The 57671-nt window shown below is 41.9% G+C and carries 44 protein-coding genes and 1 pseudogene (1 of these 45 running past the window's edge); 36 read left to right on the top strand and 9 right to left on the bottom strand.

Annotation, left to right across the window (positions count from 1 at the left end; translation table 11 throughout):
* Nucleotides 1–51: 51 nt before the first annotated feature.
* The gene (locus KFO40_RS08860; protein WP_004314466.1) at nt 52–924 is read left to right on the top strand and encodes a glycosyltransferase; all 873 of its coding nucleotides are present in this window, start codon (nt 52–54) and stop codon (nt 922–924) included.
* A gap of 475 nt (nt 925–1399) precedes the next feature.
* Here the strand turns inward: KFO40_RS08860 and KFO40_RS08865 are convergent, their stop codons facing one another.
* Nucleotides 1400–4000 (bottom strand): hypothetical protein, encoded by a 2601-nt coding sequence (locus tag KFO40_RS08865; protein WP_004314467.1) that lies wholly within the window; start codon nt 3998–4000, stop codon nt 1400–1402.
* 34 nt (nt 4001–4034) lie between these two features.
* Nucleotides 4035–4520, bottom strand: a complete 486-nt coding sequence (locus KFO40_RS08870) for an acyltransferase (protein ID WP_004314468.1) — start codon at nt 4518–4520, stop codon at nt 4035–4037.
* Nucleotides 4521–5090: 570 nt separating this feature from the next.
* Between KFO40_RS08870 and KFO40_RS08875 the strand changes: the two genes are divergently transcribed.
* Together KFO40_RS08875 and KFO40_RS08880 are read left to right on the top strand one after the other, a co-directional pair.
* On the top strand, nt 5091–5588 hold the full coding sequence (locus KFO40_RS08875; protein ID WP_230297202.1) for a DUF4143 domain-containing protein: 498 nt from the start codon (nt 5091–5093) through the stop codon (nt 5586–5588).
* Between the two features lie 45 nt (nt 5589–5633).
* A complete protein-coding gene (locus KFO40_RS08880) occupies nt 5634–7187 on the top strand; it encodes an ATP-binding protein (protein WP_055236638.1) in 1554 nt (517 codons plus the stop codon).
* Between the two features lie 330 nt (nt 7188–7517).
* Here KFO40_RS08880 and KFO40_RS08885 read toward each other — a convergent pair whose 3' ends face one another.
* Nucleotides 7518–8129 (bottom strand): HU family DNA-binding protein, encoded by a 612-nt coding sequence (locus tag KFO40_RS08885; protein ID WP_211146271.1) that lies wholly within the window; start codon nt 8127–8129, stop codon nt 7518–7520.
* A 790-nt stretch (nt 8130–8919) separates the two neighbouring features.
* Here KFO40_RS08885 and KFO40_RS08890 point away from each other — a divergent pair.
* The 7 genes from KFO40_RS08890 to KFO40_RS08920 all read left to right on the top strand — a co-directional run bounded on the left by KFO40_RS08890 (nt 8920) and on the right by KFO40_RS08920 (nt 18381).
* Complete coding sequence (locus KFO40_RS08890) at nt 8920–11007, top strand: BT4734/BF3469 family protein (RefSeq protein WP_151936179.1); 2088 nt, start codon at nt 8920–8922, stop codon at nt 11005–11007.
* A 78-nt stretch (nt 11008–11085) separates the two neighbouring features.
* Nucleotides 11086–12210 carry an AAA family ATPase gene (locus KFO40_RS08895; protein ID WP_049701618.1) on the top strand — a complete coding sequence of 375 codons (1125 nt, stop codon included), beginning with the start codon at nt 11086–11088 and terminating at the stop codon, nt 12208–12210.
* Nucleotides 12211–12330: 120 nt separating this feature from the next.
* Complete coding sequence (locus KFO40_RS08900) at nt 12331–14166, top strand: ABC transporter ATP-binding protein (RefSeq protein WP_008770437.1); 1836 nt, start codon at nt 12331–12333, stop codon at nt 14164–14166.
* A gap of 29 nt (nt 14167–14195) precedes the next feature.
* Nucleotides 14196–14999 carry a polysaccharide deacetylase family protein gene (locus KFO40_RS08905; RefSeq protein ID WP_004314478.1) on the top strand — a complete coding sequence of 268 codons (804 nt, stop codon included), beginning with the start codon at nt 14196–14198 and terminating at the stop codon, nt 14997–14999.
* The gene (locus KFO40_RS08910; protein ID WP_004314479.1) at nt 14996–15952 is read left to right on the top strand and encodes a glycosyltransferase family 2 protein; all 957 of its coding nucleotides are present in this window, start codon (nt 14996–14998) and stop codon (nt 15950–15952) included. The genes KFO40_RS08905 and KFO40_RS08910 overlap by 4 nt, the downstream gene beginning before the upstream one ends.
* Complete coding sequence (locus KFO40_RS08915; RefSeq protein WP_032811961.1) at nt 15936–16355, top strand: GtrA family protein; 420 nt, start codon at nt 15936–15938, stop codon at nt 16353–16355. The genes KFO40_RS08910 and KFO40_RS08915 overlap by 17 nt, the downstream gene beginning before the upstream one ends.
* 46 nt (nt 16356–16401) lie before the next feature.
* A complete protein-coding gene (locus tag KFO40_RS08920) occupies nt 16402–18381 on the top strand; it encodes an LTA synthase family protein (RefSeq protein WP_211146272.1) in 1980 nt (659 codons plus the stop codon).
* On the opposite strand, the gene KFO40_RS08925 is transcribed toward KFO40_RS08920, so the two are convergent.
* Together KFO40_RS08925 and KFO40_RS08930 are read right to left on the bottom strand one after the other, a co-directional pair.
* Nucleotides 18368–20140 (bottom strand): ArnT family glycosyltransferase, encoded by a 1773-nt coding sequence (locus KFO40_RS08925; RefSeq protein ID WP_211146273.1) that lies wholly within the window; start codon nt 20138–20140, stop codon nt 18368–18370. The two genes, KFO40_RS08920 and KFO40_RS08925, sit on opposite strands and share 14 nt — an antisense overlap.
* A gap of 29 nt (nt 20141–20169) precedes the next feature.
* The gene (locus KFO40_RS08930; RefSeq protein WP_151936182.1) at nt 20170–20805 is read right to left on the bottom strand and encodes a viroplasmin family protein; all 636 of its coding nucleotides are present in this window, start codon (nt 20803–20805) and stop codon (nt 20170–20172) included.
* A 139-nt stretch (nt 20806–20944) separates the two neighbouring features.
* Between KFO40_RS08930 and KFO40_RS08935 the strand changes: the two genes are divergently transcribed.
* The 9 genes from KFO40_RS08935 to KFO40_RS08975 all read left to right on the top strand — a co-directional run bounded on the left by KFO40_RS08935 (nt 20945) and on the right by KFO40_RS08975 (nt 31512).
* Nucleotides 20945–21547: a nitroreductase family protein gene (locus tag KFO40_RS08935; RefSeq protein WP_008770436.1), complete on the top strand. Its 603-nt coding sequence runs from the start codon at nt 20945–20947 to the stop codon at nt 21545–21547.
* A 115-nt stretch (nt 21548–21662) separates the two neighbouring features.
* A complete protein-coding gene (locus KFO40_RS08940; protein WP_055236084.1) occupies nt 21663–22190 on the top strand; it encodes a shikimate kinase in 528 nt (175 codons plus the stop codon).
* A 135-nt stretch (nt 22191–22325) separates the two neighbouring features.
* A complete protein-coding gene (locus tag KFO40_RS08945) occupies nt 22326–24824 on the top strand; it encodes a tetratricopeptide repeat protein (RefSeq protein ID WP_211146274.1) in 2499 nt (832 codons plus the stop codon).
* 9 nt (nt 24825–24833) lie between these two features.
* Nucleotides 24834–26600, top strand: a complete 1767-nt coding sequence (locus KFO40_RS08950; protein WP_195564198.1) for an HSP90 family protein — start codon at nt 24834–24836, stop codon at nt 26598–26600.
* A 9-nt stretch (nt 26601–26609) separates the two neighbouring features.
* Nucleotides 26610–27680 carry a hypothetical protein gene (locus KFO40_RS08955; RefSeq protein WP_121960364.1) on the top strand — a complete coding sequence of 357 codons (1071 nt, stop codon included), beginning with the start codon at nt 26610–26612 and terminating at the stop codon, nt 27678–27680.
* Nucleotides 27681–27749: 69 nt separating this feature from the next.
* Entirely contained in the window at nt 27750–29642 is a 1893-nt protein-coding gene (gene speA / locus KFO40_RS08960) for a biosynthetic arginine decarboxylase (protein ID WP_008024078.1), read from the top strand.
* 56 nt (nt 29643–29698) lie between these two features.
* Nucleotides 29699–30472 (top strand): acetylglutamate kinase, encoded by a 774-nt coding sequence (gene argB / locus KFO40_RS08965; protein WP_044129844.1) that lies wholly within the window; start codon nt 29699–29701, stop codon nt 30470–30472.
* Between the two features lie 61 nt (nt 30473–30533).
* The gene (locus KFO40_RS08970) at nt 30534–31043 is read left to right on the top strand and encodes an RNA polymerase sigma factor (protein WP_121960365.1); all 510 of its coding nucleotides are present in this window, start codon (nt 30534–30536) and stop codon (nt 31041–31043) included.
* Nucleotides 31033–31512 carry a hypothetical protein gene (locus KFO40_RS08975; protein WP_004315419.1) on the top strand — a complete coding sequence of 160 codons (480 nt, stop codon included), beginning with the start codon at nt 31033–31035 and terminating at the stop codon, nt 31510–31512. The genes KFO40_RS08970 and KFO40_RS08975 overlap by 11 nt, the downstream gene beginning before the upstream one ends.
* A 182-nt stretch (nt 31513–31694) precedes the next feature.
* On the opposite strand, the gene KFO40_RS08980 is transcribed toward KFO40_RS08975, so the two are convergent.
* On the bottom strand, nt 31695–32477 hold the full coding sequence (locus KFO40_RS08980; protein ID WP_151923434.1) for a head GIN domain-containing protein: 783 nt from the start codon (nt 32475–32477) through the stop codon (nt 31695–31697).
* A 129-nt stretch (nt 32478–32606) separates the two neighbouring features.
* On the opposite strand from KFO40_RS08980, the gene KFO40_RS08985 reads away from it, so the two are divergent.
* On the top strand, nt 32607–33305 hold the full coding sequence (locus KFO40_RS08985) for a SprT family zinc-dependent metalloprotease (protein ID WP_008024081.1): 699 nt from the start codon (nt 32607–32609) through the stop codon (nt 33303–33305).
* A 158-nt stretch (nt 33306–33463) separates the two neighbouring features.
* Here KFO40_RS08985 and KFO40_RS08990 read toward each other — a convergent pair whose 3' ends face one another.
* Nucleotides 33464–33859 (bottom strand): hypothetical protein, encoded by a 396-nt coding sequence (locus tag KFO40_RS08990; RefSeq protein ID WP_008024082.1) that lies wholly within the window; start codon nt 33857–33859, stop codon nt 33464–33466.
* Nucleotides 33860–34031: 172 nt separating this feature from the next.
* On the opposite strand from KFO40_RS08990, the gene rimP reads away from it, so the two are divergent.
* From rimP to KFO40_RS09035, 9 genes are all read left to right on the top strand, one after another.
* Nucleotides 34032–34499 (top strand): ribosome assembly cofactor RimP, encoded by a 468-nt coding sequence (gene rimP, locus KFO40_RS08995; protein WP_008642741.1) that lies wholly within the window; start codon nt 34032–34034, stop codon nt 34497–34499.
* 2 nt (nt 34500–34501) lie between these two features.
* Entirely contained in the window at nt 34502–35782 is a 1281-nt protein-coding gene (gene nusA / locus KFO40_RS09000; RefSeq protein WP_008024083.1) for a transcription termination factor NusA, read from the top strand.
* 113 nt (nt 35783–35895) lie between these two features.
* On the top strand, nt 35896–38991 hold the full coding sequence (gene infB / locus KFO40_RS09005; protein WP_008642742.1) for a translation initiation factor IF-2: 3096 nt from the start codon (nt 35896–35898) through the stop codon (nt 38989–38991).
* Between the two features lie 203 nt (nt 38992–39194).
* Nucleotides 39195–39725 (top strand): CvpA family protein, encoded by a 531-nt coding sequence (locus KFO40_RS09010; protein WP_004315413.1) that lies wholly within the window; start codon nt 39195–39197, stop codon nt 39723–39725.
* The gene (sufB, locus tag KFO40_RS09015; RefSeq protein ID WP_370638802.1) at nt 39703–41205 is read left to right on the top strand and encodes a Fe-S cluster assembly protein SufB; all 1503 of its coding nucleotides are present in this window, start codon (nt 39703–39705) and stop codon (nt 41203–41205) included. Before KFO40_RS09010 ends, sufB begins: the two co-directional genes overlap by 23 nt.
* Nucleotides 41206–41320: 115 nt before the next feature.
* The gene (gene sufC, locus KFO40_RS09020) at nt 41321–42073 is read left to right on the top strand and encodes a Fe-S cluster assembly ATPase SufC (RefSeq protein WP_004307398.1); all 753 of its coding nucleotides are present in this window, start codon (nt 41321–41323) and stop codon (nt 42071–42073) included.
* A gap of 13 nt (nt 42074–42086) precedes the next feature.
* Nucleotides 42087–43430 (top strand): Fe-S cluster assembly protein SufD, encoded by a 1344-nt coding sequence (gene sufD / locus KFO40_RS09025; RefSeq protein ID WP_004309459.1) that lies wholly within the window; start codon nt 42087–42089, stop codon nt 43428–43430.
* A gap of 19 nt (nt 43431–43449) precedes the next feature.
* Nucleotides 43450–44661, top strand: a complete 1212-nt coding sequence (locus tag KFO40_RS09030; RefSeq protein ID WP_004309460.1) for an aminotransferase class V-fold PLP-dependent enzyme — start codon at nt 43450–43452, stop codon at nt 44659–44661.
* 291 nt (nt 44662–44952) lie between these two features.
* Entirely contained in the window at nt 44953–45279 is a 327-nt protein-coding gene (locus KFO40_RS09035) for a heavy metal-binding domain-containing protein (protein ID WP_004315412.1), read from the top strand.
* 108 nt (nt 45280–45387) lie between these two features.
* On the opposite strand, the gene KFO40_RS09040 is transcribed toward KFO40_RS09035, so the two are convergent.
* The gene (locus KFO40_RS09040) at nt 45388–47577 is read right to left on the bottom strand and encodes an alpha-galactosidase (protein WP_008024093.1); all 2190 of its coding nucleotides are present in this window, start codon (nt 47575–47577) and stop codon (nt 45388–45390) included.
* Nucleotides 47578–47659: 82 nt separating this feature from the next.
* Nucleotides 47660–48037: pseudogene (locus tag KFO40_RS25655) on the bottom strand (TonB-dependent receptor); the annotation flags it as partial.
* On the opposite strand from KFO40_RS25655, the gene KFO40_RS09045 reads away from it, so the two are divergent.
* From KFO40_RS09045 to KFO40_RS09075, 7 genes are all read left to right on the top strand, one after another.
* Nucleotides 48024–48224: a helix-turn-helix domain-containing protein gene (locus KFO40_RS09045; RefSeq protein ID WP_004309462.1), complete on the top strand. Its 201-nt coding sequence runs from the start codon at nt 48024–48026 to the stop codon at nt 48222–48224. The pseudogene KFO40_RS25655 and the gene KFO40_RS09045 sit on opposite strands and share 14 nt — an antisense overlap.
* 616 nt (nt 48225–48840) lie before the next feature.
* Complete coding sequence (locus tag KFO40_RS09050; protein WP_004315410.1) at nt 48841–51045, top strand: sodium-translocating pyrophosphatase; 2205 nt, start codon at nt 48841–48843, stop codon at nt 51043–51045.
* A gap of 89 nt (nt 51046–51134) precedes the next feature.
* Nucleotides 51135–51737 carry a ribonuclease HII gene (locus KFO40_RS09055; protein WP_117809337.1) on the top strand — a complete coding sequence of 201 codons (603 nt, stop codon included), beginning with the start codon at nt 51135–51137 and terminating at the stop codon, nt 51735–51737.
* A gap of 180 nt (nt 51738–51917) precedes the next feature.
* Nucleotides 51918–53459 carry a DUF5723 family protein gene (locus KFO40_RS09060; RefSeq protein WP_211146275.1) on the top strand — a complete coding sequence of 514 codons (1542 nt, stop codon included), beginning with the start codon at nt 51918–51920 and terminating at the stop codon, nt 53457–53459.
* A gap of 294 nt (nt 53460–53753) precedes the next feature.
* Complete coding sequence (locus tag KFO40_RS09065; RefSeq protein ID WP_128131788.1) at nt 53754–54368, top strand: RNA polymerase sigma-70 factor; 615 nt, start codon at nt 53754–53756, stop codon at nt 54366–54368.
* Nucleotides 54365–55354: a FecR family protein gene (locus KFO40_RS09070; protein WP_211146276.1), complete on the top strand. Its 990-nt coding sequence runs from the start codon at nt 54365–54367 to the stop codon at nt 55352–55354. The genes KFO40_RS09065 and KFO40_RS09070 overlap by 4 nt, the downstream gene beginning before the upstream one ends.
* A gap of 182 nt (nt 55355–55536) precedes the next feature.
* Nucleotides 55537–57671: the 5' portion of a TonB-dependent receptor gene (locus tag KFO40_RS09075; protein WP_211146277.1), read on the top strand. Its footprint extends 1231 nt past the window's final position; only the first 2135 of its 3366 coding nucleotides appear in the window; it begins with the start codon at nt 55537–55539; its stop codon lies off the right edge, out of view.

Below are 57671 nucleotides of genomic sequence, written 5' to 3' on the forward strand. Positions count from 1 at the left end.
AGAGATATTCGTATAAAAGTATCTTAGTATATAAAATTGATTTGAATAAATATGATTTCTATTATAATATGCAGTAGGTTTCAATCCATCTCTAAGGAATTGAAGGATAATATTGAGAATACGGTTGGGGTTGTTCATGAGATTATATGTATTGATAACAGTAAAAGTCAATATGATATATTTAGTGCTTATAACGAAGGGGTCAAAAGGAGCCAATATCCACTTCTCTGTTTTATGCATGAAGATATTTTACATTACACTAATGATTGGGGAAAGCTTCTGATAAATCATTTCAGAGATTTGAAAGTAGGGCTTATTGGAATTTCTGGACCACGTTTTATTAGTCAAATACCGGGTATTTGGTGGGGACCCGGAAGTACAGATGCAGGAAAGGATGCAATTTGCCAGTATTCTATTGATACTAATAGAGCTGATCCAACCATTACTTATAATACTTGCTTTAAACCCATTGCAGATGCGAATGCCATAGAAGTGGTAGCAGTGGATGGATGTTTTTTTTGCATGAGGAAATCTGTTTTTGATAAAATAAGATTTGATGAAATAAATTACAAAGGATTTCATTTTTACGATCTTGATATCTCATTGCAGGTTTATATGCTGGGGTTGAAATCATTATGTGTGTATGATATTCTAATAGAGCATGTTAGTAATTCAAAATTGGATAATGAATGGTTGACTAATGCACGAATATTTTTCACAAAATGGAAAGACTGTCTGCCGATAGTAAATTATCCAGTGTCAGCAAAAGAAAGAAGAGTGTTAGAGAAGAACAATCTTCAAACTATGAATTATATTATTAATGAGAATAATCGAAAACCTAGTCGTTATTATAAATTCTCAGAGAAGCTATATTTATTGCGATACTGCTGTGATAAAAAAATGCTTCAGTCACTAATCTATTAGGTAAAATGTGTCACTATATGTTGAGTGGAGCACGGCTTTTTCATTTAAGAAATATTGTTTATCGCTTGTTATTGTGGTAAAAATCCTTATATTCGTGTGCAGCGATGCGAAAGCACCGTCTTAGGTGTTTCTTTTTGTCGTTCATTTTTGATTTTTTTTCTACTTTGCGAGTTGTTTGTCTATGGTTGAATATTAAAAATGAGTAAATACTAGGGGGTAACTAAGTAATGCAAGACTAAAATACTACTATGGAAGATGTCACGAGGATGATATTATCAGCCTAATGGATATCGCTGTTTTTAGTGGGTGGAAATAAATAGGAAATGGGTAGTTGTCAGAGATTCATTGATAACTAGTCGTTTGAGGTCTCTCTCAGCCATTTTGTATGCAATCATTCTTTTTAAATAATCACTTGATCCCTTATTGGGAATTCTTTTCTGCTTATATGTAAATGTTCAATGTTAAATAATCGCTCCTATTTCTTTTTTGCATATACTATTCCAATTCTGATAAGGAATAGCTGCATCATATAAATATCCAGATCACTCATTTTCCTTCTATTGTCATTTCTGGAGGTGAAAGCGCATAAAAAAGTTTCCATGTCCTTTAAATTGCCATTAAGTCTGATTGAAAAACTGCTTCTATCCATGTTCTTTGCGATCACTTTCATATACAAATCACGTGGTTGGGTCTTCTTGCCAATTTTAAAGTCAAAATCATAACTGTCATGTTTTTCCAGTTCATCTTCCATGTCGATGACAGACCAGAAGTAGTCGTTACCGGCATTAAACAAATCCAAAGGAAACCATCTTTTTTGAAAGTTCTCATCTAAGGAAGCGATTTGTACATTTTTTAGTAAATCTTTGTTCATTCTATAATATTTACTAAATGTATTAACCTGTTTTTCATCTAGTGTATTAGTAAAATCCAGTATAATATCGGAATGGATGGGTTTAGTAAAATTGTAGGAGACAATATGTCCTTTCTCTGTTTTAACAGTTAACAACAAAGATAGGTCGTCGCTGGATAGAGCATATGGTATCTTGATAAAAGACAGGCAGTTCCCGATATCTCCATTTTTTTCTGCGACATAGTAAAAGCTGATAGGATATTCTGTAAAATTAACGAATTCACGTCGGACGGTACAGAATGGGGGAGTAAGCAAATGAATGTCGGACAATTTCAGTTTCTGTCCGGAGGGACTGTTTAGCCCGAACATGATGCCGTCAGCTATGGGATTTGTTTCCTTTCTTGATCCTTTGACGATTTGAGAGTGCATTGTTGACTGTAAAACTCTTACATCCCCATTCCATTGAGGAACGAAAGGTTTCAGGAATTCTCCGTAAGTAAGCTTGTGTACGGGTTTATTGTTGAATCGTTTCATTATAAAGAGTGCCAATCCTCCTAATATTAAAGAAATGATCGTACTCGTTAAATCAATTTGAGTATAATTTGTCAATAAGAAAAGCAAAGTCAGTATAATAGTAGAGTCCACTAACCATATTATGGGTATAGACGCCTCGGCGTTTCTTAAAATAGCTCGTTGATATAACAATGTCGTAAAACTTTGCCACTGCATACAGAATTTTTCGTTGCCTGTCGTTTTATAAAAATAATCTTCATAAGCGGATGGAGACCATTTGAAAGGCGGATAAGGTACTATCAGGATATCAGCAAGTTCAAGATACTTGTCTTGTCCCGGATATAATCTCGCTTCTTCCAGCGGCATGACAAAAGAAAAGTCGACGTAACATCCTAAGCCAATCTCTCCTTCATCGGATACAATGGCAAAGTCATGGAACGATACAGATGTTTTTTTGCAGATTTCTTCCGGAATTCCTAACTCTTCCTTAATGCCGCGAAGTACGCAATGATAAGGACTATAATATTGGTCGTGTTCAACCAAATCTGTCCGGGAAAAGGATTCATTGACAGGGACGTGCAAAGTGGACCTGTTGTCGCTCTCTATATTTCCGCTTCTTGCTGCTACCAACATTTTTTTAGCTCCGCTGGCATCTCTGCCTCCGATAATTATATCAATCCCGAAAGAAGAAAACAAGAAGGCTAGCGATTCTACCAACAAAAGTTTTATGTTATCATTTGCTTTGTTGGTTCTGCATATAATTTCTTGAAAGATTCTCTTGAATCTGCGGTCCTTGAATATTTTTTTGAAAACTTTAAATGTAAAATGATCCGTTTCGTATATATCTAATAAAAGTTCGCCTTTTTCCAGTTTATAACCTCTAATTCCCACTTTATCACCAATAAAGCGGATGGAACCATCTTTTGTGATATCTGACTGGACTTGTATAATGGCATTATAAACGTTTTCCAGAGAATATATATCCTTTAATATATCACATATAAATTCTTTGTGCCCATTTTCATTTTCTAGATAGAAAAATTGACTCCGGTCATATCCTTTTTCCCTGATTTTTTCTGTCAGACTATCATAATAGGCAACAATCTCGTTCTTTATGATTCTTTCAATGATAGATTTATCTGTTATCACCTGGCGGGTTTCGTATGATTCGTCAGTAGTGGCAAAATGAATCTTCATCATTCTGGGATTGGCAGGTATGTCTTTTACTTCCTTTAATGTGGTGGACAATATACCGACTAATCCTTTGGGGATAATTAGTGCAGCTTGTTCATATTTAAGATAGGGAAATTCTTTTATTCGTTTGAACGGTATCCGTTGTAGTATATGCTTGTAATTGGCGCAGCATTCGGTGATTACTATCCCTCCGACTGGTATCATTGCATACCACCTGTATTGGCCATCGGTTATAAAGAAAATGATTATTGTTATAACAAACAGGGTAATGTCAAATATGGCTCTTATCTTATATCGTGCCAGATCGACTTGTGACACTAACATCCAATTCAAAACTCTTAATATTACAATTTTTCTGATCCTTACAATTCTTTTGTAGATATTGAACAATGGAATGATTACTGGTATCGCGATAGATAAGAGAAAGAGAAGTTTGTTTGAAGTAATATTTGTGAAGATATCACTCCAGTCCAGATTATGAACATAGTCCACTGTCGCTTGAATTAGATTGTTTTCCATAATATGGATGTTTTGATAGGTGTTTGTTCAAAGATCAGAAATTTACAGGTCCTACAATTTTTGCAGGATTTCCAGCTACCAAGGTATATGCTGGGACGTCTTTGGTGACAACGGCACCAGCAGCAACCATGCACCATTCTCCTAAAGTTACCCCACACAAAATTGTAGCGTTGGCTCCGATAGAAGCGCCATATTTAACCACAGTCTCGCTGACGTCCCAATCTTCGGATGATTTTAATGTTCCGTCAGGATTTATGGAACGTGGATATTTGTCATTTGTGAAAGATGCCGATGGCCCGACAAAGACTCCGTCTTCCAATGTCACGCCATGAGGAATCATAACATTATCTTGTATTTTGACTCTGTTTCCGATTATTACGTTTGAATCAATAAATATATTACGATGAATTTTGCATTCGTCTCCAATTTTAGCATTGGGAGCGATGACTGTAAATTCTTCAATAATAGTTCCTTTTCCTATTTGTGCGTTTGCAGCTATCTTAGCCGTTGTGTCAATCATGCTTTTCGTTTTTGTACTTCAGTCTACAAAAATAAGAATATAGAAGGACAAATGCAAGTTATCATTTAGCTCTTTGTTATTTCTTGATTATCAAGGTAAAACGTATGATCTGATTACAGATATGTCTGATTCTTATATTTTAGCTGATGGAATAGAAACACCTTACAGGTGTAAATTGCCGATTTGGATTGTCGGCTTCCTGTATTAGCGAGGAACCTGTAGAAAATATTCATTTCTCATAATGTTTGTGGGACGTAAATAAGCGTGGATAAGCGGTTAATGGTAAGGCTCGAGTGAAATTGCCGAATGAAACCTGCAGTTTTTCTAGAAAATGCTAGTTCTATTCGGCAAATTACTCTATATTTGTCTGTATAACCCCAAAACAAGAAATGATGGATACACTTTATAGGTCATACCGGATGTTGCTTAGCAACATATCTACTGATTTTATCCGTTATCTCCATGATGAGATAGAGTGGAGTAGTAGGCTTATAGGAAAAGGGATATTTGCTTCGTTTACAAAGTATCATTAAGCAGACTTTGTAAAATGATATACCGACTTTTGCGAATATGAATATAGCAACAGCATTGAAATTGAAAAGACTGTTGTATATCATAGCGAAAAGTGTTCCGTTTAAACCTAATTTTACCAAGTTGGCGACTTTGCTTGATATGAATAGAAATACGGTTTCTGATTTGATGTGTTATCTGGAAAAGGCTGGAATAATTAATCAGCTTCGGGCAGAGACGGAAGGTGTCAGACTTTTAGGTAAAGTGGACAAGGTGTATCTGAATAATACGAATTTGGCTTATGCGCTTTCTGACAATACACCGGATATTGGTAACGTGCGTGAAACATTTTTCTTTTCTACTTTGCGAGTTGTTTGTCCGGTAACCACATCAGAAGTTGCTGATTTTACGGTGGGTGGTTATACCTTTGAAGTAGGTGGAAAGAATAAGTCGCAGAAGCAGGTGCATGATGTGGAGAATGCGTATGTTGTGAAAGATGATATTGAGTACGGAATGCGTAATGTGGTTCCTCTCTGGGCATTTGGTTTTTTATATTGAGATAATATGTATATTTGTACGATGTGAACTTAAACAGATTGAAATATGAGTGGCAAGATTTACCCTATCGGTATACAGAATTTTGAAAAAATTCGTAAAGGTGGCTATTTTTATATAGATAAAACAGCATTGGTTTATCAACTGGTGAAAACCGGAAGCTACTATTTTTTGAGTCGGCCGCGCCGTTTTGGCAAAAGTCTGCTTATTTCTACGCTTGAAGCCTACTTTCAAGGAAAGCGGGAACTCTTTGAAGGACTGGCTATGGAGAAGCTGGAAAAAGATTGGGTAAAATATCCTGTATTACATCTTGATCTTAATACGGAAAAATACGATACTCCGGAAAGTTTGGAGAATAAACTGAATGGGGCGTTGGTGGAATGGGAGAAGATATATGGCGAAGAGCCCTCGGAGAAATCTTTAGCGATGCGTTTTGAGGGGATTATTAAGCGTGCCTGTCAGCAAGAGGGGCAAAGTGTGGTGATCCTGGTGGATGAGTATGATAAGCCAATGCTGCAGGCTATTGGTGATGATGTTTTGCAAAAGAGTTTCCGCAATACATTGAAAGCCTTCTACGGCGCATTGAAAAGTCAGGACGGCTGTATCAAATTTGCTTTGTTGACGGGAGTTACCAAGTTCGGTAAAGTCAGTGTATTCAGTGATTTGAATAACCTGAATGACATTTCAATGTGGAATAAGTATATAGACATTTGTGGTGTGAGCGAACAGGAACTATACGATAATCTGGATGCCGAGCTTCATGAGTTTGCCAATGTGCAGGGAGTGACGTATGAAGAGATATGTGTCCGGTTGAAAGAAATGTATGATGGTTATCATTTCACGCACAATTCCAAAGGAATGTACAATCCCTTCAGTCTGCTTTTGGCTTTTGATAGGAATGAGTTTAAAAGCTACTGGTTTGAAACAGGTACTCCCACTTATTTGGTGGAATTGCTGAAGAAACACCATTACGACCTTCATCGGATGGCTCATGAAGAAACCGATGAACAGGTACTGAACAGTATAGATTCTGAATCTACCAATCCTATTCCGGTAATCTATCAGAGCGGGTACCTTACCATTAAAGGGTATGATGAAGAATTTGGTATTTACCGTTTAGGTTTTCCTAATCGTGAAGTGGAGGAAGGATTTATCCGTTTTCTGCTTCCTTATTATGCGAACGTCAATAAAGTGGAATCTCCCTTTGAAATTCAGAAATTCGTTCGTGAGGTACGTGCTGGTGATTACGAATCTTTTTTCCGTCGTCTGCAAAGTTTCTTTTCTGATATTCCATACGAGCTTGCCCGCGAATTGGAGTTACATTATCAGAATGTACTTTATATTGTATGTAAACTGGTCGGTTTTTATGTAAAAGCGGAATATCATACGAGTGAAGGCCGTGTGGATATGGTATTGCAGACTGACAAGTTCATTTACATTATGGAATTTAAACTGAATGGTACAGCGGAAGAAGCTCTGCAACAGATAAATGACAAGCATTATTCCCGACCATTTGAAACGGATTCACGAAAACTTTTTAAGATTGGTGTGAATTTCAGTGCTCAAACAAGAAATATAGAGAAGTGGTTGGTCGAAAATTGAACTGCCTGCGCCGGAAATAAGGTTCTTCGTCAAATTTGGTGGTAAGTTTTTCTCCGCTCATTTAGCTAATTCAGTCAGTGCCTATATTTTCTTATGAAAGTGAGTAAAAAGGGATAATTATTAACTTGGAAATAAAGAGATAAAGAATTTACCACCAAATTTGACGAAGAACCGGAAATAAGATATCCATTTCTCATATTCTCATAGATTTGATTTAAATGGCAGATAATTAATAAAGTAAGCTATGAGAAATACTTTTAAAATTGGTATTTCTCATAGTTTTATTCGCAAATAGACCTTGATTTGGCTTATTTCTCATACCTGTTGAACTCATTTCTCATAATGGCCCGGTGTTGGTATATAAATAGGCTGTGTGGGCTTACCTATATTCTGTAAGTTGCCTTTTGCCTTTAGGCGACGGATTTGCCTACTGGCCATACTTTGAGTGAAACAGCAGAGCGACTGCATATTACTACGGGTTAATACAGGATGAGTTGCAAAATAGGCAGTAAGTTTCTTGTCGATCTCTTCTTCAGAAAGAGAAGCGGAATGTGGCTTGTATTTTGAACGTCGTAGATGAGTGCTCATGCACAAACTCCTTAAATCTCTGTTAGCCTGGAAGTTAATGGACTTAAGCTTCACTTTGTCAGCACGAGTGGTAAGCGAGTGCACGGGTTCGGTAGCTTGCAATGTAATCTGGAAATAGCCGATTCCATCCAGATGTACTCGTTCTCCCTCGCACAGATGGTTGCCCATGCATCTACTCAATTCCATTAACATGGCTTCTACTTCTGCTTTCCCGAAAGTAGTTGCCATGTGGATTTCTCTTGCCAGCTTTTGAGTGGTCACATGTTGAAAATTAACCACCCGTGGGTGATAACTAGGTTCTTCCCCTTCTTTTTCCGGTTGGGGATTCTTATAAAACTCGAATTGTATTGCCATCTTTGTTTTAATTTAATGGTTATTTATATGTTATGTACTGATGCTCTTAGTGTATCTTGCTTTTATTCTTTTATTATTCAACCGCCATCCTGATTGTTCCACTACAGTGAACGGTTCTTTTCACTCTAGTAGACAGAACTTTTTACTGTAGTGAACAGGCCTGTGCACTCCAGTAGAACGATTGGGATGCTCTTTCAAAGATACGACATTATTAGGTGAAAAACAAGTAATTAACTAGTTGTTTGCATGAAAGAAATAGCTAGCTGTTTTCTAAGATAAGCTTGGCGGATAAACAGGAGAATAGTTGTGTCTGACTATGAGAAATACCCTGAAAGAGTATGAGAAATAGCGGTTTTTTGAAGAAAATCGATGAGGATAGTATGAGAAACACCTGTTTTAAAAACGTTTCTCATAATGTACTTCTTTGATTATATGTGCTTTATCTGAAATCTATGAGAACATGAGAAATAGAATTGAAAAATCTTTGGTTCTTAATCAAATTCCGTGCTACTTATTTATGTTCAATTACCTTATTCATGGCTATTCTGGAGTACTTTAAGATGCATATAGTTTGGATAATTTATTTGTTATTTCTAATATGCCGATATCCCTTTATCCATCGGCCTTTCAATGAGCTTTACTAGCACGGAATTTGATTAAGAACCAAATCTTTTCTAGTAGAAAGATGAAATAAGTATTCTCTGAAAAGTTGTTTGTGTGGAATATTTACAGTATATTTGTGTCGTAATAATCGCCCTACAAAACACATGCAGGACAAATAAATAAAGTAATGAGAATAACACTGGTAAGAGACGATGGCAAGGTGAACACTATGCGTACGTTGAGAATTGAACAGCTCGTGGAGCAAATGAAAGTGGAAACTAAAACACAGCCCGTCTCAAAAATGAGAGAAGTCCTGCCTTTTATGCTTCCGGGTGATAAAAATGACTATGTACAGAAAGTGCCGAAGCTGATACCTGCAGCCGCCTTTTTTCGTAAAGGCGGCATAACGACGATGAGTGAATACAATGGAATTGTGATGATTCAGGTCAACAACTTGTCCGGACACATGGAGGCGGATGAGGTGAAAGAACGGGTAAAGGAGCTTCCGCAGACTTACTTAGCTTTCACCGGTTCTTCCGGAAAGTCTGTGAAAGTATGGGTGCGCTTTACTTATCCCAATGATCGTTTGCCGACAACTAGTGAAGAAGCGGAGCTTTTTCATGCGCATGCCTATCGGTTGGCAGTGAAATTTTATCAGCCACAACTTCCTTATGATATCGAACTGAAAGTACCTTCGTTGGAGCAATATTGTCGTTTAACTTTTGACCCGCATTTGTATTTTAATCCCGAAGCAATGCCTATTTATATGAAGCAGCCTGCCGCTATGCCGGGTGAGGTGACTTATCGCGAACGGGTGCAAACGGAAACTTCACCGTTGCAACGGCTTGCACCGGGATATGAAAAGTGTAATGCGCTTTCTGTCCTTTTCGAAGCTGCTTTTGCACGTGCGTTGGATGAAGAGACTGATTATCAACCGGAAGGAGACAAACAATCGCTGTTGATTAACCTAGCAGGACATTGTTTCCGTGCCGGTATTCCTGAGGAAGATACAGTGCGATGGTCTCGTGCCCATTATCGTTTGCCAAAGGACGATACATTGGTTCGGGGAACCGTGCGAAATGTATACCGCACTTGTGAGGGATTTGCGAGTAAAAGTAGTCTGTTGCCGGAACAATTATTTGTCATGCAGATGGATGAGTTTATGAAACGGCGTTATGATTTTCGTTTCAACCAGTTGACGTCACAAGTGGAATGTCGTGAACGGAACAGTTTTAATTTTTATTTTCATCCGGTGGATAAACGATTGATGGCAAGTATTGCAATGAATGCACATTATGAAGGGCTTAAGCTGTGGGATAAAGACGTGGTACGTTACCTGAATTCGGATCATGTGCCGGTTTATCAGCCTATCGAGGAATTCCTTTATGACCTTCCTCATTGGGATGGTAAGGATCACATCGGCGATCTTGCCAAGCGAGTTCCTTGCGATCATCCTCATTGGGCGCAATTGTTTCGTCGTTGGTTTCTTAGTATGATAGCGCATTGGCGTGGAATGGGAAAGAATCATGCAAATAGCACTTCTCCTATATTGATAGGTCCACAGGCTTATCGTAAGTCTACATTTTGCCGGTTGATTTTGCCTCCATGCTTGCAGGCTTATTATACGGATAGTATTGATTTCAGTCGGAAACGGGATGCCGAACTATATTTGAATCGCTTTTTATTGATTAATATGGATGAGTTCGATCAGATTGGCATCAATCAGCAGTCTTTCCTCAAACATATTCTGCAAAAGCCTGTTGTCAACACACGGCGACCGAATGCTTCGGCTGTGGAGGAACTTCGTCGGTATGCTTCTTTTATAGGTACGAGCAACCATAAAGATTTACTGACGGATACTTCCGGCAGTCGTCGTTTTATCGGTGTTGAGGTGACTGGAGTGATTGATGTGGTCCGCCCTATTGATTATGAGCAATTGTATGCCCAGGCAATGGCACTGCTGCGTAGTAATGAACGTTACTGGTTTGATGAGAAGGAAGAGGCTATTATGACGGAGGCGAACCGGGAGTTTGAGCAGTCGCCGGCAATCGAGCAGTTGTTCCAGGTGTATTACCGGGTAGCGGAAGAGGAAGAAGAGGGAGAATGGTTACTTGCTGCAGATATACTTCAGCGGATACAAAAGGCAAGTAAAATGAAGATTTCTTCCGGACAGGTTAATTATTTCGGGCGTATTTTGCAGAAGCTGGGAGTAAAGTCATTCAGGAAAACACGCGGAGTTTATTATCATGTGGTGGCTGTTGGGCAAGGGGGATGATGAAATAATGCACGAGATGTGCATTTTATTATTTTATAATAATTATCTTTGCGTAATAACGTGAGATATACGAAGACTATGATAAGAAATCCTTTTATAACAAGTGGATATGTGTCTGCTGATTATTTTTGTGACCGTCAGCAGGAAAGCGAACAGTTGGTACGCGAAGTGATGAATGGGAATAACCTGGCTCTTGTCTCTACCCGACGAATGGGAAAGACGGGCCTGATCCGTCATTGCTTTCAGTTTCCTGAAATTAAGCAGGATTATTACACCTTCTTTATTGATATATATGACAGCCGGTCATTGCGCGACTTGGTATTTGCACTTAGTAAAGAGATTTTGGAAGTACTGAAACCTGTGGGGAAGAAAGCTTTGCATGGTTTTTGGGAATGTGTGAAATCTTTGCAGGCCAGTATCTCTTTTGATGTGAATGGTATGCCTTCTTTGAATTTGGGATTAGGAGATATACAAGCTCCGGCTACTACGCTCGATGAAATTTTCCGGTATTTAGAGCAAGCGGATAAGCCTTGTTTGATTGCCATTGATGAATTTCAGCAGATTACCGGGTATGCAGAGAAAAATGTAGAGGCTACTCTCCGGACTTATGTGCAGCATTGTAATAATGCGCGTTTTATTTTTGCCGGGAGTCAGCGTCATGTGATGGGGAATATGTTTTTGACGCCTTCCAGACCTTTTTATCAAAGTGTGTCAATGATGCATTTGGAAAGTATTCCTTTAGAAGAATACATTCGTTTTGCATGTATGCATTTCAAACGTGCAGGCAAAGAAATGGAAGAAAGTGCTGTTACCACAGTTTATCAACAGTTTGAAGGAGTCACATGGTATATACAAAAAGTATTGAATACACTTTATGATATGACCCCGGAGCACGGAGTCTGTAAAGTGGAAATGGTGTCAGAGGCTATTCGGCAGATTATTGATTCATTCAGATATACTTATTCGGAAATCCTTTTTCGTTTGCCGGAAAAGCAAAAGGAGTTACTGATTGCTATCACTAAAGAGGGAAAAGCGAAAGCTATCACTTCCGGTGCTTTCATAAAGAAATACAGACTGGCTTCAGCCAGTTCTGTGCAGGCAGCATTGAAAGGATTATTAGAAAAGGATTTTGTGACCCAGGAAAAGGGAGTGTATCAAATATATGATCGTTTCTTGGGTATTTGGTTGAAAGAGAATTATTGAGTCGTTTTTTGTTTGTTGAAACGTGCTTTTCGATAAATCGCGTTAATAATTAGCTGAAACTACTGCCTGTTAATCAGTTTTATTGTATCTTTGCGGTCTTAACTTTTTTAATGGTAAATAATGAAGGAATTTCTACAACTAATGCGACGTTTCGTGTCGCCTTATAAGAAGTATATCGGCTGGGCTATTTTGCTGAATATTTTGTCTGCTGTATTCAACGTGTTCTCATTTACTTTTTTGATTCCTATTTTGAGTATTCTGTTTAAAACAGAAGGAGCGGATAAAGTATACCATTTTATGGAATGGGGTAGTGGTGATTTAGCAGATGTTGCCAAGAATAACTTCTATTATTACATATCTCAAATGATAGTGGATAATGGTCCCACTGTGGCTCTTATTTTCTTGGGATTGTTCCTGATGGTGATGACATTGTTTAAAACCGGTTGTTACTTTGCTTCTTCAGCTGTGATGATTCCATTGCGTACAGGAGTGGTACGTGATATTCGTATTATGGTATATGCTAAGGTTATGCGTCTGCCAATGTCTTTTTTCTCTGAAGAAAGAAAGGGGGATATCATAGCCCGTATGAGTGGTGACGTGGGAGAGGTGGAAAACTCCATTACTAGTTCGTTGGATATGTTGATGAAGAGTCCAATCCTGATTATTATATATTTCGTGACATTGGTTGCTGTTAGTTGGCAGTTGACTCTTTTTACTATTATTGTATTGCCGGGAATGGGCTGGTTGATGGGAGTGGTCGGAAGAAAACTGAAACGCCAGTCACTGGAAGCACAGGCAAAGTGGAGTGATACGATGTCGCAATTGGAAGAAACACTGGGAGGTTTGCGCATCATCAAGGCTTTTATTGCGGAAGATAAAATGATTAACCGCTTCACCAAATGTAGTAACGAACTTCGGGATGCAACAAACAAGGTTGCTATACGTCAGGCTATGGCACATCCGATGAGTGAGTTTTTGGGAACCATTCTGATTGTAGCCGTACTGTGGTTTGGTGGTACATTGATTTTAGGCAAGAATGCCACGATTGATGCTCCTACATTTATCTTCTATATGGTTATCTTGTATAGTGTAATCAATCCGTTGAAAGACTTTGCTAAAGCAGGATACAACATTCCGAAAGGTTTGGCTTCTATGGAACGTGTTGATAAAATCCTGAAAGCGGAGAATAAGATTAAAGAGATTCCGAATCCGAAACCGTTGAAAGGTTTGAATGACAAGATTGAATTTAAAGATATTTCTTTCAGCTATGATGGTAAAAGAGAGGTACTGAAACATGTAAATTTGACAGTTCCCAAAGGAAAAACGATTGCACTGGTTGGACAGTCTGGTTCCGGTAAATCTACCTTAGTCGATTTGTTGCCACGTTACCATGATGTACAGGAAGGTGATATTACCATTGACGGAACGAGCATCCGCGACGTGCGTATTGCTGATTTGCGTAGTCTGATTGGTAATGTAAACCAGGAAGCTATTTTGTTTAATGATACATTCTTCAATAACATTGCTTTTGGTGTGGAGAATGCGACAATGGAACAAGTGGTAGAGGCAGCAAAGATTGCCAATGCACATGATTTCATCATGGAGAAACCGGAAGGATATAACATGAATATCGGTGACCGTGGTGGTAAATTGTCCGGTGGTCAGCGCCAGCGTATCAGTATCGCCCGTGCCATCCTGAAGAACCCTCCGATTCTGATTCTCGATGAGGCTACTTCTGCATTGGATACCGAATCAGAACGTCTCGTGCAGGAAGCGTTGGAACGTTTGATGAAAACACGTACAACGATTGCTATTGCCCACCGTCTTTCTACTATTAAGAATGCAGATGAAATCTGCGTGTTATATGAAGGAGAAATTGTAGAACGTGGTAAGCATGAGGAACTTATAGAATTAAACGGCTATTACAAACGCCTGCATGATATGCAACAACTGTAATGCAGCAATTGTAATTTTTTGATAATGCAATGATATTATTAAGTTTTGATACAGAAGAATTTGATGTACCTCGTGAACATGGCGTAGACTTTCCGCTGGATGAAGCGATGAAAGTATCAGTCTATGGTACGAACCGGATACTGGACTGCCTGAAAAAAAACGGGGTGAAAGCTACCTTCTTCTGTACAAGCAATTTTGCAGAAAATGCGCCGGAGGTGATGCGGCGCATTATGGACGAAGGACATGAAGTGGCTGCGCATGGATGTGACCATTGGCAGCCGCAGGCTTCCGATGTCAGCCGTTCAAAAGAAATCTTGGAACGTCTTACCGGCAGAACGATAGAAGGCTATCGCCAACCGCGTATGTTTCCCGTATCAGATACAGAACTTGAACGAATGGGGTATGTGTACAACTCCTCACTGAATCCCGCATTTATCCCCGGAAGATATATGCATTTATCAGAGCCGCGTACCTGCTTTATGACAGGCAAACTACTTCAAATCCCGGCTTCTGTAACTCCATGGATTCGTTTCCCGCTATTTTGGCTGTCTTGTCATAATCTGCCGATGTGGCTTTATCAAAGCCTGGTAAACCGGGTATTGAAACATGACGGATATTTTGTGACCTATTTCCACCCATGGGAGTTCTATCCGTTGGGTGAACATCCTGAATTTAAAATGCCTTTTATCATCCGCAACCATTCCGGCAAAGGAATGGAGGAACGTTTGGATATGCTTATCCGCAACCTGAAAGAAAAAGGCTATCCTTTTATGACTTACTCGGAGTTTGCGCAGATAAAACTGGCTGAACTAAATAAACCGGACGAAAAATGATTAAATTGGCTATTGTATCCCCCTGCTATAATGAGGAGGAAGTGTTGGAAGAGTCAACCACCCGTTTGACAGCTTTGTTTGATGACTTGGTGGCGAAAAAAAAGATCAGTGCCGACAGTTTTGTGCTCTTTGTGAATGATGGCAGTAAAGATCGTACATGGAGCATTATTAAACAACTGCACCGGACGAATCCATATATAAAAGGAATGAACCTGGCTCGCAACGTGGGACATCAGTATGCTATCATGGCCGGTATGATGACCGCTAAAGATTGGAGCGATGCCGTTATTACCATTGATGCCGATTTGCAGGATGATCTGAATGCGATTGAGGAGATGATCGATGCTTATACACAAGGATATGATGTTGTATACGGGGTGAAAGTATCCCGCCAGGCAGATCCGATGCTGAAACGTCTTTCCGCAACCGCTTTTTATAAATTACAGCACCGGATGGGAGTAGAGACAATCTACAATCATGCGGATTTTCGTTTTTTGAGTAGGAGAGTACTGGAACAGTTGTCTCATTATCAAGAGCGCAATGTCTATTTGCGTGGTATTATCCCATTACTGGGTTTCCCTTCCACTACGGTAGATGATGTGATCCGGGAACGGACAGCCGGAACCTCCAAATATACAGTGAGAAAGATGTTCAGCCTGGCCTTGGACGGAATAACCTCTTTCTCGGTGAAGCCGATTTACGGTATTGTTTATCTGGGAATTATATTTGTTTTTATCAGTATACTGATAGGAATTTATGTTTTGTATTCTTTAATTTCGGGTACGGCTGAGCATGGCTGGGCATCTTTGATGTTGTCTGTCTGGTTTGTCGGTGGAATTGTTCTAATGTCAATAGGAGCTGTCGGGTTGTATATTGGGAAAATCTATAAAGAAGTAAAACGTCGTCCGCTTTATAATGTGGAAGAAGTACTATACGATGACCAAGATAAGTAAAGCTATATTTGACAGGCATCCGGACTGGCGGGATAAGTTTTGGCAATTTGTTCGTTTCGGAGTTGTCGGCACTGTATCCTCGGCTATTCATTACGGAGTGTATTGTCTGGTTTTACTGGTTGCAAACGCCAATATCTCTTTTACGGCAGGTTATGCCGTCGGATTTATTTGCAATTATTTCCTGACTACCTTTTTTACTTTTCGTTCCAAGCCCTCGTCTCGCAATGCGGTTGGGTTTGGCTTTAGTCATCTGATTAATTATCTGCTTGAGATTGGTTTGTTGAATCTCTTCCTTTGGATGGGGGCAGGCGAACTTCTGGCGCCGATACTGGTGATGATAATTGTAGTACCTATCAATTTCCTAATTCTTCATTTCGTTTATATCTACAAAGGGAGAAAATAATTTTATTAAATCTCTTTCATTTAATTCATAAAAAGAAAAGGCTATTATGAAACGTTTTCTAAATCTTATTGTATATATACTTACGATACATGTTTCGGCTTTGCTGATCGCAGGACTGTTTCGCCTGGTACTTTTTATCTCATCCTATCATCAATTGACTTCTGAAGCCTTGTCGGATAAGAGCCTTTCAATGCTTGCTTTTGTGCATGGTGTCTGGTTTGATAATGTGATCGGTTGTTACATACTTCTGTTGCCGCTGGCAATTGCGGTGGTGTGTGGAGTCTGCAACTACTATGGGAAAGCATTGTTCCGTTTTTTCACAATCTTTTTCAGTGTGTTTTATGGACTGGTCTATTTAATCAGTGCGTCGGACATACCCTACTTTGCCTATTTCTTTAAGCATATCAATTCTTCTATATTCGAATGGTTCGGTTATGCAGGAACTACCGCCGGAATGATATTGGGAGAAAGTGCCTATTACTTGTCCATCGGATTATTCCTGCTCTTCTTGGCCGGGTTCATAGTATGGCTTGTCTGGCTGTCGCGTTATTTCCATCGTCGTAGCCTTACCATTTCCGTTTCGTTCCCATTTTGGAAGAGAGGAGTTGTGGTTCTGGTCGGAGCTTGTCTGATCGGCCTCTGCATCTTTGGAATTCGGGGGCGTACAGGTTATAATCCGATCAAAGTGAGTGCGGCATATTTCTGTCAGGATGCTTTTCTGAATCAATTGGGAGTAAGTCCGACTTTTAATCTGTTGACGAGTGTGATGGATGATATGCGTCCTGAAAATAAATACTTGCATCTGATGGATGAGCAGGAAGCCATAACTAAGGCGCAAGCTCTGCTCAACCGTCAGGGAGAGGTAGCTGTCTCACCGTTGGCTGTGTACAGACATGCTTCAAAAGCAGATAGTGTGCAGCAAGGTCGCCCCAATGTTGTACTGATTATGATGGAATCCATGTCCAGTAAACTGATGAAGCATTTCGGGCAATCAGAAACGCTGACTCCTTTCCTGGATAGTCTGTATACCCGTTCTATTAGCTTCCGTAATTTCTATTCGGCAGGAATCCATACGAATCATGGTTTGTATGCCACCTTATATTCTTTCCCGGCGATGATGAAACGAAACCTCATGAAAGGCTCTGTCATTCCCCGCTATTCGGGACTGCCTACTGTCCTGAAAGAAAACGGTTATTATAACCTTTTCTTTATGACGCACGAAGGGCAGTATGATAATATGAACGCTTTTTTCCGGACAAACGGCTATGATGAAGTGTTCTCACAAGAAAATTATCCGGCTGATAAGGTTGTGAATAGCTTCGGAGTACAGGATGATTTCCTGTATGACTATGCAATTCCGGTATTGAATCAGCGGGCTGCCACCGGAGAGCCTTTCTTTGCTACTTTGCTGTCCATCAGCAATCATCCGCCGTATGTGATACCTCCTTTCTTCCATCCGAAAACGAGTGAACCCGAGACGCAGATTGTTGAGTACGCGGATTGGGCTTTGCGTAAGTTTTTTGAAGAGGCACGTAAACAGCCCTGGTTTGATAATACGATATTTGTGTTGGAAGGAGATCATGGCAAATTGGTGGGAGACGCCGAATGTGAGCTGCCGGAATCTTATAACCATATCCCGCTGATGATTTACTCCAGCCGTATTCATCCGGAAGAGAAAAACACTTTTGGAGGTCAGGTAGATATACAGCCTACGATATTGGGGCTGTTGAATATTGATTATCTACAGAATAATTTTGGAGTGGATTTGCTGAAAGAAGAACGTCCCTGTATGTTTTATACTGCCGACAATATGATTGTGGGACGCAATGATACGTTATTGTATCTTTATAATTACGAGACGCAGCAGGAATTTACTTATCATATAGACAATGGCAAATTGAAAGCCGTTCCGATGGATGATCGCTTTTTGCCTTTAAAAGAATATAGTTTTTCCATGCTCCAATCGGCAGAGTTCCTTGTGAAGCATGGAAAAACGGTAAATTCTGTCCCTTTTACTCAACAATAGGAGTAGTTTCGGTTTTTTCAGGCTGTTCGTTTTTAATGAACTTGTATACTTTGGCTATTTGCCGGAGCACTCGTTTAGGAGATTCGTAAACCTGTTCGAACTGATACCCCTCTTTCTCAAATTCAGGAAGATATTTCTCTGCGTCATTGGTGCCGATCAACAAGAAACCTTTGGCAGGACGTTTTTGGTAGAAGTTGTCGAGACGGTTATTCAGGTAGAAATTAATCTCGAAGTAATGTACAGGGTCACCTGCTGCATGCAGACTTTCTTCAATGAATTCGTACATAGTTCCTTCGCTTTCCGGCGCAATCTTTTCGATCTCTGCAGCGACGAATTTGACGGATTTCGAATTTAATGCTGCTGGCTGATAAGCACCGTCTAATGCAAGGTATAATCCCATGGTAAGCACGACGAGGGCATACAGGAAGCGGTTGCTCAATGCATGTTTCCGTTGATAGAACCACCAGTAGATACCGAGGACGGTAGGAACGGAAATCAGCAACAAGGCCCCTGCACCGCTGATATTCTGTATGGCGCGCATGAAATTAATGTTGTCCTGTGCGTGACGGCCATGGAAGATTGTTTCAGGGATGAGCCCGCATTTTAACACAATGAAGCAAGTGAACAGCAACAGGCTGATTGCCGCAAGAATACTTCCATATACTTTGATGACTTTGGATTGCTTCTTGACCAGATAAAATAGATATTTGGCAAGAAAATAAGCAATGAAAGGATAGATAGGCATCAGGTAGACGCTGCGTTTGCTCTGCGGAATGCAGTAGAAAACGAAGATGACGACGATGCTGGTGAAAGAGAATAAATCCACCGGATCCATATTCTTTATCCAAGCAGTGAAACGTTTCCACCAGGCGGCTGGCTGGATATTGAACTTACGGTAAGTCAGGCTGAACAGAGAAAGTACGATTAACAGTGTCCAGGGAACATATCCGGCAAACAAGGTCACAAAATTATAGTGCCAGGGGTTCACGCATGAATCATAACTCATGGTATTCGTCATACGGCCGAGGTTTTCTTCCATCACTAATGCGAGGAATTCTTCTCCACCTTGTTGGTAAGCAGCTACATACCAGCAGATAGGCAGGATGAGAGAAAGGATAGCCCAGGCGGAAAGCAGCAGGAATGCCTTGAAGAAGTTGACACCTCGGAGCAACAAGAATATGCCTACAACTAAGCATGGAATGATAGTACCTACCGGTCCTTTAGTCAGTGTTCCGCAACTCATCAGGAGAATGGCCAGCCAGGGAATACCTTTGAGCCCCTTCTCATACCATCTGTAGAGACAATATAGAGCGCCAACGGTGAGAGCTGTCAATACCATGTCCACCCGGCAGTTGGCTCCGGCCCGGTGTAATTCGAAATTAGTCAGGGTAATAAAGGCGGCCAATAACGCCAGTTGCACTCCTTTTCTTTTGGCAAAGAACAGAAAGCCGCAGAGAGTCATGGCAATCAAGGCGATGGCGGACGGCAGGCGGGAGGTCATTTCTGTGACTTGCCCTCCGTTCACTACTGCTGATACAGCAGCGATGCTCCAATGGAAGAAAGGCGGTTTGTAAGCCATTTCTCCTCCGTTGTTTCTGGGTAAGATCCAGTTTCCGCTATCCAGCATGGAATAGGAAACAATAGCTTCGCGAGGCTCACCTTTCGTGTGGTATTCCGACAAGCCGAGGAAAGGCAGGATAGTAACTACGCAAATGACTAATAACAGCCAGAAAGCTTTGTTTGAAGTCAATGTTTTCATCTTTTCTTATGATTGAAATTTATGTTCTTTTATTTTCTGCCGAAGTCGGCCGGAATTTCTCCCCATTCTTTCGTTTCCCATTTCAGGATACGAGTGGTATATGTATTTTCCCGCAACCATTTTTCTGCCCGTTCGATCAATAAAAACAGTTCTTCCGTTTCCGGAGTGCGGGGGAGCTTGGTTTTGCACTTCTTCTGTCGTACCCAGCTGATCGCATTGGCGCTGTCGCTGTAAATAGGCATGTCGAAACCTTTGTTCTTCAACAACGCCAACCCGTGTACGATGGCTAGAAACTCACCGATATTATTCGTGCCTTTCATCGGGCCGAAATGAAAAATTTCCTGACGGCTGGCAATGTGTACTCCACGATACTCCATCGGTCCCGGATTGCCGCTACAGGCTGCATCGACTGCCAGGCTATTGTCGATCACGCAAGGGGGTAAAGTATCTGACGAAGGTTTGGAACCTCCTGATTTAGACTTTGCATTTTTGCCGATATAAGCATAGGGAGACATTGTCAACGCGCGTTCCGCTTCTTCGCGCGTATCGAATGATTTGTATTTGGCAGCTTCGTATCCTTTGATTTGAAGCTGGCAGTCTGTCCAGGAAGTGTAAATCCCGGGTGTGACGCCTTCCCATACGACATAAAATTTTTGTTTTGCCATTTTTCTGACGATAAATTTAGATAGCCAATGAATTGACGCTGCGAAGGTACAAATATATTCTCTAACTGAACAAGTTAGGGGGGATACTTGTTATAAAAAAAAGAGAGTTTTAAGAATATAAAATAAGAAAGGAACTATGATGGAAAGATCTTTTAGTGAAGCTTTGAAACAACGTCGGACTTACTATTCAATTACTAATCAGTCACCTATATCCGATCAGGAGATCGAATGTATCGTTAATATGACCGTGCGTCACGTACCGTCAGCATTCAATTCACAGACTACACGTGTGGTGCTCCTGTTGGGAGAATCTCATAAGAAACTGTGGCAGATCGTGAAAGATGCATTGAAGAAGATTGTACCGGCTGAAGCTTTTGCAAAGACAGAAGAGAAGATAGATCATTCCTTTGCCTGTGGCTACGGAACTGTACTGTTCTTTGAGGATCAAAAGGTAGTGAAAGGACTTCAGGAGGCTTTCCCGTCTTATCAGGAGAACTTCCCGGGATGGTCATTGCAGACTTCTGCCATGCACCAGCTGGCTATCTGGGTGATGCTTGAGGATGTAGGTTTCGGAGCATCGCTGCAACACTATAACCCGTTGATTGATGAAGAAGTGCGCCGTGCATGGAACTTGCCGGAACATTGGCATCTGATTGCGGAAATGCCGTTCGGACTTCCTATTGGCAAACCGGGTGAAAAAGAATTTCAGCCGCTTGAAGAACGGGTGAGAATCTTTAAATAAATCGGGAATGAAGAATGAATAATGAAGAATTGGATGGCATAATGGCTAAAATTCTTCATTCTTCATTCTTCATTCTTCATTAAATGATTAATTTTGTGAGCAAAATTAGTCATTTATGGTTCGTATCTTTCTTACCGGCTATATGGGTGCCGGAAAAACGACGTTGGGTAAAGCATTTGCCCGGCAAATGAATATACCGTTCGTTGATCTGGACTGGTATATCGAAGAGCGTTTTCACAAAACCGTTGGAGAATTATTCACTGAACGAGGCGAAACAGGATTCAGGGAACTGGAGCGGAATATGCTTCATGAAGTAGCCGAGTTTGAGAATGTGGTAATTTCGACGGGAGGTGGAGCGCCTTGTTTTTTTGATAATATGGACTTTATGAACCGGACCGGAAAGACGGTTTTTCTCGATGTGCATCCGGATGTGCTGTTCAGACGCTTGCGTGTGGCTAAACAGCAACGCCCTATTCTTCAGGGGAAAGAGGATGACGAACTGAAAGCGTTCATCGTTCAGGCGCTTGAGAAACGCGCGCCTTTTTATCACCAGGCACAATATATCTTTAATGCAGATGAATTGGAAGACCGTTGGCAGATTGAAACATCAGTGCAACGTTTGCAACAACTTCTCGGATTATAATCTGTGCCTAAATTGTATATCAGACTTTATTTTTTTGATACTCTTTATTGTTCATTCAGTCAATATTAGTACCTTGCACTCGTTATGAGATTTTTTTATTGACTAATAACACAAAATTAAGGTAAAGTCTATATCATGAAAATTTTAAAAGAGAAATTTGGAGAGTTATCCGCTAGAATTAAAGCATCCGGACAGCCTGCAAGAGTATGGTTTCCACAGTATACACCGGCCTCATTATTAAATGCGGAAAATTGGTGGGAAGCATTGGCTGTATGTGAATATGCTTTGGACACAAAAGAAGACGAGAAATTAACAGAAGATTTTTTTGAACTGATATTCAGTGCTTTTGACTGTAACGTAGAGGTCGATCTCAACGCAGAAGAATATGAATTCTGGTGGGAGAAGGTGATACAGGTATGTGACCGTGTAGCTGTGTTTAGCGGCGCGGGATGGGCACAGAAAGGTGCGCAATATTCTGAAGCCCGTTATGGAAAGCGGGATATGAGTTATTTGTTTCCGTATTACGAAAAGGCTGCCGATATGGGTTGGGCTGAAGCGGAAGCAACTGTTGCCTATTGGCTATACATGGGATTCTATTGCGAACAAAATAAAGAAGAGGGCGAACGACGTTTTGCCGCTCTCACTTCTCCCGAAGCTATTTTATGGGGAAAACATTATCGTGCTTTTGTCGAAGAATTTACAGGCGATAAAGCGAAAGCATCGCAGATGCGTCATGACCTGCTTGCCGAACTGCCTGAAGGAGAACGTTTGCGTGCTCATGTATATGCAGCACTGGGAGACGCGCTCGACAGGGCGGAAGGCAGTGTGGCAGAGGAAGCTGCTTACTACGAAAAGTCTCTGGAGATAGTTCCCAATCTTTATAGTCTTAAAAATCTGGCTACCCTTTATTTCCGTTATCCGGAACTGAATAAACCGAAAGAACTGGGCTTTGAACTTTGGAAAAAAGCCTGGCATGCAGGGGTGTGGTCTGCCGCTAACTTCCTGGGATATAATTATCAGGAAGAAGAATGGCTGGATATGCCGAAAGCTATTGAATGGCTGGAAAAGGGGATGCTTTATTGTGAATCTTACAGTGCGTATGAACTGGCGCTGATCTACCTGTATAATGATGAATATAAGAACGTGGAACGTGGACTGATGTGTCTGAACCGTTGCGTGGAAGATAACTATATACAAGGTATAGAAGGACTGGCTAATGTCTATTTCAACGGTGAATTGGTGGAAGAGGACATGAATCGTGCGAAAGAATTGTTGGAGAAGGCTATTGAGTTGGGTTCGGGAAATGCAGCTTATCGTCTAGGCTGGATGTATGAGCGTGGCTTCTTGTCTGAACAACCGGATTATGTGAAGGCGTTAGAGTATTATGAAAAGGCAGCTTCGCTGAACAATGCCGACGGATATTGTCGGATGGCGCTTTACCTGGCTAATGGATACAGCGGTGTAAAAGATGCCGATAAGTCGAGAGAATGTTATGAAAAAGCAGCCGAACTGGGTTCCTGCTTTGCTCTTGTAGAACTGGCGTTCTTGTATGAGAATGGCGATGGAGTGGAGAAGAACTATGAAAAGGCATTTGAACTGATTAGTAGGGCTGCCGGACAGGGTTATCCTTATGCGATGTTCCGTTCTGGTCTTTATATGGAAAAAGGTGTTCTTGGCGAAGCAAAACCGGAAGAGGCTTTCGCTTGGTATACAAAGGCGGCTGAAGCGGATGATAATGATGCGATTTTTGCTCTGGGACGCTGCTATAAAGAAGGAATCGGAACGGCAGAAGACTGGGATAAGGCACTCGAATGGTTCGGCAAAGGAGCGGAGAAGGAAGAGTCCCGTTGTCTGACAGAGCTGGGCCTGGCTTATGAAAATGGCAATGGCGTGGAAGAAAATCCGCAAAAGGCTGTGGAATATATGATGAAAGCTGCTGAACAGGACTATGGTTATGCCCAGTTTAAGATGGGAGACTATTATTTCTTTGGTTGCGGTCCCTGTCTGGAAGACAATAAAAAGGCTATGGAATGGTATGAGAAGGCTGTGGCCAACGAAATTCCAATGGCAATGTTGCGTATGGGTGAGTATTACCTGTATGATTATGACAGTCTGAACGAATCGGAAAAGGCTTTTGCCTATTTCAAGAAAGCTGCCGAATACGAGTGGTATAGCGAAGGATTGGGTATCTGTTATGAAATGGGTATCGGAGTGGAAGATAATGAAACGGAAGCTTTTAAATATTATACGCTGGCTGCGGATAATGGAAATACGATGAGTATGTATCGTACCGGACTTTGCTATTACAACGGAGTAGGTGTGAAACAGAACTATGCCGAAGCTTACCGCTGGTTTACGGATGCGGCAGGGAATGAAAATATTGCTGCGACTTATTATCTCGGTAAGATGATGATGTATGGCGAAGGTTGTACTCCTGATCCGGAAGCTGCGGTGCAATGGCTGCTGAAAGCTGCTGAAAAAAATAGCGACAAAGCGCAATTTGAACTTGGAAATGCCTATCTGACGGGCAAAGGCGTGGAAGAAAACGATGAAATTGCAATGGAATGGTTCGAAAAGGCCGCAGAGAATGGCAATGAGAAAGCTCTTAAAATTACCGGAAGGAGGAGAAAGTAAAAGAGGAACATGGAAAAAGAAGGGAATAATCTGTTTCAGGTCAATCTTAAAGGTATGATTGCCCTGTTATCAGAGCACATTTATAGTAACCCGAATACTTTTGTTCGCGAATTGTTGCAGAATTGTGTAGATGCCATCACGGCACTACGCAATATCGACGAGAATTATAAAGGACGTATCGATGTCTTTCTGAATGAAGACAAAACGGTGGTGTTCAGGGATAATGGAGTCGGACTGAAAGAAGAGGAAGTTTATCGTTTTCTGACGGTTATCGGAGAGAGTTCAAAACGGGATACTCCCGATGCGGACGATTTTATCGGAAGGTTCGGTATCGGATTGTTATCTTGTTTTGTGGTGACTAATGAAATCACCGTGGAGAGTCGTTCGGCAATGGGCGGACAGCCTGTTTGCTGGTGTGGCAAAGTGGATGGGACGTATCAGCTGACTTTATCGGACGAAGAACGGCCTATCGGGTCGCAGGTGGTGTTGCATCCGAAAGGAGACTGGATGCATCTTTTTGAATATGAAACGTTTAAGAAGATACTGGTCAGTTATGGGGAAGTGTTGCCATATCCTATCTATCTGCATTATCAGGGAGAAGAGGAATTGGTAAATACGCCTTCGCCCGTATGGCTTGACCCGAAGGCGACTCGCAAAGAACTGCTGGATTATGGGGCAAAAGTATTTCAGTCGTCTGCTCTTGATGCTTTCCGGATTTATACTGACAGTGGTAAGGTAGAAGGGGTACTTTATGTTTTGCCTTTCCGCACACAATTTTCAGTACGCAATTCCCATAAGGTCTACCTTAAACGTATGCTGTTGAGTGAGGACGATTGTAATCTGTTGCCGCCGTGGGCTTTCTTTATCCGTTGTCTGGTGAATGCGGACGGATTGCTGTCTACTGCTTCCCGCGAATCTTTGGTGAGCAATGACCAGTTGAAGGATGCACGGAAAGAGATCGGGATAGCTATCAAGGATTATTTGCGGGGATTGGTGCAGAATGACCGAGCCATGTTCAACCGGATCTTGGATGTTCATCACTTCCATATCAAGGCGATTGCTTCGGAAGATAATGAACTGCTCCGTTTGTTTATGGATTACCTTCCTTTTGAAACAAATAAGGGGCTGCGTGGTTTTGGAAGTATTCGCTCGGCAAGCAATGTGATATGCTATACCAAGAATCTGGAAGATTTCCGTCAGGTGCGCCGTATAGCCGGAGCACAAGGATGGCTGGTGGTGAATGCTGCTTACACTTTTGATGAGACTTTGTTGAAAAAGTATGTCCGTCTGAATCCGGAACTTACGTTGGATGAAATATCTCCTTCACGGTTGCTGGAACAGTTTGGCGAAGTAGAGGCGAATAAAGAGTTTCAGGCTTTTGAAATGAAAGCGAACGAGTTGTTGAAGCGGTTTGGCTGTGTCTGCCGTCTGAAACATTTTACTCCGGTGGATATTCCGGTAATCTTTGTGGCGGAGGAAAAGGAGAATGTAGCTAAAAGTGCCAATAATCCGTTGGCGGCTGTATTGGGGGCTGTGAATACTGCCAAGCAGATTCCACCGACACTCACTTTTAATGCGGATAACGAAATGGTGCAGACTTTATTGCAAATACAGGGAGACAATAAATTGTTTCAGCATGTGGTGCATATATTGTATGTACAATCGCTTTTGCAAGGTAAATATCCGGTGAACAGTGAAGAAATGGAGCTTTTCAACCGTTCGCTTAGCGAACTGATGACTTCGAAAATGAATGATTTTATAAATTTCCTGAATTAAAAAAAGAGTATGAGATACACACTTGAAATACAAAAACTGCTGTTGCAGACACAGAATGACAGCCTGCATCCCCGTGAAAAAGCCAATCTATTGAAAGAAGCTATCCGCATCGCTGATGAGAACGAAGATGTGGAATGGGCTACGGAGTTGAGACTGGATCTTATCTATGAACTGAATCTTCTTTCGGCAGATGCGGAAGAGATTACCGTGTTCTCTAAAATCTTGGATGATTACGAGAATCACAAGGATGTAATCAAAGAAGATGACTTGTTGTGGAAATATAAATGGATCTGGGCTTGTACGTTCGATCTGCCGGAAATTCCGATGGAACAGGTGAAAGCGATCGGTGAGGATTATAAAACCCGTATTCTGCGGAATGGATATTCTTTGCGGAGTTATTATCACCGCTGGTCTGTGGAATGTATTTGGATGCGCCAGTATGACAAGGCGAAAGAATATATTGACAAGATGCTGAATGAAAAGATAGACGATCAGTCGTGTGAGGCTTGCGAACTGAATTTTATGCTGGATTATTATCTGGAAACAGGGCAGTTTGATGAGGCTTACAGCCGGGCGCAGCCATTGATTAATAAGCAGGTCACCTGTTATGAAGCCAATTTGCGGGCTTACTTGAAGCTTTCTTATTATGCACAGAAAGCTGGCAAACCGGAGGTTGCCGCCGATATGTGTGCACGCGCCGAAGAAGCATTGCTGGGAAGAGAAAAGGATGAATATCTTTTGCTTTACTTGGGATTGTTTATTGCTTATAATATAATGACGAAGCCGGAAAGAGGCTGGGAGTATGCCGAGCGGTGCATCGGTTGGAGCTTGCGTACGAATACGTTGAAGAAATATCGCTTCTCTTGCGATATGGTAGAGGCCTTGAAGTATGAGACCTGTCCGGAAGTCTCCTTGTCGTTGCCGGAGGAATTCCCTCTTTATCGTCCGGACGGAATTTATCAGGTCAGTGAGCTTCGCAATTATTTCTATCAGCAGGCGGAAGAGCTGGCACTTCGCTATGACGCCCGCAACGGAAATAGTGGTTATATGGACCGTTTGAAACAATTAATGTCCAATTAATTGCCAACATGTAGATTAATCCGTATTTTTGCCGTCCAATTATTTACTAAAAACACTGAATAACAGAAAATGAGAAAGTGGCGTATTGAAGATTCTGAGGAACTCTACAACATCACAGGTTGGGGTACCTCGTACTTTGGTATTAATGACAAAGGTCATGTCGTTGTTACACCTCGTAAAGATGGAGTATCCGTTGATTTGAAAGAACTGGTCGATGAGTTACAATTGCGTGATGTGGCATCTCCCATGCTGGTGCGTTTCCCGGATATTTTGGACAACCGTATTGAAAAGATGTCGTCCTGCTTTAAACAGGCAGCCGAGGAGTATGGTTATAAAGCCCAGAACTTTATTATTTATCCGATTAAGGTCAACCAGATGCGCCCTGTGGTGGAAGAAATTATCAGCCACGGAAAGAAGTTCAATCTCGGACTGGAAGCCGGTTCTAAACCGGAACTCCATGCGGTGATTGCGGTCAATACGGACTCTGACTCATTGATTGTTTGCAACGGATATAAAGACGAAAGTTATATTGAACTGGCTCTGCTTGCCCAAAAGATGGGTAAACGTATCTATCTCGTTGTGGAGAAGATGAACGAACTGAAGCTGATAGCAAAAATGGCAAAACAGCTGAATGTGCAGCCTAATATCGGTATACGTATCAAACTCGCTTCTTCCGGTAGCGGAAAGTGGGAAGAGTCGGGAGGAGATGCCAGCAAGTTCGGCTTGACTTCCAGCGAGCTTCTCGAAGCGCTCGATTTTCTGGAGAGCAAAGGCTTGAAAGATTGTCTGAAGCTGATTCATTTCCATATCGGTAGTCAGGTGACGAAGATCCGTCGTATAAAAACGGCTTTGCGCGAGGCTTCACAATTTTACGTGCAGCTCCATTCAATGGGCTTTAAGGTGGAGTTTGTTGATATTGGCGGTGGATTGGGAGTGGATTATGACGGAACCCGTTCGTCCAATAGCGAAGGTAGTGTAAACTATTCCATTCAGGAATATGTAAACGACTCTATCTCTACGCTAGTAGACGTGAGCGATAAAAATGGTATCCCGCACCCGAATATCATAACGGAAAGTGGACGTGCATTGACGGCACACCATTCTGTTCTCATCTTTGAAGTTCTTGAAACCGCTACCTTGCCCGAATGGGATGACGAGGAGGAAATTGCTCCGGATGCACACGAATTGGTGCAGGAGTTATATGGAATCTGGGATTCGCTGAATCAGAACAAGATGTTGGAAGCATGGCACGATGCGCAGCAGATCAGGGAGGAAGCATTGGACTTGTTCAGTCATGGAATCGTGGATCTGAAAACCCGCGCACAAATCGAGCGTCTGTATTGGTCTATTACACGTGAGATTAATCAGATTGCCGCCGGTTTGAAGCATGCGCCCGATGAATTCCGTGGATTGTCCAAACTGCTTGCCGATAAATATTTCTGTAACTTCTCGCTGTTTCAGTCACTTCCTGACTCTTGGGCAATTGACCAGATATTCCCGATCATGCCTATTCAGCGATTGGATGAAAAACCGGAGCGTTCGGCTACCTTGCAAGATATAACCTGCGACTCGGACGGCAAAATTGCCAACTTTATCTCTACCCGTAACGTGGCTCATTATCTGCCTGTACATGCACTGAAGAAAACAGAACCTTATTATGTGGCTGTATTCCTGGTGGGTGCTTATCAGGAGATTTTGGGAGATATGCATAATTTGTTCGGTGATACGAACGCCGTGCATGTTTCGGTGAACGAGAAAGGATATAATATCGAACAGATTATCGACGGAGAAACGGTAGCGGAGGTGTTGGACTATGTGCAGTACAATCCGAAGAAGCTGGTACGTACGCTCGAAACTTGGGTGACGAAATCAGTGAAAGAAGGAAAAATCTCCTTGGAAGAAGGAAAAGAATTCCTTTCCAACTATCGTTCGGGGCTTTACGGATATACTTATTTGGAATAACCGGCAGGGTGCCGGAGCCGGATTCTCCATTCGGTGAACTTATTAGAAATCAAGAAATGAGAGAAAAACTAACAGTTATTAAGGTGGGTGGCAAAATCGTAGAAGAGGAAGCCACCCTTCGTCAGTTGTTAAATGACTTTGCCGCTATTGACGGACATAAAGTGTTGGTTCATGGTGGCGGTCGTTCGGCAACAAAGATTGCCGCGCAACTGGGTATTGAAAGCAAAATGGTAAATGGTCGTCGGATTACCGATGCCGAAACGTTGAAAGTCGTAACGATGGTGTACGGCGGATTGGTGAATAAAAACATTGTGGCAGGTCTGCAAGCACGCGGAGTCAATGCACTCGGATTGACCGGAGCGGATATGAATGTAATCCGTTCGGTGAAACGTCCGGTGAAAGAAGTAGACTACGGGTTTGTGGGGGATGTGGAACAGGTGGATGCCACTTTATTGTCGGATTTGATACATAAAGGCGTTGTTCCCGTGATGGCTCCATTGACACACGACGGTCACGGCAATATGTTGAATACGAATGCAGATACCATTGCCGGGGAAACAGCGAAAGCGTTGTCGGCTCTGTTTGATGTGACATTGGTGTATTGTTTCGAGAAGAAAGGTGTGTTGCGTGACGAGAATGATGACGACAGTGTGATTCCTCAAATCACCCGTGCCGAATTTGAACAATATGTAGCCGATGGCGTTATTCAAGGAGGTATGATTCCTAAGTTGGAAAATTCTTTTGAAGCAATAAATGCAGGAGTTTCTGAAGTGGTAATTACTTTAGCGTCAGCGATTAACGACTCTGGAGGAACGAGAATAAAAAAATAATTCAAAAAAAAGTAGTGGGCGACTGTAACTTTTCATATCCTAGCCCGTCATTATTATAGAGATGCAAGAAATCAGCTTCCGAAACGATATTTTGCCGTTGAAGGATAAACTCTTTCGATTGGCTCTCAGAATCACCCTGGATAGGGCCGAAGCCGAGGATGTCGTTCAGGATACCATGATAAGAGTGTGGAACAAGCGTGATGAGTGGTCTCAATTTGAATCGGTCGAAGCCTATTGCCTGATAGTGGCAAAGAACCTGGCGATAGACCGGAGTCAAAAGAAAGAAGCTCAAAATGTGGAACTCACCCCCGAAATGGAGGAAGAACCTGATGCAAACAGTCCGTACGACCAGATGATTCATGATGAAAGAATGAATATCATTAATAGACTGGTAAACGAACTTCCCGAAAAACAGCGGCTTATCATGCAACTGAGGGACATTGAAGGTGAAAGCTATAAAAAAATTGCAACCTTGCTGAATCTGACAGAGGAACAAGTCAAAGTGAATCTCTTCAGAGCCAGGCAAAAAGTAAAACAAAGGTATTTAGAAATTGACGAATATGGATTATAAGGATATAGAACAGCTCCTCGAGCGATACTGGCAATGCGAAACTTCCGTTGAGGAGGAAGCAACATTGCGCGACTTCTTCGCAAAGGAAGAAGTTCCGGCTCATTTGCTTCGCTATAAGAATCTGTTTGTTTATCAGCAGGTTCAGCAGGAAGTAGGACTGGGCGAAGACTTTGATGCACGTATTCTGGCAGAGGTGGAGCCTACGGTAGTAAAAGCGAAACGTTTGACACTGACCGGTCGTTTTATTCCTCTGTTCAAGGCCGCTGCCGTAATTGCAATCATCCTTTCTTTGGGGAATGTGGCACAACATTCTTTCTCCGGAGATGATGGAAGTGTATTGGCTACGGATACCATTGGTAAACAAGTAACTGCACCGTCGGTCGCTATCTCAAATGATGTGAAAGCGGAACAGGTCCTGGCGGATAGCCTGGCGAAGATCAACCACAAGGTGCAAGTTATAAACGAATAGACATTTTCATTTGCTTTAAACATATAATATAGTTAGTGTGCTTAATTAAAACAACAACGAAGGCGAAACTGTGAAGTTTTCAATTCTCTCAAATTTTTATAATGAAACTAACTAAATAAATGGGCTACCGCGCGATGCAGTAGCCCTTTTATGTTTTTAAACTGTCTTTATTTAAACTGTCTTTATTTGATCTGCCGTATATTTTTTCGTGGCGCATCCACTTCTTGAGGATCTCCTTTATAGGCAATATCACCGCTTCCTTTGACGCGGGCAACCAGCTTCTGACTGGCATAGCAGCTGATGTTGCCGGAGCCGCTAATGCTTGCGTCTGTGTTTTCTGCTTGCAAATCGGCAGCCTGAATATTTCCTGATCCGGCAATAGAATAGCTCGCTTGAATGGCTTTGCCGTTCAGATTGATATTGCCCGAACCGGAAATACTTGCCTGACATTCCTGACTTTCTATTTGTTGTAGTCTTACATCTCCCGAACCATTAATTGAAACGGCCATTTTTTGGCAATTGAATCCTTCTCCCTGAATGTCGCCCGAACCGTTGATGTGGAATTCAATATCTTTAGAGGTTTGTATCCCATTGATTAATCTTATATTTCCTGAACCGTTGACCGACAGCTTATTCAGCTCCGGAGCAAAAACTTTTATTTCCAGTTTTCCTTTCCAGATAGTGACATTCTTCTTGAATTTTATAATGAATGTACTACCCTCCACATACGTTTCTATAAGTGGTATGATGTTGTCGGAACCATGAATTTCGACATGGCTGCATGTGTCTTGCCAATAACTGATGTTGGCACTTCCCACTAGTTTGATTTCATTGAAGTGGTCGGCTTTCACTTCTTTGGAGATGTAATTCTTGCTGCCTACGATGTGTTTTCCCTGCAAGCAAGAGCCGGCAGTAAGTACTAGAAACATTCCCGTGACTAATACGAGCAATAAACTTGTTTTCATAATTACGCTTTTCTATGATTGATATAATGGTTAGACGGAAGAACTTGATCTAAAGTTGCATCTTCCATAAAGTTTTTCGTTAGCGTCTTCTTTTTTATTACTTTTGTGGCTGTTGATAGGAGGATTATAATGGATAAGATTATAGAAGATGATGAGTTAGGGCGTCTGGTGATACGCGTCAATTCACGTGCGAGAAGTCTTGTGTTTCGTACCAAGAGTGATGCTGTTTATGTTTCAGTTCCTCCTGGTACCACCCTGAAAGAAGTGAAACAGGCCATCGAGAATTTGCGTGGAAAACTTCTGGCCTCCCGGCAAAAAATCGCTCGTCCGTTGATTGATTTGAATTATAAGATTGATGCGGAGCATTTTAAACTATCTTTAGTGTCGGGCGAGAAAGATCAGTTTCTGGCTAATTCCCGTCTGGGGGTGATGGAGATTGTTTGTCCGCCTCATGCCGATTTTACAGATGAGAAACTGCAAAGCTGGTTGCATAAGGTTATTGAAGAATCGTTGAGGCGAAATGCAAAAAGTATTCTGCCTTCACGTTTGGCTTTCTTGTCCAAGCAATGCGGATTGCCCTATTCGAGTGTGAAAATAAACTCCAGTCAGGGCAGATGGGGGAGTTGTTCGGCTCGAAAAGCTATTAATTTATCCTATTACCTGGTTTTGCTACCTTCTCATTTGATAGACTACGTGTTGTTGCACGAATTATGCCATACCCGCGAGATGAATCATAGCGAACGATTCTGGGCGTTACTTAATCAATTTACAGAAGGAAAAGCATTGACCTTGCGGGGAGAATTGAGAAAGTACCGTACGGAAATATAAAATGCTTTACAGCCAAGATAATATTCTCGCATTGTCACGAACTTAGTTTATTCTATCTTGGGTAAAGCCTTGTAAGCTCCTATTTCTGGCTGTCTTCTAAATCTTATACATTCCTGATGATGGTTCGTTATGATACGTAATAGGGGGATATGTCTTTATTATTTGGCTAATTGTTTAATCCCGTCCGATTCTTTTTCAAACTGATAAGCCCCTCCTTTTTCGCTAAGATCAAATGTAGAGACTAATTCTGTGTTATTATCTACGATCAATAAAGCGCTTTGTTCTGCAAAACGTCCCACTTCTACCGTGTAAGGCTCTTCCGATATGGTTTTATTCGAAATGAGGCTGTCGTTGACAAACAAAGAGATAGAATCTCCGGCAAAACCTTTTACCAGACTGATTGTGTAGCTTTCGATGAAATGACGTTCTTCCTGCTTTTCCCGTTGTAGCCGCATACTCATGTATACGAAAATAACCACGACAAAAATGACGGCAAAAGCAAGAATTCCGTTACCTACCATAAACTGTTTATTTGTGTTGAGACGATGTGCCATAGTCGTTATTTTTTGAATTGTGGCGTAAAGATACGAATATAGCACTGTTAATTCATACTTTTTTTCTTTAATCTTTTGTAGTCGAATAGATTATTTATATCTTTGCAACCGGAAACGGATGAAAGGTGGAGGGGCAATTAAGCTCCTTTTTTTGTTCTTATATAGTTAATAAATGATAGAAAAGAAAACTGTTTGTCAGATTGTAGATGAGTGGCTGGAAGGAAAAGACTACTTTTTAGTAGAAGTAACTGTGAGCCCGGATGACAAAATTGTGGTCGAAATTGACCATGCAGAAGGTGTTTGGATCGAAGATTGTGTGGAGCTTAGCCGCTACATAGAGTCAAAACTGAACCGTGAAGAGGAAGATTATGAACTGGAAGTAGGGTCGGCCGGTATCGGACAGCCCTTTAAAGTACTGCAACAGTATTATATCCACATCGGACAAGAAGTGGAGGTATTGACTAAAGACGGACGCAAACTGGCCGGCATACTGAAAGATGCCGATGAAGAGAAGTTTACGGTAGCGGTACAAAAGAAAGTAAAACTAGAAGGAGCAAAACGTCCGAAACTGCAAGAAGAGGACGAAACCTTTACTTATGAGCAAATAAAATATACTAAATACTTAATTAGCTTTAAATAGTTATGGCCAAAAAAGAAGAAACAATCAGCTTGATTGATACATTTTCGGAATTTAAGGAACTGAAGAATATCGATAGAACGACGATGGTTAGCGTACTCGAAGAGTCGTTCCGTAGCGTAATCGCGAAAATGTTTGGCACCGATGAGAATTACGACGTGATCGTGAACCCGGATAAGGGTGACTTCGAGATCTGGCGTAACCGTGAAGTTGTGGCCGATGAAGATTTGACTAACCCGAATATGCAGATTTCGTTGAGCGAAGCACAGAAAATTGATGCTTCCTACGAAGAAGGTGAAGAGGTGACTGATGAAGTGATCTTTGCCAAATTCGGACGTCGTGCTATCCTGAATCTCCGCCAGACATTGGCTTCCAAGATTCTGGAACTTGAGAAAGACAGTATTTATAATAAATATATAGATAAGGTAGGTACGATCATCAATGCAGAAGTGTATCAGATCTGGAAGAAAGAAATGTTGCTCTTAGATGATGAAGGAAACGAGTTGCTGTTGCCTAAGACCGAACAAATCCCGAGCGATTTCTATCGCAAAGGTGAAACGGCCCGTGCAGTAGTTGCCCGCGTGGATAACAAGAATAATAATCCTAAGATTATCTTGTCACGTACTTCTCCCGTTTTCCTGCAACGTTTGTTCGAGATGGAAGTACCCGAAATTAATGATGGTTTGATTACCATCAAGAAGATTGCCCGTATCCCTGGCGAACGTGCCAAGATCGCGGTAGAATCTTACGATGACAGAATCGACCCTGTAGGAGCCTGTGTAGGTGTAAAGGGAAGTCGTATTCATGGCATTGTTCGTGAACTTCGCAATGAGAACATCGATGTAATCAATTACACATCGAACATCTCATTGTTTATACAGCGCGCTTTAAGCCCGGCTAAGATTTCTTCTATCCGTTTGAATGAGGAAGAGAAGAAAGCAGAGGTTTTCCTCAAACCGGAAGAAGTTTCGCTGGCTATCGGTAAAGGCGGTTTGAACATCAAACTGGCCAGTATGTTAACTGAGTACACTATCGACGTGTTCCGTGAGTTGGATGAGAATGTAGCGGATGAAGATATCTATCTCGACGAATTCAGAGACGAAATCGACGGATGGGTGATCGACGCCATCAAGGCTATCGGCATTGATACAGCGAAGGCTGTGTTGAATGCTCCTCGTGAGATGTTGATTGAAAAGACGGACTTGGAAGAAGAGACAGTGGACGAGGTAATACGCATTTTGAAATCGGAGTTTGAAGAAGAAGGTGAAAATTCAGTAGAAAATTGAGAATTTAAAATTGAAAAATGAAAGTTATCTCTGTTATACTACATCGTAACTTTTAATTCTTCATTCTTAATTCTTCATTTAAACAAGCTCCATTTATTCATTAATTTTAAAATATGACGATAAGGTTAAACAAAGTTACAAGAGATTTGAACGTAGGAATCGCGACGGTAGTTGAGTTCCTGCAAAAGAAAGGGCATACCGTAGAGGCTAATCCTAATACCAAAATTAGCGAGGAGCAATACGCTATACTCGTAAAAGAGTTTAGTACAGATAAGAACCTTAGACTTGAATCGGAGCGTTTCATACAGGAACGTCAGAATAAGGAACGTAATAAGGCGTCTGTTTCGATTGAAGGCTTCGAAAAGCAGCCGGAGAAACAGAAGTCGGAAGATGTGATTAAGACAGTCGTACCTGAGGATGCACGTCCGAAGTTTAAACCTGTCGGAAAAATTGATTTGGATAAACTGAATGGTCGTAAACCTGAAAAGGTGGAGAAGGAACCGGAACAGAAACAAGAAGAACCTGTTGTAGAACGGCCTGTCGTTAAACCCGAAGTAAAAAAGGAGCCCGAGAAGAGAGAACCCGAGGTGAAGAAAGAAGAGGTGGTGATACCTCCTGTTTCTGTAGTAGAGCCTACTCCAGTGGTAGTTGAGCCCGTAGTAGTGCCGGAACCTGTAGTGGAGACGAAGCCGGTAGAAGTTGAAAAAGTAGTAGAAGAAGTGAAAAAAGAAGAGCCGAAGGTAGTAGAAACTGCACCTGTGAAGGCGGAAGAACATAAAGAAGAAAAAAAGGTGGAAACTGCACAGGCTGAAGTAACCCCGGTAGCAGAAAAAGCTCCGGAGGATGATGGTGTTTTCAAAATCCGTCAACCGGAATTAGGCGCGAAGATCAATGTGATCGGTCAGATCGACTTGGCTGCATTGAACCAGTCTACTCGTCCGAAGAAAAAATCGAAGGAGGAGAAGCGTCGCGAACGTGAAGAGAAAGAGAAAATCCGTCAGGACCAGAAGAAACTGATGAAGGAAGCCATCATCAAAGAAATCCGTAAGGATGATTCTAAAGTGGTGAAGAACGGTCCGAAAGAAAGCGCAGATGCTGCTAAGAAAAAACGCAACCGTATCAATAAAGAAAAGGTAGACGTTAATAACGTTGCGACTTCCAACTTTGCTGCGCCGAGACCTAATATACAAGGTAAAGGCGGCAATGGTAATGGCAATAACAACGGTCAGGGCGGACAAGGAAATAATAACAGAAGAAATAACAACAATAATAAGGATCGCTTCAAGAAGCCGGTTATCAAACAGGAAGTGAGCGAGGAAGACGTAGCAAAACAGGTAAAAGAAACTCTTGCACGTCTGACAACCAAAGGTAAGAACAAGACGTCCAAATACCGTAAAGAAAAGCGTGAAATGGCTTCCAACCGTATGCAGGAATTGGAAGATCAGGAAATGGCAGACAGCAAGGTATTGAAGTTGACCGAGTTTGTTACGGCTAACGAACTGGCAACGATGATGGATGTATCTGTCAATCAGGTTATCGCTACTTGTATGAGCATTGGTATCATGGTTTCCATCAACCAGCGTCTGGATGCGGAAACAATCAATTTGGTGGCAGAAGAGTTCGGATTCAAGACAGAATATGTAAGTGCGGAAGTGGCACAAGCTATCGTTGAAGAAGAAGATGCACCGGAAGATTTGCAACCGCGCGCTCCGATTGTTACAGTGATGGGACACGTTGACCACGGTAAGACCTCTTTGCTCGACTATATCCGTAAGGCGAACGTAATTGCCGGTGAAGCCGGAGGTATTACACAGCATATCGGTGCATATAACGTGCAACTGGAAGACGGTCGCCGTATTACGTTCCTCGATACTCCGGGTCACGAAGCGTTTACCGCTATGCGTGCACGTGGTGCGAAAGTAACGGATATTGCTATCATTATTGTGGCTGCCGATGATAACGTGATGCCGCAGACGAAGGAAGCAATCAATCACGCGATGGCTGCCGGTGTACCTATTGTATTTGCAATCAATAAGGTAGATAAACCGACTGCGAATCCGGATAAGATTAAAGAAGAACTGGCTGCAATGAATTACCTTGTTGAAGAATGGGGTGGTAAGTATCAGTCACAAGATATCTCTGCCAAGAAAGGTATGGGTGTGGAAGATTTGCTGGAAAAAGTATTGCTCGAAGCAGAAATGCTCGACCTGAAAGCAAATCCGGACCGTAATGCTACGGGTTCCATCATCGAATCTTCACTGGATAAGGGACGTGGATATGTAGCTACTGTATTGGTATCTAACGGTACTCTGAAAGTGGGAGACATCGTACTGGCAGGAACCAGCTACGGACGTGTGAAGGCTATGTTCAACGAACGTAACCAACGCATCAAAGAAGCAGGACCTTCCGAACCGGCTTTGGTATTGGGATTGAACGGTGCACCTGCTGCAGGTGATACATTCCATGTTGTTGAAAGCGATCAGGAAGCTCGTGAAATCACCAACAAACGTGAACAGTTGGCTCGTGAACAGGGCTTGCGTACGCAGAAGATCCTTACGTTGGATGAGTTGGGCCGTCGTATTGCTTTGGGTAACTTCCAGGAATTGAACATCATCGTTAAGGGTGACGTGGACGGTTCTGTTGAGGCATTGAGCGACTCGTTAATCAAGTTGTCTACGGAACAAATCCAGGTAAATGTCATCCATAAGGGTGTGGGAGCAATTTCCGAGTCGGATGTTTCTCTGGCTGCCGCTTCGGATGCGATTATCGTCGGATTCCAGGTACGTCCTTCGGGTGCTGCCGCTAAGATGGCTGAACAGGAAGGTGTCGACATCCGTAAGTACTCTGTCATCTACGATGCAATCGAAGAGGTGAAGGCTGCTATGGAAGGTATGTTGGCTCCGGAACTGAAGGAACAAATCACGGCAACTATCGAAATCCGCGAAGTATTCAACATTACGAAGGTGGGTTTGGTAGCCGGTGCAATGGTGAAGACCGGAAAGGTGAAACGAAGCGACAAGGCTCGTTTGATCCGCGATGGTATCGTAATCTTTACCGGAAACATCAACGCGTTGAAGCGCTTCAAGGACGATGTGAAGGAAGTAGGTACAAACTTCGAGTGTGGTATCAGTCTGGTGAACTGCAACGACATGAAGGTAGGCGATATGATCGAGACATTCGAAGAAATAGAAGTGAAACAGACTTTATGATTTATGAGTTATGATTTATGAATTATAAGGGTATAAGGCCATTCGCGAAGTAATGGTTGCAACAATAGATGGGTGGTAATGTGGTACTATTTTATATGGGACACCACCTTACCACTTTATTGTTTTATCACCTGACAGAAATATAAATCACAGATCATAATCATAGAAACATAAATCATAAATCACAAATCATAAATCACAACGTGGCAACGATTGATATCATTATCCTTATTGTAATAGGCGCCGGAGCGGTGGTAGGCTTTGTAAAAGGCTTTATCCGCCAGTTGGCTTCTATTTTGGGGTTAATAGTCGGGCTGTTGGCGGCGAAAACTTTATATGCCTCTTTGGCGGAGAAACTTTGCCCGACAGTGACGGATTCGATGACAGTTGCGCAGGTGTTGGCTTTTATCATGATTTGGATTGCCGTGCCGTTGATTTTTGTACTGATAGCTTCGTTATTGACAAAAGCAATGCAGGCAATTTCGCTGAACTGGCTGAACCGCTGGTTAGGGAGTGGGCTGGGAGCACTTAAGTTTCTGTTGTTAACGAGTGTAGTGATCGGTGCGATAGAGTTTGTGGACAGCGATAATAAGTTAATTAGTGCAACAAAAAAGGAAGAATCTTTGTTATATTATCCGATGGAAACGTTTGCGGGGATCTTTTTCCCTGCTGCGAAGAATATGACGCAACAATATATATTAGAGAATAAAGATGCAACAAGAAGAACCCAATAAAATGAAACCCAATCAGAAAGACGAACTCGAAAAGAAGACTGATAATGAGTTTGTCCGGAAATTTGCGGAGGAGAAATATAAATACGGCTTCACCACAGAGGTGCATACAGACATCATTGAGCGTGGACTTAATGAAGATGTCATTCGTCTGATTTCATCGAAAAAAGACGAACCGGAGTGGTTGCTGGAGTTTCGCCTGAAAGCGTACCGCCACTGGCTGACGCTGGAGATGCCGACTTGGGCACATCTCCGTATCCCTGAAATTGACTATCAGTCGATTTCTTATTATGCCGATCCGACGAAGAAGAAAGAAGGACCGAAGAGCATGGAGGAAGTCGATCCTGAATTGATAAAGACGTTTAATAAACTGGGTATTCCTTTGGAGGAACAGATGGCTCTTAGCGGAATGGCGGTGGATGCCGTTATGGACTCTGTTTCCGTAAAGACTACCTTCAAGGAAACGCTGATGGAGAAAGGAATTATCTTCTGCTCGTTCAGTGAAGCCGTGCGGGAACATCCTGATTTGGTGAAGAAATATATGGGCTCGGTGGTAGGTTACCGGGATAATTTCTTTGCCGCGTTGAACTCCGCTGTCTTTTCTGACGGCTCTTTTGTGTATATTCCGAAAGGAGTACGTTGTCCGATGGAACTTTCCACCTATTTCCGTATCAATGCCCGTAACACGGGGCAGTTTGAACGTACGCTGATTGTGGCGGACGACGATTCATACGTTTCTTATCTGGAAGGATGTACAGCGCCGATGCGGGATGAAAATCAGTTGCATGCCGCTATCGTTGAGATAATCGTGCACGACCGCGCAGAGGTAAAATATAGTACTGTTCAGAACTGGTATCCGGGCGATGCGGAAGGTAAGGGCGGTGTATACAACTTTGTGACTAAACGTGGTAACTGCAAGGGAGTGGATAGTAAACTATCCTGGACACAAGTGGAAACCGGTTCGGCCATCACTTGGAAATACCCTTCCTGTATTCTGACAGGCGATAACTCGACCGCTGAATTCTATTCCGTAGCTGTAACGAACAACTATCAGCAGGCTGATACCGGAACGAAAATGATTCATCTGGGCAAGAACACCCGCAGTACGATTGTAAGTAAAGGTATCTCCGCCGGACATAGTGAGAACTCCTATCGTGGGTTGGTACGTGTGGCCGAGAAAGCGAATAATGCCCGCAATTATAGCCAGTGTGACTCTCTGTTGCTGGGAGATAAATGTGGTGCGCATACTTTCCCTTATATGGATATTCACAATGAAACGGCAGTGGTGGAACATGAAGCCACAACGAGCAAGATCAGTGAAGACCAAATATTCTATTGCAACCAGCGTGGTATTCCGACAGAAGACGCTATCGGGCTTATTGTGAACGGATATGCAAAAGAAGTATTGAATAAACTTCCGATGGAATTTGCGGTAGAAGCACAGAAGTTGCTTACTATCTCATTGGAAGGAAGCGTGGGGTGATTTACTAGTTGGCAATTTACGATTTACTATTTGGCTGCGCGCTTGTAGGAGGTAAATTGTCGGTAGTATAGGTTTTTAATAGTAAATAGTAAATGGAAAAATAGTACATATAATCATGTTAGAAATAAAAGACCTGCATGCCAGCATTAATGGCAAAGAGATATTGAAGGGTATTAACCTGACGGTGAATCCCGGTGAGGTGCACGCTATTATGGGGCCGAATGGCTCCGGTAAAAGTACGCTTTCTTCCGTATTGGTGGGAAATCCGGCTTTTGAGGTAACAAAAGGTTCGGTCACGTTTTATGGAAAGAACCTGTTGGAGTTGAGTCCTGAAGATCGTAGCCATGAAGGGATCTTTCTTAGTTTCCAGTATCCGGTAGAGATTCCGGGTGTGAGCATGGTCAACTTTATGCGTGCTGCTGTGAATGAGCAACGCAAATATAAAGGTCTGCCTGCGCTGACAGCCAGTGAGTTTCTGAAACTGATGCGTGAGAAACGTGCGGTGGTAGAGCTGGATAATAAGTTGGCTAACCGTTCGGTGAATGAAGGCTTTTCGGGTGGTGAAAAGAAACGGAATGAGATTTTCCAGATGGCCATGTTGGAACCGCGGTTGAGCATTCTTGATGAGACAGACTCCGGTTTGGATATTGATGCGCTCCGTATTGTTGCGGAAGGAGTGAACAAACTGAAAACTCCTGAAACAAGCACAATCGTTATTACTCACTACCAACGTTTGCTTGATTATATCAAACCTGATATTGTACATGTCCTTTATAAAGGTCGTATCGTAAAAACTGCCGGACCGGAACTTGCGCTGGAACTGGAAGAAAAAGGATATGATTGGATCAAGAAAGAAGTAGGAGAATAACAAATAATAAGTTATGATAGTTGAACAACAATATATAGACCTCTTCTCACAGACGGAAGCAATGATCTGCAAGCATAGCGCCGAAGTGCTGAATGCGCCTCGTGCAGCTGCATTTGCCGATTTTGAGCGGCTCGGATTTCCGACCCGTAAGATGGAGAAGTACAAATATACGGATGTGAGCAAGTATTTTGAACCGGATTATGGTTTAAACTTGAATCGTCTGGCTATTCCGGTCAATCCGTATGAAGTGTTTAAGTGCGATGTGCCGAATATGAGTACCGCTCTGTATTTTGTGGTAAATGACGCATTTTATAATAGAGCACTTCCTAAAGTCAATCTGCCGGAAGGTGTGATTTTCGGCAGCTTGAAAGAAGTGGCCGGACAGCATCCGGAATTGGTGAAGAAGTATTACGGTCAGTTGGCAGATACTTCCAAAGATGGGGTGACTGCTTTCAATACAGCTTTTGCGCAAGACGGCGTTGTATTTTATGTGCCGAAGAATGTAGTGGTAGAAAAACCGATCCAGCTGGTAAATATCCTGCGTGCAGATGTCAACTTCATGGTGAACCGCCGCGTACTAATCATCCTGGAGGATGGCGCGCAAGCCCGTCTGCTGATTTGTGACCATGCAATGGATAACGTGAACTTCCTGGCAACACAAGTGATTGAAGTATTTGCAGGTGAGAACACGGTATTCGATATGTATGAACTGGAAGAAACACATACAAGCACCGTTCGTATCAGTAACCTGTATGTAAAGCAGGAGGCAAACAGCAATGTATTGTTGAATGGAATGACTTTGCATAATGGTACTACCCGCAACACCACTGAAGTATTGTTGGCAGGAGAAGGAGCTGAGATAAACCTCTGTGGCATGGCAATTGCCGATAAGAACCAGCACGTAGACAATCATACAAGCATCGACCATGCCGTACCGAACTGCACCAGTAATGAGCTGTTTAAGTACGTACTCGACGATCAGTCGGTAGGTGCGTTTGCCGGACTGGTACTGGTGCGTCCCGATGCGCAACATACGAACTCCCAGCAAACTAACCGGAATCTTTGTGCTACGCGTGATGCGAGAATGTACACACAGCCTCAATTGGAAATTTACGCGGATGATGTGAAATGTTCGCATGGAGCAACGGTAGGCCAGTTGGATGAGGGTGCATTATTCTATATGCGTTCACGAGGTATTGCAGAGAAAGAAGCCCGTTTGTTATTGATGTTCGCATTTGTCAATGAAGTGATTGATACCATCCGTTTGGAGGCACTGAAAGATCGCCTGCATCTATTGGTAGAGAAACGTTTCCGTGGCGAGCTGAATAGATGTCAGGGCTGTGCCATTTGTAAGTAACCACTAATAATTAATAAACGTGGATATTCAAAAGATACGTGAGGATTTTCCGATATTGAGCCGTACGGTTTACGGTAAACCTTTGGTTTATTTCGACAACGGTGCGACGACGCAGAAACCCCGTCTGGTAGTTGATGCGTTGGTGGATGAATATTATTCCGTTAATGCCAATGTGCATCGCGGTGTGCATTATCTTTCGCAACAAGCTACGGAATTGCATGAGGCTTCCCGTGAAACGGTGCGTCAGTTTATTAACGCCCGTAGCACGAACGAAGTTGTCTTTACTCGCGGAACAACGGAAAGCATCAACCTGCTTGTTTCCAGCTTTGGTGACGAATTTATGGAAGAGGGGGATGAAGTGATTCTTTCCGTAATGGAACATCATAGTAACATCGTTCCCTGGCAACTGCTGGCTGCCCGAAAGGGAATTGCCATCAAAGTGATTCCAATGAATGACAAAGGCGAACTCTTGCTGGATGAATACGAAAAACTATTTTCCGAACGAACGAAAATAGTCAGCGTGGTTCATGTTTCGAATGTGCTGGGTACGGTGAATCCGGTGAAAGAAATGATTGCAACGGCTCATGCGCACGGCGTACCTTGCCTGATAGACGCTGCACAGTCTATCCCTCACATGAAAGTGGACGTACAGGAGTTGGATGCTGATTTTCTGGTGTTCTCTGCCCATAAAATATACGGTCCGACAGGTGTCGGAGTGCTTTATGGAAAAGAAGAGTGGTTAGACCGCCTTCCGCCTTATCAGGGAGGAGGAGAGATGATTCAGCATGTCTCTTTTGAGAAGACCACTTTCAACGAACTTCCTTTCAAGTTTGAAGCCGGTACGCCCGACTACATCGGAACTACCGGACTGGCAAAAGCCCTTGATTACGTGAATGGACATGGACTTGAGCAGATAGCAGCCCATGAGCATGAACTGACAACTTACGCTTTGCAACGGCTGAAAGAGATTCCCCAGATGCGTATATTCGGTGAAGCAGCCGAACGGGGAGCAGTCATCTCCTTCCTGGTAGGAGATATCCATCATTTCGACCTCGGAACGTTGCTGGATCGTTTGGGTATTGCCGTGAGGACGGGGCATCATTGTGCACAACCTCTCATGCAACGTCTTGGTATAGAAGGAACTGTACGGGCTTCGTTTGCCATGTACAATACGAAATCGGAAATAGATACATTGGTGGCGGGAATTGAACGCGTCAGCAAGATGTTCTAACAATATAAGCCGCTATTCCTGTGGGATGGCGGCTTTTTTTATTCTTTAACTAAAAAAAGATGCTTTCAAGTGCAGTGATTTGAACTTTTGTGCGTCTAATAGGTAAAGAAACAAAATGTTCATTGAATATTAGGAGGGTCGTGAGACCATGCTCATATTATATAAATTCTCTCTCTTTAACATTAATCGCAGCTATATCGTAAGAAATTACGGTGTAGCTGCAACTTTTTTAGGGGGAGTTGCGTCTAACTAAATACATATAACTTACAGATAACTAATAAAGAAAAAACTATGCTGATGACAACCACTCCCATCATTGAGGGAAAACGAATAGTGAAATATTATGGAATAGTTTCCGGAGAGACAATCATAGGTGCCAATGTATTCCGTGACTTGTTTGCAAGTATTCGGGATATTGTGGGTGGTCGTTCCGGTTCTTATGAAGAAGTGCTGCGTATGGCAAAAGATACAGCGTTGAAGGAAATGGAGGCACAAGCAGCTCAAATGGGAGCTAATGCCGTGATAGGTGTTGATTTGGATTATGAGACAGTTGGAGGTAGTGGCAGTATGCTGATGGTGACTGCTAACGGCACAGCCGTAAAGATTGAAGAGGATTAATTGATTATTGTTTTTTTTACTACAGAGAACACGGAAGACGCAGCGCATATACTTTGTTTAGTATCAATGGTATAAAACGCTGTGTCCTCCGTACTTCTGTGGTGAATATTATTCGGCAGTCAGTTCAATCACACGGCTGAAAGCCTGATTGGTAGTGAAAGCATTGATTCCTACTTTCATCAGATAATCTCCTGAATAAGTCTTCTCATTGGCAGCAAGATTCGATTTAGAATTCGGCATCAGGTTGATTTCTTTCACCTTATACATTTTCTTTGCATCCAGTCCCTGAAGTTTAACCGGGAGCAGCTTCTCACCGAAACGTGGGTGGATATCGTAGGTATAAAGCACTGCTTTGTTCTTGTCCGGTGCGGCGTACATGACAGACATGTGATTACCATCGTATGGAGAAACCAGTCTGTACTGGTCACCATCCAGAATCACTTTCTTCAGACGCGTCCAGTTGGCAACTGCGTTTTGGCAAAAAGTCTGTTCGTCCGCATTCAGCTCTTTCAGTCCGAGGTCGAAGCCCAGTTTACACATACTTGCTACATCGGTACGGAATTTCACGCTTGTCTTCTTGTTCCAGCTGGTTACGTGTGCGTCCATTGCTTTGGCAGGGAAGATTTGTGAGAATCCCCATTGGATAAACAGACGCTCTATCGGGTCTGTATTGTCACTGCACCAGAATTCTGTGAAGTATTTCAATGCTTCGTAGTCGCAACGGGCGCCACCGCCGGAGCAAAGCATCATCGGTACGTTCGGATATTTGTCTTTGATACGTTCCAATACATTATATATACCACGTACATGGTCGATATAAAGTTGTCCTTGTTTATTCTTCAAATAGGGAGAATAAATATTTGTGATGGGAGAGTTGCAGTCCCATTTAAAGAAAGCCACTTCCGGGTTCGCTGTCAGGATGTTATCCACTACGCCAAACACAAAATCCTGTACTTTCGGATTGCTAAGATCGAGCACCAGTTGGTTACGGTAATAGTATGTTTCGCGATTGGGCAGTGTGATAGCCCAGTCAGGATGCTTCTCGAACAATTCACTTTTGGGGTTTATCATCTCCGGTTCGATCCAGATACCGAATTTCACTCCGGCTTCTTTGGCAGACTTCACGAGTGCGGGAATACCGCCCGGCAGTTTGGATTTCATCACTTCCCAGTCGCCCAGTCCGGCATTGTCGCTGTTGCGCGGATGCTTGTTGCCGAACCAGCCATCATCCAACAAGAACATATCTACACCCAGATGTTTGGCTTCTTTCATCAGTTCGGCAAGCAGTTTCTCATCGAATTTGAAGTACGTATTTTCCCAGTTATTCAATAAAGTCATGCGGTCGCCTTGTCCGTCTTTCAGTTGGTGGTTGCGTGCCCATGCGTGGAGGTTGCGGCTGGCTTCGCCCGTACCGTTGTTGCTGAAAGTAAAGATGAATTCGGGAGTGGTAAATACTTCGTTCGGTTTTAGTTCATAATCAGATGCATACGGGTTGATGGCGGGGATGACGCGGAGGTTGCCTACGTTGTCCACTTCAAAGGTAAACTGGAAGTTGCCTGTCCATCCGATAGTCCCTAGCATGGCACGTCCTTGTGTTTCCTGTGCCGGTTGTTCAAAACCAAGTTCGAAGAACGGGTGGGTATGCATGGCGGCACGGCTTCCCAGTTTGGTGTCGATCACCTTTTTGCCGAACAATAGAGGTTGTGTGCTCATTTGTGCTTCTTTAGCCCAGTCGCTGCTGAATTCAGTCAGATAATACTCGTTTCCCGAGAAATAAAGCATGGTCGAAGCGTAACGCCAGATGGTGACAGGTTTCTTTTCAGCATGTTTGATTTCACTCCACGTCTTGATGACGTTTTCTTTCGGATAAGCGATGTAATGCAGCGTGACTTCCACCGGGTACTGATCGTCTTTCAGTTGGATGACTGTCTCCGTGCCGCCTGCCACTGCTTTTTGTTCGGAAGATACATAACGGAGAATCGTGCTTGGGTTTCCATCATTGTGCGTGATTGCTACAGCCGGTTCAAAATAATCCTCGGCGCCGGAGCCCGGATATACTTCCCATCCACGGGTGGATACGCTGCCGTCACTGCCTCCTTTCACGTATGGAGAAAAGTTGTTGATGTCTTTCTCGTTCAGCAACTTATCGCCCAGATAAGCCTGATAAAGTCGTCCGTTGGGAGCTACTTGGAGAATTAGGTCTGTGTTGTCCGTTGCGATGCGGATAACGTTCTTTTCCTGGGCGTCCATTTGTGCCAGGGTAAACAATGCCGTAAGTAATACGAAAAGTTTCTTCATGGTTTTTTAATAATTAATTAGGTATTAGTTAGTTTGTGGGCATATAATGCCACAAAGATAGTTATAATTCGTTTGGTATGAACTAGAATTTGATGCTTGCGCTAAATTCTACGGTGAATGGGCGTAAATAGTTTCCACTCATATAATTTCCGGCGTATTGGACAGCTTCTTCTTTCGTAATCAGTTCCGAACCGTTGATGGTTCCGCTGGCTCCTTTCTGATTCAGGAAGTTGATGACTGTTGCCCCCAGAGACAGGTGCTTGTTTACGTTTCAGTTGATTCCTCCGAACGTTTCCCAGCGCCCGTTGAAGTAGAGCGCTTCCTGAAGATTGGCGTACGTCTTGCCGAAATAGCGGAAACTAAGCTAGAGGCGTAAGTCTTTCGTGATGTTGTAGCTTGGGTCGAGTTCGACAAGTATCTGCGGGATCTCTTTTACGATCATTCCGTTGGCATTGACCGACCTTTCCTCACTCGATTTTATCCGTATCATCCGGCTAAAACATGCTGCGGAATTGTTGCAGGAGGGAGAACTGCGCACCAATGAAATTTGTGACAGGGTAGAATTTCAGTCACCTTCTTACTTCGCCAAAGTATTTCAGAAACAGTTTAAAGTTACTTCTACGGAGTTTGCCCAGCAGAATAAGTAGAGAATGGCATATAGTTAGTTGTTATTGACTATTGTTCGTTATCTCTTTGTTTGAATTTGAACTGAAATTAGTTCATTTCTATACGGAAATAACTCCCAATACTATTGCTGGCAATAACTCGTCAGTATGCAGCTTTTATTTCTTTCTCTTGCTTATATTATTTTTTCAATTGCCTAAGGAGTTTTCGTTTGACTATAGTTGAACGAACGCTTGACATATGTTGAACTATCGCTTGACTATAGTCAAACGAAAATTTGTTAGGCAATGAAATAACTATTAATAGGTAAACGCTTGCTTAAAAATAACTAATAAAATCATTAGTGGCAATTGATCCCAAACTAGGCAATTTCTGGTTAAATGGGAATTTAATTCAGACAGAAGAACATAAGAACAAAAAAATAAAATAGCAGTTCAATAAGCAACAGAAATAATTTTCAAAGCGCAGCTTTTATGTTCTTTTGTTCTTATGTCTAAAAAGAACTACCATCTGCTCATTTGTCCAAAGAGACGTATAAAAAATAGAATGATTCAACTCTGTAAATTCTTTCTTTTTTACTTGCTTATTTCGATTGATTTCCATACTTTTAGCCTCCGTAATCCTTTAAAAATTGACCCTATGGACAACATTCTTTTCTGGCTCGTTCCAGTCGCTTCCGTGTTAGCCCTCTGCTTTGCTTATTACTTTCATAAGCAAATGATGAAAGAGGGTGAAGGTACACCCCAAATGATAAAAATAGCTGCTGCTGTGCGCAAAGGAGCTATGTCTTATCTAAAGCAACAATACAAAATAGTAGGTTGGGTATTCTTGGGGCTGGTTATTTTGTTTTCAATTATGGCATACGGCTTTCATGTACAGAATGCCTGGGTTCCCATTGCTTTCCTTACAGGTGGATTCTTCTCCGGGCTTTCCGGATTTCTGGGGATGAAGACGGCGACATACGCGTCCGCTCGTACCGCTAATGCTGCCCGTACTTCTCTGAATGCAGGATTGAGAATTGCTTTCCGAAGTGGTGCCGTGATGGGACTGGTGGTCGTTGGCCTGGGACTGCTCGATATATCTTTTTGGTATCTGTTGCTGAATGCAGTGATTCCTGCTGATGCACTGACACCTACTCATAAACTCTGTGTAATCACTACCACCATGCTGACATTTGGTATGGGAGCTTCTACCCAGGCGCTTTTTGCCCGTGTAGGCGGTGGTATCTATACAAAGGCAGCCGATGTCGGAGCCGACTTGGTAGGCAAAGTAGAAGCTGGAATCCCGGAAGATGACCCTCGTAATCCTGCCACTATTGCCGATAATGTGGGCGATAATGTAGGCGACGTGGCCGGTATGGGAGCCGATTTATACGAATCTTACTGTGGCTCGATTCTGGCAACAGCCGCACTGGGTGCTGCTGCTTTTATCCATTCGGCAGATACAGTGATGCAATTCAAGGCAGTGATCGCCCCGATGCTGATCGCGGCTGTTGGTATTATCCTTTCTATTATAGGTATATTTGCTGTCCGTACCAAGGAGAATGCGACTATGAAGGACCTACTCGGTTCGTTGGCTTTCGGCACGAATCTTAGTTCCGTATTAATTGTTGCTGCTACATTCCTTATTCTGTGGCTTCTGCAACTTGATAACTGGATTTGGATTTCTTGTGCCGTAGTAGTCGGACTATTGGTAGGTATTATCATCGGACGTTCTACGGAATATTATACTTCCCAATCCTATCGCCCTACCCAGAAACTAAGTGAAAGCGGTAAGACCGGACCCGCCACCGTAATTATCTCCGGTATCGGTTTAGGTATGCTTTCTACGGCTATTCCGGTAATTGCAGTCGTGATTGGTATCATTGCTTCCTATCTGTTGGCTTCCGCCGGCGATTTTGCCAATGTCGGTATGGGACTATATGGAATCGGTATTGCGGCTGTCGGCATGCTTTCTACTTTAGGTATCACTCTGGCAACGGATGCTTACGGCCCGATTGCGGATAATGCAGGAGGTAACGCAGAAATGTCCGGCTTGGGTGCCGAAGTCCGCAAACGTACCGATGCGCTCGATTCATTGGGGAATACGACTGCTGCCACCGGAAAAGGTTTTGCAATCGGTTCCGCTGCATTGACAGGGTTGGCTTTGCTGGCTTCTTATATTGAAGAAATCCGAATCGGCCTTACACGGCTTGGTAATGTAGATCTGACCTTTGCGGATGGTAGCTCCATCAGTGTGGCGAATGCTACTTTTATCGACTTCATGGATTATTATGAAGTACATCTGATGAATCCGAAAGTTCTTTCGGGTATGTTCCTCGGTTCCATGATGGCTTTCCTGTTCTGTGGATTGACAATGAATGCCGTAGGACGTGCAGCAGGGCACATGGTAGATGAAGTACGTCGCCAATTCCGTGAAATAAAGGGTATTTTGACAGGAGAAGCGGAGCCGGATTACGAACGTTGTGTTGCAATATCAACAAAAGGTGCGCAACGTGAAATGGTTGTGCCTTCCTTAATCGCTATTATTGCCCCTATCCTTACAGGTCTTATTTTCGGTGTTCCCGGTGTGCTCGGTTTGCTGATTGGTGGCTTGAGTAGTGGTTTCGTACTGGCTATCTTCATGGCTAATGCCGGCGGTGCATGGGATAATGCAAAGAAATATGTAGAAGAAGGAAACTTTGGAGGAAAAGGCGGTGAAGTTCATAAAGCAACCGTAGTAGGAGATACTGTGGGCGATCCGTTTAAAGATACATCCGGGCCGAGCTTGAATATCTTAATAAAGCTAATGAGCATGGTAGCCATTGTAATGGCAGGACTTACTGTTGCTTGGAGTTTATTCTAAAAAAGTAGGAAAGAAGTAAGAAAAAGGAGGCAAAACAAGTCTCCTTTTTTAATTTGAATTACCTTTGTGTCAAAATAGAAGCGATAAATATGTTATTACCTTATTTGAACGAGAATCTGATTGAAGCCGGATGTGATGAGGCCGGTCGTGGATGTTTGGCGGGAGCAGTATACGCTGCTGCGGTTATTCTTCCGAAAGATTTTAAGAATGAACTGTTGAATGATTCCAAGCAACTGTCGGAAAAGCAACGTTATGCACTGCGTGAGGTAATAGAGAAGGAAGCGATAGCCTGGGCGGTTGGCGTCGTGTCACCGGAAGAAATTGATGAAATAAATATCCTGCGGGCTTCTTTCTTAGCCATGCATCGTGCGGTGGATCAACTGACTACCCGCCCACAGCATTTACTAATCGACGGAAACCGTTTCACTAAATATCCCGGCATCCCCCATACCACGGTAGTGAAAGGCGACGGGAAATATCTTTCAATAGCTGCGGCTTCTATTTTAGCCAAGACATACAGGGACGATTATATGAACCGTCTCCACGAAGAGTTTCCTTATTATGACTGGGATCACAATAAAGGTTATCCCACTAAAAAACATCGCGCCGCCATTGCCGAACGTGGAACCACTCCTTACCATCGAATGACGTTCAATCTATTAGGAGATGGACAGCTAACTTTGAACTTCTAAAGTCACTTTGTTTCATTTTGCACATATTTTCTACATTTTTTTGCAGAATAAGCACGATTTTGTTACGGATAACCCTAAGATTGTTCTGTTTAGGCTAAAAAAGTGTTGCCTAGTGCTTTTATTTGTTATTGAAATGCTATATCTTTGCAAACGATAATAAGAATTAAAAAGTTTAAAATCATGGCAACGAACAAACTATTGTGGTCTTCTAAAATCATTGGGGTATTTTTTATGATGTTGGTTTGCACTCTTTCCGCAAATGCACAGTTTTTACGTACTTCTTATTTCATGGAAGGTACCCATTATCGTCAACAACTAAATCCGGCTTTAACACCGACGAAAGGTTATTTCAACCTTCCGGTGATTGGTGCTGTTAATGCAACTGTCGGTTCTACTTCATTAGGTTATCAAGATATCATTGATATCATTGATGATGGTGACGATTTCTATACTAAACCAGATTTTATGAATCGTCTGAAAGATAATAATAAGTTGAATGTGAACTTCAGTACGGAGATTCTCTCTGCAGGATGGTACAAAGGTAAGAACTTCTGGTCATTCAATATCGGTCTGCGTACAGATATCGGTGCTAACTTGACTAAGAATATGTTTACCTTCTTGAATGAGATGGAAACAGTTGAAGAAAACTGGAGAAACAGTAACTATGATATTAGTGGTCAACGATTGAACATTAATGCTTATACAGAAGTCGGTTTAGGACTTTCACGCCAGATTAACAGTCGTTTGACTGTTGGTGCTAGAGTGAAAGCACTATTGGGTATTGGCAACATGGAGTTGAAACTTAATAAAGTTGCGATGAATGCTAACTTACCTAGTGACGCAGAAATTGCAAAATGGTCTAGTGAGAGCTACTGGAATTCTATGAGTACTCCCGAAGCAATAAGAGCTGCACAGGAACTGAAAACTAAGTTTGATAATTATCATGCAAACTTGACTGTTGGCGCAGAACTGAAAAGTTCTTTCAAAGGTTTGGAATTGAAAGAAGAAGAAGGTAAAGACTATGTTACAGATTTCGACTTTGACAGTGGTAAATTGGGTATTGCAGGTTATGGTTTTGGTATCGACTTGGGAGCTTCTTATAAAATATTGGATAATCTGACAGTGTCTGCATCTGTTCTTGATCTCGGTTTTATTTCTTGGTCGAAATCAAGCACAAAAATCGCGTCAGCTAACCCGGATCCGATTGATATTAAAGGAAGTACCTATGCAAATATGGTTGATCCGAATAATCCGAATACTGTTATGAACGCTGTAAATCAGTTGCAGAATGACGCTCAAGGATATATGGACCGTGTAACAAATGGTGATGTACTTGACTATGACATGTTGCAACTCGAAGTAAGTGATGCTAAAGAATCTCGTAAATCTCGTCTTGCTTCTACTCTTGTACTAGGTGCAGAATACGGATTCTTCAATAACAAATTAGCAGTCGGTGTATTGTCAACAACTCGTTTTGTACAGCCTGATGCTCTTACAGAATTAACACTCTCCGCAAACTACCGTCCGAAAAGCTGGTTCAATGTAGCGCTTAGCTATTCAGCTATCCAGTCAGCTGGTAAATCCTTCGGTTTGGGTCTGAAATTAGGTCCTGTGTTTGTCGGAACTGACTATATGTTCTTAGGAAAGAACTCTAACACTGTTAACGGATTCGTTGGAGTATCTATCCCGTTGGGTGGAAGAAAAGCAAATAAAGAAGGATAAAATATTTTAATTTCTCTCTCTAAACATTCTCTTTTAATTAATTCTCTATAGAATAAAAAACGTATAATTACAGCCTGTCATCATAACTATATAGATAGTTTATAGATGACAGGCTGCTTTTTTATTATCTACTTTCTACTTAATATAACTAACATGTATTGCCTGTATTCAACTTGCAGAGAAGGAATTGTGCTATACAACATAAAAATAAGAATAAGTATTTTAGCTAGTAAACTACTCTTTAACTATAATTGCAATGAAAAGCAATACAAGTAAGATACTTAAAGATAAGATATGAAAACAGAAACAGATTCTTTCTATAAAGATATATGCAAAGGTGATCTGAAAGCTTTTGAATATTTTTATAAGAAATACCAGCCCAGGCTATTTGCATACGGGGTGGGAATATTGGGCGACGAGGAGGCTTCTAAAGATTTGGTTCAGGAGACTTTTATAGCCTTTTGGGAGAATAAGGAACGTTTGGTTACTTACTATTCTGTATCGTCTTATCTTTTCAAAATATTTCAGAGTAAATGTTTGAGCTATTTGAGAAAAAGAACGCTTTTGAGTGATTTCTCTAGTTTATCGGAATTGAAACTGAAAGAAATTGAGATGTCTTATTATAGTTCGGATAATATCAATGGAGGAACTGTTTTTATGAAAGAAGTAGAGGATCTATATGTAAAAACAATAAATGATTTACCTGATAAATGCCGTGAGATTTTTATTTTGAGTAAGGAGCAGGATGTGAAAGCGGCAGATATAGCAGAAAAACTGGGAGTTTCGGTAAGAACCGTTGAAAACCAAATATACAAAGCTATAAAAATAATGCGCCATGCAATGAGGGAGTATGCTGTTCCTGCCATTTTCTTAGTATTGTCCAATTTATTAAATACTTTATCAAGATGATTTCTGATATAGAAAATAGTTTACTAGTCAAGTACCTTAAAAATGAGCTTAATGAAGAAGAAAGCCAGAAGGTGATAGGATGGTTGGAGCAAAATAAGGAAAACCAAGAGTTTCTTTTTGGCTTGAAGGATTTATATATGCTTGGACGATGGGAGGAATTATCCAAGAAAGCGAATACAGCTCATGGCTGGGAAAAGTTGTCCGGGTCTATCAGGAAGCAGGGGCAGGGTAAGAATGTATTTCGCTCCTACTTGAAATATGCGGCAATTTTAATTGTATTCTTTTCTATGGGCTATGGGTATAAAACATATTTCCACCAACCCTCATCAATGATGAATACTATTATAACAGCAGAGGGGGAGAGAACAACAGTCATTCTTGATGATGGAACAAAAGTAAAGTTGAATCAAAATTCAAAGTTGGTTTATCCGGGCACTTTTGATGGAAAAAGCAGGAAAGTTGCATTGAGTGGAGAGGCGTATTTTGAGGTACTCCATGATGAAAAAAGTCCTTTTTTAGTTGATGCAGGTATGTATACGGTCAAGGTGTTGGGAACGAAATTTAATGTTGAGGCTTATCCGGGAGATATTTGCTCTTATACAAGCTTGAAAGAAGGGAAAGTGCAAATTTTGGAGAACGAAACGGAGGATGAACATATTTTGTCAGAATTGAGACCTGGAACCCAACTGGTTTATAATGTTCAGACCGGACAATACCAGTTAAATCAGGTAGACATAGAAGAAATTGGTGATTGGATGCGAGGGCAGATTGTGGTTAAGCACAAAACCTTGCAGGAACTGATAGATATCCTAAAGCAGAAATATGAATATAGTTTTGAACTACAAACAGATTCAATCAGTAATATCGTTTATAATATCGTGTTGGAACAGGAATCATTGGAGGAAATTTTAAATGATATAACTGTTATCACGCCTCAAGTCCATTATTCGATAAATTATGGAACTCGAACTGTAATCATACGCTAACTGCTGTTTACAGATAAACACTCTGTTGGGAGAAACGAGTAACGATGCTCCCTTTTGTAATTTAGTTCTACGTAATTATAGAAAATATAATGCGTGTGTTACTTCTATGTGCTTTCTATTTTGAGATTTTCAATAATATAATTCGCGAATTTGTTAATTTACAATTTAATATCTAATTGATTATGAAGAATTTTCAGCAGAAAAGACTTACAGGAAAAATTCCACGTTGCAGATGTGGAATGGCTGGATGGAGTCTCGCTTTAGTATGTTTTTGTATTATCCTGTTTGGAAATGTGCAGATAGTGTCTGCGCAAACAAGAAACGTGACAATTGATGTCGTAGATACTCCTATCGGGAAAGTTTTTGATGAATTGAGTAAACAGACCCGTTATAAAATTTTTTATAGCGATAATGTGATTGATTCTAAGCAAAAAGTGAGTGTGAACTTTGTGAATAAACCGCTAAAGGAAGCTTTGAATAAATTGTTGGAAGGTACAGGTGTGGGATTTGAAATTAAAAGTAAGAAAGTTCTTCTTTTTAAGATAAAAGAGGCTTCTTCTGGTCCGGATTCGAAAAAAGAATCGAATATTGTGATTAGTGGTAGTGTAACAGATGAAAATGGAGAGCCGATTATTGGAGCTACTATCACCTCAGAAAAGACCTTGAAAGGAACAATCACAGACTTGGATGGCAAATTTTCTTTGGAGATACCGGAAAATACTAATTTGGCAATTTCTTACGTTGGCTATCGTAATCAGATTGTGAAAGGGTATTCTAATATGATTATCCGGATGCAGGAAGATTCGAGAATGTTAGATGAAGTAGTTGTTGTAGGTTATGGCACACAGAGAAAAGGGAATCTGACAGGGGCAGTGTCGAGTGTGAAAGCTGATAAACTGACAATCGCTCCTGTTGCTACTGCTTCCAATACACTTGTCGGACAATTGCCCGGGCTGATTGCCACCCAGTCAAGTGGACAACCAGGATCAGATTCTGCCACATTAAATGTTCGTGGTTTTGGTAGTGCTTTGATAATTGTAGATGGAATTGAAGCGTCACTTGACAATATTGATGCTAATCAGATTGAGTCTATATCTATATTGAAAGATGGAGCAGCTTCAATCTATGGTGCAAGGGCCGGTAATGGTGTTATCTTAATTACAACCAAGAGAGGAACAGACCAGAAGCCTACGATTACTCTCAACACAGCATTCACTTGGCAGGGGGTAACGAAAATGTTGAAACCGGCAAGTTCGGGACAACGGGCAGAGATGGAAAGAGAAGCGTGGCTTCAATCCGGACAGCCTGAAGCCAGTGCCCCGTTTACAGAAGATCAGATACAGAAATATTATGATGGAACAGATCCTCTTTTTCCGAACACTAATTGGTATAAAGAACTTATCAGAGATTGGGCCCCAGAGCAACAACATAATATATCTATCCGAGGTGGAAATGACAGACTTAAATTTTATGGCTTCTTTGGTTATCTGAATCAGGAAACGATGATTAAGAAGAATGGAGGGAATTATGAAAGATTCAATCTGCAATCTAATATAGATGCCAAGATTTTGGATAATCTGACTTTAAGACTCGATCTTGCTTATAGTCAGGAACAAAGAAACTACACTACCCGTAGTATGGGAGTAGGAGGAAGCATCTGGCAGGATTACTGGAATACTCTTCCTTATTATCCGGCTACTTTGCCCGATCCTGATAAAATTCCGTATGCTTTTGGGGCAGGTGTTGGTGGTTTGCATGTCAGTTCTAATAGGGATATAAGCGGATATGATGATGCTCGTGGTGAAGATTTGCGTGGAACAGCTTCATTGGAATATAAGTTTAAGTCAGTGAAAGGGTTGTCTATAAAAATGTTTGAGAGCTACCGGAAGGTTTATTCATTTAATAAAATATTCAACAAGCCAGTAGATCTTTATACGTACGATCCCGGCAGTGATATTTATACATTAGCAGGGACCTATGGTTCCAAGGCCTCATTAAGTCAGGCACATTCACGGTCGGAGATGTTTACGCAGCAGTACTCTATAAATTATGAAAATAATTTTAATGATACTCATCATTTGACAGCTATGGCTTTATATGAAGCAATCAATTACTCGGGCGACTATTTGTTTGCTTCAAGAAAAGACTTTATGATGACTGCTATTGACCAGATGTTTGCAGGCAGTACCGAAGGGATGACCAATAATGGCTATGCAAACGAGATGGGACGTATGAGTTTTGTCGGAAGGGTTAACTACAGTTATAAGAATAAGTATTTGTTAGAAACGATTCTCCGTGCTGACGCATCGGCTAAATT

Origin of the sequence: Bacteroides sp. 1001302B_160321_D4 (genome assembly GCF_015667765.1) — a bacterium.
GTDB classification, from domain to species: Bacteria; Bacteroidota; Bacteroidia; order Bacteroidales; family Bacteroidaceae; genus Bacteroides; species Bacteroides xylanisolvens.

Excerpts from the sequence above, each read along its gene's own strand:
- KFO40_RS08860 (WP_004314466.1), top strand. The coding sequence starts at position 52 with ATGATTTCTATTATAATATGCAGTAGGTTTCAATCCATCTCTAAGGAA.
- KFO40_RS08865 (WP_004314467.1), bottom strand. The coding sequence starts at position 4,000 with ATGGAAAACAATCTAATTCAAGCGACAGTGGACTATGTTCATAATCTG.
- KFO40_RS08870 (WP_004314468.1), bottom strand. The coding sequence starts at position 4,520 with ATGATTGACACAACGGCTAAGATAGCTGCAAACGCACAAATAGGAAAA.
- KFO40_RS08875 (WP_230297202.1), top strand. The coding sequence starts at position 5,091 with ATGAATATAGCAACAGCATTGAAATTGAAAAGACTGTTGTATATCATA.
- KFO40_RS08880 (WP_055236638.1), top strand. The coding sequence starts at position 5,634 with ATGAGTGGCAAGATTTACCCTATCGGTATACAGAATTTTGAAAAAATT.
- KFO40_RS08885 (WP_211146271.1), bottom strand. The coding sequence starts at position 8,129 with ATGGCAATACAATTCGAGTTTTATAAGAATCCCCAACCGGAAAAAGAA.
- KFO40_RS08890 (WP_151936179.1), top strand. The coding sequence starts at position 8,920 with ATGAGAATAACACTGGTAAGAGACGATGGCAAGGTGAACACTATGCGT.
- KFO40_RS08895 (WP_049701618.1), top strand. The coding sequence starts at position 11,086 with ATGATAAGAAATCCTTTTATAACAAGTGGATATGTGTCTGCTGATTAT.
- KFO40_RS08900 (WP_008770437.1), top strand. The coding sequence starts at position 12,331 with ATGAAGGAATTTCTACAACTAATGCGACGTTTCGTGTCGCCTTATAAG.
- KFO40_RS08905 (WP_004314478.1), top strand. The coding sequence starts at position 14,196 with ATGATATTATTAAGTTTTGATACAGAAGAATTTGATGTACCTCGTGAA.
- KFO40_RS08910 (WP_004314479.1), top strand. The coding sequence starts at position 14,996 with ATGATTAAATTGGCTATTGTATCCCCCTGCTATAATGAGGAGGAAGTG.
- KFO40_RS08915 (WP_032811961.1), top strand. The coding sequence starts at position 15,936 with ATGACCAAGATAAGTAAAGCTATATTTGACAGGCATCCGGACTGGCGG.
- KFO40_RS08920 (WP_211146272.1), top strand. The coding sequence starts at position 16,402 with ATGAAACGTTTTCTAAATCTTATTGTATATATACTTACGATACATGTT.
- KFO40_RS08925 (WP_211146273.1), bottom strand. The coding sequence starts at position 20,140 with ATGAAAACATTGACTTCAAACAAAGCTTTCTGGCTGTTATTAGTCATT.
- KFO40_RS08930 (WP_151936182.1), bottom strand. The coding sequence starts at position 20,805 with ATGGCAAAACAAAAATTTTATGTCGTATGGGAAGGCGTCACACCCGGG.
- KFO40_RS08935 (WP_008770436.1), top strand. The coding sequence starts at position 20,945 with ATGGAAAGATCTTTTAGTGAAGCTTTGAAACAACGTCGGACTTACTAT.
- KFO40_RS08940 (WP_055236084.1), top strand. The coding sequence starts at position 21,663 with ATGGTTCGTATCTTTCTTACCGGCTATATGGGTGCCGGAAAAACGACG.
- KFO40_RS08945 (WP_211146274.1), top strand. The coding sequence starts at position 22,326 with ATGAAAATTTTAAAAGAGAAATTTGGAGAGTTATCCGCTAGAATTAAA.
- KFO40_RS08950 (WP_195564198.1), top strand. The coding sequence starts at position 24,834 with ATGGAAAAAGAAGGGAATAATCTGTTTCAGGTCAATCTTAAAGGTATG.
- KFO40_RS08955 (WP_121960364.1), top strand. The coding sequence starts at position 26,610 with ATGAGATACACACTTGAAATACAAAAACTGCTGTTGCAGACACAGAAT.
- speA (WP_008024078.1), top strand. The coding sequence starts at position 27,750 with ATGAGAAAGTGGCGTATTGAAGATTCTGAGGAACTCTACAACATCACA.
- argB (WP_044129844.1), top strand. The coding sequence starts at position 29,699 with ATGAGAGAAAAACTAACAGTTATTAAGGTGGGTGGCAAAATCGTAGAA.
- KFO40_RS08970 (WP_121960365.1), top strand. The coding sequence starts at position 30,534 with ATGCAAGAAATCAGCTTCCGAAACGATATTTTGCCGTTGAAGGATAAA.
- KFO40_RS08975 (WP_004315419.1), top strand. The coding sequence starts at position 31,033 with ATGGATTATAAGGATATAGAACAGCTCCTCGAGCGATACTGGCAATGC.
- KFO40_RS08980 (WP_151923434.1), bottom strand. The coding sequence starts at position 32,477 with ATGAAAACAAGTTTATTGCTCGTATTAGTCACGGGAATGTTTCTAGTA.
- KFO40_RS08985 (WP_008024081.1), top strand. The coding sequence starts at position 32,607 with ATGGATAAGATTATAGAAGATGATGAGTTAGGGCGTCTGGTGATACGC.
- KFO40_RS08990 (WP_008024082.1), bottom strand. The coding sequence starts at position 33,859 with ATGGCACATCGTCTCAACACAAATAAACAGTTTATGGTAGGTAACGGA.
- rimP (WP_008642741.1), top strand. The coding sequence starts at position 34,032 with ATGATAGAAAAGAAAACTGTTTGTCAGATTGTAGATGAGTGGCTGGAA.
- nusA (WP_008024083.1), top strand. The coding sequence starts at position 34,502 with ATGGCCAAAAAAGAAGAAACAATCAGCTTGATTGATACATTTTCGGAA.
- infB (WP_008642742.1), top strand. The coding sequence starts at position 35,896 with ATGACGATAAGGTTAAACAAAGTTACAAGAGATTTGAACGTAGGAATC.
- sufB (WP_370638802.1), top strand. The coding sequence starts at position 39,703 with ATGCAACAAGAAGAACCCAATAAAATGAAACCCAATCAGAAAGACGAA.
- sufC (WP_004307398.1), top strand. The coding sequence starts at position 41,321 with ATGTTAGAAATAAAAGACCTGCATGCCAGCATTAATGGCAAAGAGATA.
- sufD (WP_004309459.1), top strand. The coding sequence starts at position 42,087 with ATGATAGTTGAACAACAATATATAGACCTCTTCTCACAGACGGAAGCA.
- KFO40_RS09035 (WP_004315412.1), top strand. The coding sequence starts at position 44,953 with ATGCTGATGACAACCACTCCCATCATTGAGGGAAAACGAATAGTGAAA.
- KFO40_RS09040 (WP_008024093.1), bottom strand. The coding sequence starts at position 47,577 with ATGAAGAAACTTTTCGTATTACTTACGGCATTGTTTACCCTGGCACAA.
- KFO40_RS09050 (WP_004315410.1), top strand. The coding sequence starts at position 48,841 with ATGGACAACATTCTTTTCTGGCTCGTTCCAGTCGCTTCCGTGTTAGCC.
- KFO40_RS09055 (WP_117809337.1), top strand. The coding sequence starts at position 51,135 with ATGTTATTACCTTATTTGAACGAGAATCTGATTGAAGCCGGATGTGAT.
- KFO40_RS09060 (WP_211146275.1), top strand. The coding sequence starts at position 51,918 with ATGGCAACGAACAAACTATTGTGGTCTTCTAAAATCATTGGGGTATTT.
- KFO40_RS09065 (WP_128131788.1), top strand. The coding sequence starts at position 53,754 with ATGAAAACAGAAACAGATTCTTTCTATAAAGATATATGCAAAGGTGAT.
- KFO40_RS09070 (WP_211146276.1), top strand. The coding sequence starts at position 54,365 with ATGATTTCTGATATAGAAAATAGTTTACTAGTCAAGTACCTTAAAAAT.